Raw genomic sequence first — 45,107 nt, 5'->3', positions numbered from 1 at the left:
GGGGGGGGGAGGGGCAAACCCCATGCCGGGACGCCTCGCGGTTTAGAGAGGCGGCCCCCGCGACACCCTCCCCTTTCCCCCCCTTCCCCCCCCGACCCACAGGCCCCGCCATGACTGCCCCCGAAACCCGCCCCGACATTTTCGACCGCGCCCTGCGCGCCCGTCACCGCGACCGGATGCTCGGCGCCTTTGCCGATCACGACTTCCTCCACCGCGCGATGCTGGACGAACTGCTCGAACGGCTGGCCGATGTGCAGCGTGATCTGCCCGAAGTGTTGCTGGTCGGCTGCCCGGACGGCAGCGCGAAGGCTGCGCTCGAAGCCATGGGCAAGCGCGTCGCCTGCGCCGATCCCGGCTTCCTGGCCGCGCAATGGGCCGGCGGCGTGCAGGCGGACGAGGATGCCCTGCCCTTTGCCGACAATAGTTTCGACCTGGTCATCGCCTGCGGTACGCTCGACAGCGTCAATGACCTGCCCGGCGCGCTGATCCTGATGCGCCGTGTGCTGCGGCCCGACGGTCTGATGCTCGCCGCCTTTGCCGGCGCCGGCAGCCTGTCCCGCCTCAAGTCCGCCCTGCTCGCGGCCGAAGGCGACCGGCCCGGCCAGCATGTCCATCCCCAGGTCGATGTCCGTTCGGCCGGCGATCTCTTGAGCCGCGCCGGCTTCGCCATGCCGGTGGCCGATGGAGAGACGCTCAATATCCGCTATGGCGACATCGTCCGGCTGATGCATGATCTGCGCGGCATGGGCGCGGGCAATGCGCTCGCCACCCGCCCGCCGGCCCTGTCGCGCGATGTGCTGATGCGCGCCGCCGCCCATTTCGCCGATGCCGCCGATCCCGACGGCCGCACCGCCGAACAGATGGCGCTCATCTATCTGTCCGGCTGGAAACCCGATGCCAGCCAGGCCGCCCCCGCCCGCCGCGGCAGCGCCACCGTCTCGCTGGCCGCCGCGCTCAAGGGCAAGGACTGATCCTCAGGCCGCGACGCTCAGGAAGCGGGATCGCTTGCCGCGATTATAGTCGCGATAGAAGGCCATGAACTCGTCCGCCGGCAACGCCTTGGCATAATACCAGCCCTGCGCGAACTGGACGCCGGCCTTGCGGACATAGGCATCCTGTTCGCGCGTCTCCACCCCTTCGGCGATCAGGTTCAGCTTCAGCGCCCGCCCCATCCCGATGATATGGGGCGTGACCACGCTGGCCGCCGCATCCCGGCCGATCGCATCGATGAAGCATTTGTCGATCTTGAGCGCGTCGAGCGGCAATGTCTCCAGCAGCGACAGGCTGGAATAGCCGGTGCCGAAATCGTCGATCGCCATCAGATGCCCGGCATCGCGCGCGCGGGCGATGGTCGCGCGGGCGGTGTCCGGGTTGATCAGGCTGCGCTCGGTCACCTCCAGCCAGATCTGGCCCGGCGCGATGCCGACCTTGGCTATCTCGCGCTCCAGCACCTCCAGGAAACGGCCGCTTTCCAGGTCGCGCGCGGAGATGTTGATCGCCACATGCACCTGCTGCTCGGCCAGCAGCATGGCGTGCAGGTCCGCCACCACCTGCTCGATCACATGGTCGGTAATGTCCAGGATCAGCCCGCTCTGCTCGGCCAGCGGGATGAACAGGTCGGGCGCTATCCACCGGCCATCGGGCCGCCGCCACCGCACCAGCGCCTCGGCGCCCACGCAATAGCCGGTCGCAAGTTCGATCAGCGGCTGATAATGAACCTGGAACTCGCGCTTGCGGATGGCCAGCTTCAGTTCCTTTTCCGGCGACAGGCGCTGGCGCGACACCCACAGGATCAGCAGCATCAGGATCGCGGACGCCACCAGCCCGATCGGCAACAGCAGGCGCATCTCGCTGCCCAGCTTCGCATCGATGGCGCTGCGATCGGCAATGGCAAAGGCGGTCAGGTCGCCGCGCTGCACCGACGCATAGATGTCCGTCGCATCCATCCCGGTCATCGCCTGCCGGCTCAATTGTCCGACCAGCCCGTCATTGGCCCGCCCGGTAATGGCGATCAGCGTCCCCTGCCGCGTCGCGATGCCCAGGATCATGTGGCTGTCGGACAAGACATCGACCAGTCGCTGCGGCAGGATCAGCACATTATGGTCACGATAGCCCAGCACCATCACCTCGCGGGCATGGCTGATGCGCGGCTTCACATGCAGATGAAGCGCATAACCGCCCGCCAGCGTCGCCGAAGGCGTCCCGCGCCCGATGACGACATCCGCCGGCACCTTGCCCCACCCGGTGCAGGCCAGCCGATCGCCATCATAATGGCCCACCTCCTCCACCGCCCCGCTGTCGATCGCCAACTGGCGCATCCGCACGATATGGCCGACGGAACAATCGCCCTTGCCGACCTGCGTCAGCACATCCTTGGCGTCGGTCAGCACCTGCTCGGCGCGCAGCAGCGTCCAGTTGGCATATTCCTGCATATGCGCGCGCTCGGCGGCGATCGCCCGCTCGCGCGAAAAATGGACGGTCAGTGCCAGTGGAATGACGATCGCCAATATCGCCAATATCAGGGCCAGAAAGATAATGATCCGTCGCCGCAAGTCCGGCCCCCATCTTCATTCGCCATCGGAGCAGCAAAACCTGCGCCGTCAGCAGAGCAAAGACGAGTATTTATTTTGTTAACGGCCTGTCCTTGCGCGCGAAAGCGCAACGCCCTGTCGCCCTGATGCTCAGCGCAGGCTCAGATAGAGGGTGATGGTCGCCAGCGAGGCAATGGTGGAGACCAGCACCACCCGCGCGGTGATGCCCGCTTCCCGGCCATAGAATTCGGCGACCATGAACGGGCCGGTGCCGGTCGGCAGCGCCGCCATCAGCACCGCCGTCGCCGCCAGCGCCGGCGGCAGGCGGAAGATCAGCGCCAGCGCCCCGGTCAGCAGCGGCTGCGCCAGCAGCTTCATGCCTACCAGAAACCCCACCGCACCCGCCGGCGGCGGCGCGCCCTCCCGCTTCTCGGCGATGAACAGCCCCAGCGCGACCAGCGCACAGGGCGACGCCGCGCCGCCCAGCAGCGCCAGGAACTTGTCGAGCGGCGCCGGCAGCGGAATGGCGAAGGCCAGGAACAGCCCGCCGACCAGCGGCGCCACCAGCAGCGGATTGGTCGCCAGCGACCGTGCGACCTTGGCCATCATATGCCCCGGCCGCCGCTCGCTCTGCATCCCGATCTCGATCAGGATCAGCGCCACGGCAAACAGCACGCAGACGGTCATGATCGTCGCCACCAGGGTCGGTGCCAGCGATGCCGGCCCCAATATCGTCGCCGCCAGCGGAAAGCCGATGAAACCGGTATTGGCATAGCCTGCGTTCAGTCCATCGACCGTCGCATCCGCCAGATGCCGTCCCCCGCGTCGCCGCAGCACCAGCGTCGCGGCAAAGCTCAGCCCCGCGCCGATGCCGAAGACGGCAATGAAACCGGGTTGCCAGATGTCGCTCCATCGCGCCTTGGCGACAATGTCGAACAGCAGCGCCGGCAGCGCCAGCCACACCACGAAGCGGTTGAGTTCGCCGGTCGCATGCGGCCCCAGCACGCCGCTCCTGCGGGCGATCCATCCCGCCCCGATCAGCGCGAAGATGGGCAGGACGATCAGCAGCACGGGCAACATCGAACGGACTTTCGGGACAGCGGAAACAGCACTCGCCTACGCCTCCGGATCGATGCATACCAATGCCATTGCATGGAATGATTGATACTGTTTCCGTATGATCGATATTCGCCAGCTCCGCTATTTCGTCGCCGTCGCCGAAACGCTGCATTTTGGCCGCGCGGCCGAACGGCTGCACGTCACCCAGCCGCCGCTCAGTCGTCAGGTGGCCGCACTGGAACAGGAACTGGGCGTCCGCCTGATCGAGCGCCATTCGCGCCGCGCCGTGCTGACTCCCGCCGGCGCCCGCTTCCTGGAGGATGCCCGGCAGATCATCGCGGCGCTCGACCGCGCCTGTCGCGATGCGCGCGCCTGGCAGTCCGGCGATCTTGGCGAACTGACGATCGGCTTCATGATGCATGCCGCCTATAGCAGCGTGCCCCTGCTCACCCGCCGCTTCGCCACCGCCCATCCCGACGTCACGCTGCACCTGCGCGAAACATTGCCGATGATGCTTGCCGACGGCGTGATGGAGGGGCGCTTCGACGCCGCCATCGGCTTCGATCCCGGCCCCCGGCGCGGCCTCGTCACCAGCCCGCTCTATCGCGAGCCGCTCGCCGCCGTCGTCCCGTCGGACCATCATCTGGCCAGTGCCAGCGCCCTCACCCCCGACCAGTTGGCCGGCGAACGCTTCATCCTCTCGCCCGCGGATGTGACGCCGACGCTGCGCCGCGCGATCCTGGGCTGGCTGGCCGCGCCGCCCGCCATATTGCTCGAAACCCAGTTGCAGCAGACGATCGTCAGCCTGGTCGGCGAAGGGCTGGGCGTCGCGATCGTGCCGGAATCGCTGCGGCGCCTCGCCATGACCAGCGTGCGCTTCGTGCCGCTGGTCGACGCGCCGATGGTCGAGCAACTGTTGATGGTTCGCCCCGACGCCCGCAATCCGGCACTCGCCCATCTGCGCGCGATCGCCGACAGCCTCCAGCCCGCATGAAACGGCCCGCTGTCCTACAGCGCGCCGAACTGCCATGATCGCGCCCGGCTCTTTCTCAACTCAGGCAGGCGGGACGACGCAAGGAAATTTCCAACCATCGACATAAAATGTCAAAATATGCGGGAAATATGCGAAGTTAAGCGGCGACTTTCCTATTTCCGCCGCCCCTTTCAGGCCACTTCGGTCAGGCTGACAGCGCTTCCGCCCGCGCGTCCAGCACGACCCGGTTCCGCCCCTCGCGCTTGGCGCGATAGAGCGCGGCATCGGCCGCCTTGATCAGTGTCGAGCCGTCGCGCTCCATGCTCTCTTCCCAGGTCGCGACGCCGAAGGACATGGTCGTCGACCCCAGCGTGCGCCCACCCTGGTTGACCATCAGCTCGCTGATCGCCTGGCGGACGATCTCCACCCGGTCGGCCAGCACCACGGCCGATGTGCCCGGCGCAATGATGGTGAACTCCTCGCCGCCAAAGCGGCAGACGACATCGCCGTCACGGAAGCGGCTGCGCATTTCGGTCGCGACCGCCTGCAACACCGCGTCGCCCGCCTCATGGCCGAACTCGTCGTTGAAGCGCTTGAAATGGTCGACGTCGCACATGACCAGGCTCAGCGGGCTGCCGGTGCGCGTCGCCCGCGCAATCTCCAGCGCCAGCGTCTCTTCCATGTAGCGGCGGTTGAACAGGCTGGTCAGCGGATCGCGGATCGTCTGTTCGCGCAGGCCGCGTTGCAGACGGTGATTGACCAGGGCCGACGCGATATTCTCGGTCAGCACGGTCAGGCGGAACCGGTTCTCGGCCCCTACCACGCCGCGCAGATACAGCACGCCGATCACCTCACCCCCGGCCAGCAACGGTTCGCAATGATAATGGTCCGCCTCGGCCCCGACATGGGCACAGACGATGTCCGATCCCTGCTCGGTCACATAATGGCTCTGCCCGCGCCGCAGCGCCCAGCACTGGTCGGGCGCAAAGCCCGCCTGCTCGACCTCCAGCCCGCCCCAGGCCGCGATCGGCACCAGCAGGTTGCGGGAATTATTATGGGCATAGAGAGCACCGGGGATATCGGGCAGCACGCGCGGCACGAACACCCGGATGATCGACGCCAGTTCCTCGTCGGTGCGGGCCGCCTGCATCCGGTGGGCCATGCCGCCCAGCAGTTCGATCACCTCGCCGCGTTCGCGCAGCACCTGCGCATTGGCGCTCAATTCCTGGTTGGCGATCTTCAGCCGCCCCTCGCTGTCCACCTGGTCGGCGACCGCCGCCTCCAGTTCGCGCGCCATTTCATTATAGCCGCCGGCCAGCCGCTCGAACTCGCTCGATCGCATCTCGACATCGATGCGCGCGCTGCGATCGCCCGCGCCCAGCTTGCCCATCACCGTCATCATCGCATCGACCGGACGGCGGATGCCGCGGATCAGCGCAACGCCCATGATGACGATGATCGCCACCGTCAACGGCGTGCCCAGCAGCACCAGCCAGCGAATATAGTTGAGCCGCCGTTCCACCGCGCCCATGCGCTCGACCGACAGCGAACGCTCCTCGGCCAGCAGGTCGCCGACCCGCGCTTCGACCATCAGCATCAGATAACGGCCCCGTCCGGTCGCGGTCGATGCCTGCGCCCCGGCAAAGTCGCCCGCGCGGGTCATGGCCGCCGATTTCTCCAGGCTCGCGGCCCGTTCCGTCACCAGCGCGCGCACCTGCTGCGCCCGTTCATTCTGCGGCGGATTGTCGGCGGTCAGCCTGACCAGCGCGGCGGCATCATGCTTGGCGGCGGCGATCTCGGCGGCGACGGTCTCGGCAAATTCGGGATTGCGGGTCAGCACATAGCCGCGCTGTCCCGACTCCGCTTCCTGCAGATGGCCCAGCGTCCGGTTCGCGGTCTTGAGCACCTGCGAGGAATGGGTCACCCAGCCCAGGCTACCGCGCATCTGCGCCGACCCGTCGAGCAACAGCCCGGCGAGCAGCACCATCACCACGCACAATATGCCGCACAGCACCACAATCCGATGGGACAATGATCCGACCAACTGACACTCCCTGGGTCCGCAAGCCCATCGCCTTTGGTCAATCGCTTCGCCGATGCAACATGAATCATTGTTTTTTAGGGAGAATTGCGACCGATCGAAGACTCCTGGCTCAGCCTGTCCCTTGTAGCACAGCCAGGCTGCCAATCGTCGGCGGGTCGATCACGGCCCGTCCCGTCCACGCCTCGCCTTCCCGCACATAATCGACATGGCTGGCCCGGCGAAACGCGTTGCCATCCCAGACGATCACCTGCAGTTCGATCGCATTGTTGCGCCGGACATGCAGCCAGTTGAAGCTTTGCGGCTCCGCATTGCGCAGCCGGGTCGATGTCGCCGTCCCCGCCTGGATCACCAGCGCCCCGCCGCTATGCGCCACCATCTTCTGCGCGGCCTCCGCATAGGTGCGGTGGAAATGGCCGGCCAGGGCGACATGCACCCCCGCCTCGCACGCCGCCTGCACCGCATCCTCATGCCGCCCCACCGCCTCGCTCAACTCCCCGCCCCGGCCGATCGGCATGGCGAACAGCGGATGATGGGTCACCAGGATGCGAGTCTTGGCCGGCGCCACCTGCGCGAAACTCTCGCGCAGCCGGTCCATCTGGTCATGGTTGATCCGCCCGTCCTTGATCGTCAGCGACCGGGCGGTGTTGAGCCCCAGTATCGCGACCTCGTCATCCTCGTAAAAGGGACAGAGATCGCGGCTGATATAGCGTTTGTAGCGCGCCAGCGGCCGGGCGAAGCGGCGCACCACGTCGAACAGCGGCACATCATGATTGCCGGGGATCACTAGGATCTTCAACCCCGCCGCGCGCAGGCGACCCAGCCAGGCTGCCGCCGCCCTGAACTGCTCCACCCGCGCCCGCTGGGTCAGGTCGCCGCTGATGACGACCAGGTCCGGCCGGCGTTCCTCCAGCCAGGCGGTGGCGGCGTCGACGATACGCGGATCATGCGCGCCGAAATGAATGTCGGACAGATGGGCGATACGGGCCATGCCTCCCCAACGAATCCATCGCTATTCGTTTCCGATGGACCCGAAATCGCCGCACGGTGTTATTGCGGCATGGAAACGAAAACGCTCCCCCGGCAGGCGATCCTCGTCGTCAACGCCCATAGCCGACGCGGTCAGGACAATTTCAATCAGGCAAGGGAAAAGCTCGAAGCCGCCGGCGTCGAGCTGATCGCCGCCCATGCGGTCGACGACCCCGAACAGATGGCCACCACCGTCCGCCAGGCGGTGGAAAGCGGCGCGCCGATGGTCATCGTCGGCGGCGGCGATGGCTCCATGTCGGGCACGGTCGACGAACTAGTCGGCAAAGATTGCGTCTTCGGCGTGCTGCCGCTCGGCACCGCCAACAGCTTCGCCCGCACATTGGGCCTGCCACTCGACCTCGACGGCGCGGTCCGCGCCATCGCCACCGGCCAGCGCCGCCGCGTGGATCTGGGCATGATCGATCGCGACTATTTCGTGAATGCCGCGTCCCTAGGCCTGTCGCCGATGATCGGCCAGACCGTGCCGCACAAGCTCAAACGCTATCTCGGCCGCATCGGCTATCTGCTCTGGGCGGTCAAATGCTCGGTCGGCTTCCGCGCCTTCCGCCTGACCATCGACGATGGAGTGAAGGAACGGCGCCTGTGGTCGACCGAGGTGCGCATCCTCAACGGCCCCTATCATGGCGGGGTCGAGTTGTCGGACCATGCCGCCGTCGATACCGGCGAGATCGTGATCCAGGCCGTCGTCGGCCGCTCCAAACCGCGCCTTGCCTGGGACTGGTATGCCAAATTCTTCAAGCTGCGCGACCGCAACGCCCATACGGAGGAATTTCACGGCCGCCAGTTCAGACTCGCCTGCCACCCGCCACAGAAAATATCGATCGACGGCGAAGTGCTGGCAAAAACCCCCGTCACGGTAAAGATCGCCCCCGGTGCGGTCGATGTGGCGGTGCCGCAGGACTAGGCGGCAAGAACAAGTCTAGACGGTCGGGAAGCGACCATTCATCGCCATTCCTTCTCCCTTGAGGGAGATGGATATTAAGCGTTGCCGCGTAGCGGCCAGGCGAAGTTGGATGAGGGGGATGCGCTATCTTGGTCCATGTACGCGAGGGTACGTCCCCTCACCCAGCAGCGTCATCCCGGCACAGGTAGCACCCTCTCTTCTTCGGAGCAGGCGAAGGTCAATTTCCGCCCAACCTCACGGCATCAGCCGGCGGCGCCCTTCCCACAGATGCCAGCGCATCGCCAGCGCGGCGCCCTCGGCATCCTGGGCGCGGATGGCGGCGACGATCTGTTCATGTTCGCGCAGCATGGTCGCGATCACTTCGGGTGGGCGCGATCGGCTGATGTCGACGCCGGCGCGCATCACCTTGTCGACATCGGCATGGAGCGCGTCGAAGGCGATCAGGAAGGCCGGGTTGCCGGTCGCCTCGGCAATGCGGCGGTGCAGTTCCATATCCTCGGCATGGGCTGGCTCGCTCGACAGCAGGGCGGTGCGCAGCATCTCCATCCCTTCCTCGACATGGGCCATTTCGATCGGGCTGCGGCGGGTGGCGGCAAGGCGCGCGGCCTCCGCCTCCAGTACGAAGCGGACCTCGTAACTGCCGAGCGTCGCCGGCAGTTCGGTCGCCGGCATGAAGGCGGCGAGGCGCTGCGACGGGCGGCTTTTCACGAAGGAGCCGGCACCCCGGCGCGCCTCGGTAATGCCGTCCGAGGCGAGCCGGACCAGCGCCTCGCGCACGATCGCGCGGGAGACGCCGAACCGCTCCGCCAGCGCCGCTTCCGACGGCAGGCGGTCCCCGACCGCCAGATCCTGGTCGTTGATGATCTCGACGATGCCGGCATAGGCATGGTCGGACAATCGAGCCTGGTTCATCGGCGCACCTGTGGATCGCTGGGCAACATCCTGTGCCTCCTAGTCATGAGAGGCTGCCGACGACAAGCGTCAGCAGCGCCCTGGTCAGAAGATGCTGCTCGCGACCAGCACGAGGAGCAGGCCGACCACCGCGACCACGGTTTCCATGATCGACCAGGTCTTGAACGTGCCCGGCATGTCGGTGCCGAGATAGGATTTGACCAGCCAGAAGCCGGGATCATTGACGTGGGAGAAGAAGAGCGAGCCCGCGCCGATCGCCAGCACCATCCATTCGGGCTCCACGCCCGATGCGGCGACGAGGCCCTGCATCACGCCGGCGGTGGTGATGGTGGCGACGGTGGCCGAACCGGTAGCCAGGCGGATGCAGACCGATACGCCCCAGGCGAGCAGGATCGGCGAGATCGCGCCGCCGGCGGCAAAGCGGACCAGCAGATCGGAGAGACCAGCCGTCACCAGCACCTGCTTGAGCGCGCCGCCCGCGCCGATCGCCAGGATGATGCCGCCGGCCGGGACCATCGCTTCGGACCAGATCGCGTTCTGGATCTTCGCGTCGGTGATGCGGCGGCCGAACAGCAGGGGCAGTGCGACCAGCACCGCGATCAGCAGCGCGACGACCGGATCGCTGACCCAGCCGAGCCAGTGGAAATGCGGCGCGACCGACGCCGGCAGCAGCGCCACCGCCTGTCCCGCCGCGATCAGCACCACCGGCAGCAGCACGGCGGCGAGCGCCCGGCCGACCGAGGGGGTGGCGACATCGACCTTGACCGGATCGAGCAAGGGCGGATTGAGCTTCACGCCGGGGGCGGTGAAGCGGGCGAGCACGGGGCCGGCGATGATCGCGGTCGGGATGCCGACGATCAGGCCATAGAGAAGGGTGAGGCCGAGATTGGCGCCGAGCGCGTTGACGGCGAGCAGCGGCCCCGGATGCGGCGGCACCAGCGCATGGACGACCGACAGGCCCGACAGCGCGGGCAGCATCAGCTTGAGCTTGGCGGTATCGCCATTCTGCCCGGCGGGCAGCGCGGCGGCGGCGGAGGCGACGATCGGCAGCAGCAGGACGAGGCCGGTCTCGAAGAAGAGCGGCAGGCCGATGACGATGGCGGTGAACAGGCTGGCCCAGGGCGCGCCCTTCACGCCGGAGATGCGCAGCGCCGAGCGGGCAAGGCCGCCAGCGCCGTCCGACAATTGCAGCATCGCGCCGAGGCCCAGGCCCAGCGCCACGACCAGGCCGGTGCCGCCCAATATGGCGCCCGCGCCCTTTTCGACCGCCTTGGCGGTTTCCTCCATCGGCAGGCCGGCGATCAGGCCGACGGTGAAGGCACCGCACAGCAGGCCGACAAAGGGATGGAGCCGGCCGCGGATGATGAGGGCGATGGAAAGGGCGATGCCGATGACGGCGGCGATCAGCAGGCGATAATCGGCGGGGGTCATCGGCCAATGCCTCCCTGTAGTTCGCCCTGGCTGAACGCCCGGCCACATGGCACCGATCGACGATATGGTAACGCCATCCCCACCCTCTCTTTCCTATGCGTAGCCGGTCATCCGCAGGGCGAATCCCGAAAATCTGTTAGACAGGTTATAGCCGCATTTCGGCCATGCGCTAGGTTATTTCCCGAATATTGCAAATTTTCGCTTGAACCTGTCTGACTGATTCCAGTATCGTTAGCGCTAACGAATCCTTGGGCCGGTCCAGGCCCCAACGCGGATCAATCAGAGGGAGAGGCAGGATGCAGGATCTGCACATTCTCGATCGCCAGGACCAGATGGTCCCCGAAGCCCCACATCTCACGCCGACCCAGATGAAGGTGATGCGCTGCGTCCATTCCGGCCTGCTCAACAAGCAGATCGCCTATGAGCTGGGCATGGCCGAGGCGACGGTGAAGGTCCATATGACCGCGCTGATGCGCAAGCTCAACGTCCGCAACCGCACCCAGGTCGCCATCGCCGCCAGTCATTTCGGCTGGATGCGCCCGGCGCTGAGCCGCGCCGCCGACTGAACACCACCCTCTTGGCGGGAGACGCCGCATGGATCGATCGCGACGGGAGTTGATGGGGGGCATCGGCGCCGGGCTGGTGCTGGCCGGCATGGGCAGCACGACCGCCTGCGCCGCGCCACAGCGTAAGCTGGGCTATGCCATTGTCGGCCTGGGCTATTATGCCACGCAGCAGATCATGCCCAATTTCGCCGGCTGCGAGCATGCGAAGCTGGTCGCGCTGGTCAGCGGCACCCCGGCCAAGCTGGTCCAATATGGCGACCAGTACGGCATCCCCAAGACGCATCGCTACAGCTATGCCGATTTTGATCGGATCCGCGACAATCCCGATATCGACATCGTCTATATCGTCCTGCCCAACAGCCTCCATGCTGAATATAGCATCCGCGCGGCGCAGGCGGGCAAGCATGTGATGTGCGAGAAGCCGATGGCGGTGTCGGTGGCCGAATGCGAGGCGATGATGGCCGCCTGCGCCAAGGCCGGGCGCAAGCTGATGATCGGCTATCGATCCCGCTTCGAGCCCTATAACCGCCTGGCGATCGAGCTGGCGCGGGGCGGCCATGTCGGGCCGACGCGGATCATCACCGCCGAACATGGCTTCCCGATCAAGGCCGGGCAATGGCGGCTCGACAAGCCCCTGTCGGGTGGCGGATCGATGATGGACATCGGCATCTACAGCCTTAACGCCGCGCGCTACCTGACCGGGGAGGAGCCGGTGGAGGTGAGCGCGATCGCCAGCACCGACCGCAGCGATCCGCGCTTCGCCACCGTGGAGGACCGGATCGACTTCATGCTGCGCTTCCCGTCGGGCATCATCGCCAATTGCGTGTCGAGCTACAGCTCGGCCCATAATGGCTATCGGGTGATCGGCACCCAGGGCTGGATCGATATGGAACCCGCGACCCAATATAGCGGCCAGACGATGATGATCCGCAAGGATGGCGTGACCACGCCGCGCAGCCTGCCGGCGCCGGCGAAGAACCAGTTTGCCGCGCAGTTGGACCATCTGCCCGAATGCATCGCGAACGGCACCGCGCCGATCGTCGCGGGTGAGGAGGGGCTGGCCGATCTGCGCGTGATCGAGGCGATCTATCGCTCGGCTGCGGAGCATCGCTCGGTTACTCTCGGCGCATGATCGATCGTCGTACCCTGCTGGCCGGAATGGCAGCCCTCCCCCTGACCCACACCCTTGCGCACGCGGCCGACCTGCCGGCCGCGCGGATCGACCGGATCGATCCGGCGCTCGACCGCATCATTGCGCCTGGCGCGCAGGTGGCGATATTGGCGCAGGGCTATCGCTGGGCCGAGGGGCCGACCTGGGCCGCACCGATCGACGCGCTGCTGTTCGGCGATCCGCCCTCCAACATCGTCTATCGCTGGACCCGCAAGGATGGCGTGTCGCCCTTCCTCTCGCCCTCGGGCCTGCAGACCGCGATCCCCAAGGAGATACGCGAAGCGGGCCTCAACGGCATCGCGATCGACAGGGACGGCCATCTGGTCGGCGCCGACAGCGGCACGCGCGCGATCGTGCGCGTGAACCTCAAGACAAAGGCGCGGACCATCCTCGCCGACCGCTATCAGGGCAAGCGCTTCAACAGCCCCAACGACCTGACCATCGCGGCCGATGGCAGCATCTATTTTAGCGACCCGCCCTATGGCCTGACCGATGGCGACACGTCATCGCTGCGGGAAATCGGCTTCAACGGCCTCTACCGGCTGACGCCCGACGGCATGGTGACGCTGATCGACGGCAGCCATCGCCGGCCCAATGGCGTGACCCTCTCGCCCGATGGCCGCACGCTGTATCTGGCGCTGTCGGACGAGAAGCGGCCGCAGGTTCTGGCCTACAGCCTGGGCGCGGACGGCATACCCACGGGGCAGCGCCTGTTCCGCGACATGGCCAGGGAACTGGCCGCGGGTGAACCGGGCCTGCCCGACGGCATCAAGACCGCGCCCGACGGCACCGTCTTTGCCACCGGCCCCGGCGGCGTCCATGTCTGCGCGCCCGATGGCAGGCTGCTCGGCAAGATCCGCACCGGCAAGGCGATCGCCAATTGTTGCATCGGCGAGGGCGGCGCGACCCTGTTCCTGACATCAGCCGACCGGCTGGCTGCGGTGCCGCTGATATCCAGTGGCGCCTAGCGACCAATCACGGTCATTTCTACCAAATCCATCACCTCAGCGAAGCTTGGGATCTCAGGCGGCCAGGCGCAGGAAGGGCACCGGCTCGGTCGAGCGCAGCAGGATCGGCTTGCCTTCCGACGCGCGGAAGATTTCGCCGTCCAGGATCACGCTGCTCTGTGCGCCCTCGATGCGGATCGTGTCGCCCTGCTCCAGATGGATGCCCTGCATCTGCTGCTTGCCCATCCGGCGGAAGACGCTGGCCCAGACCAGGCGCAACAGCGCCGAGACGCTCTGGTCGACCGCCATCAGCTTCATGTTGCCACGGCGGCTGTCACCCGGATCGACGCCCAGCAGCAGCCGCTCCAGCGTGGTCACGATCAAGACCGAGAAGCGCCCCGCCAACTGCCCCTCGCGCATCAGCGAGATGCTGACCGGGTGGCTGGATTGTGGCAGAAATCGGGCACGAATGCCGAAAACCAGCGACGCCAGCACGGCGAGCGCGGTCAGGAAATGGCTGAACCCGTTGGACAGGCCGAGCGGATAGATCTTGTCCCGGCAATAGAGGATATAGTCGGCCAGGCCCGCACCGCCCAGGAACATGCCCAGCACCGGACGGGTCGTCTGCCCGTCGGTCAGCGCGATCAGCTCGCGCTGCACGACATGATCGCCCAGCCCAGATTTGGCGATCTCGACGATGCGCTCCAGCGCCTTGATCGGGTCGCCATGGATGCCCAGGTCCAGCGCAATCAGGTTGGTCTTGCCATTGGGCAGCACCGCGATCGGGGGCACCCGACCGCAGAAATGCTCGCCCTGATACAGTTCGGTCAGCGCCGCCTGCACCGTCCCGTCGCCGCCATTGATGACGATGACGGCCGGATCGACCCGCGCAATCGTCTGCAGCGCGCGGCCGATCTGGTCGACATGCTCGACCTCATAATGGAAGATGTCCGGGTTGTTGGCACAAAAACTGCGCACGCGCGGCAAGGTCTGCCGGTTGCCCGTGGACTTGGGATTGGACAGGAGCGCGACGCGAACCATGACGACCTTACATATATTTGAGGTTGATGGTGATCCGGGTCACGCCCGGTCCAGCATAGAAGGCGGCCTTGTCGACCGACGGCTTGCCCAGATTGAAGATGTTGATCGACGGATTGTTCGAAAAACCGCCGCCATCCCGCGAAATGTCGGTCTTGCCATTGCCGTCCCGGTCATGCCGCACGGCGATGCCATATTTGCCCGGCTCCGGGATCGGCATGCAGAAGCGCATGCCGCCTTCGGACGGGCGGACCACGGTGTCGATCCGGTTCAGCCATTCGCCCTTGGTCAGCCAGCTCGCCTTGGTGGCGTGATAGGACTGCATGCGCACGCGGCCGGTCGCCTCGGCAAAGCCGCGTACATCGACCAGCACCGCCGGCCCCTTGGCCGACGCGGCGCAACGGGACAGATCGTTCGTGATTTCCTGACCATGGGCCAAGGCAGGCGTTGCGGCCAACAGAACCGCCACCGGCATCAGACCCATTGCAACTTTCAACATGACCATCAGACTCCTGGAAGCTATAGCCGCCCGATGTGATCGGACGGCGAGCCCCTGTTCGCCCCGCGACTCTTTTATTAGCTGACTCGCATATGGGCGGGGTTTGCGGCCAAAACATGGTGATGGGACGACGACATAGAGAAATGCTGACTGCCATCGACCGATATCTCGCCCGCCTGATCGCGCTGCCATTGCTTGGCACGCTGGTGATCGCCGCGATGCTGCTGGTGCTCGACAAGATGTTGAGCCTGTTCGATTTTGTCGCGGCCGAAGGCGGCCCCGTCAGTGTCGTGTGGCGCATGCTAGCCAACATGCTGCCCGAATATCTCTCGCTCGGCATTCCGATCGGGCTGATGCTCGGCATCCTGCTCGCCTTCCGCAAGCTTGCCACCTCGTCCGAACTCGACGTGATGCGCGCCGTCGGCCTCTCCTATGGCCGGCTGCTGCGCGTCCCCTACATGTTCGCCTTCGCCCTCGCCCTGCTCAACCTCGGCATTGTCGGCTGGGTCCAGCCCTTGTCCCGTCACGCCTATGAAGCGCTGCGCTTCGAACTGCGCTCGGGCGCGCTGGGCGCCTCGATCAAGGTCGGCGAGTTCACCAGCCTGGGCAAGCGCATGACCCTGCGGATCGAACGCAGCCTGGACGAAGGACGCAACCTGCGCGGCATCTTCGTCCGCGCCGTCGGCAAGGATGGCCAGTCGGTCGCGGTCACGGCTGCCCAGGGCGCCTTCCTCGCCACCGACGATCCCGACACCATCATTTTCCGCCTGCGCGACGGCGTGCTGGTGAACGACGCGCCCAAGTACAAGACGCCGCGCATCCTCTCCTTCTCCAGCCACGATCTGCCGATCGACCTGCCGCAGATCGAGAATTTCCGCGGCCGCGACGTCGACCGGGAAAAGACCCTGCCCGAACTCTTCTCGATGGGGCGCGATCCCGCCACGCCGACCAAGCTGCGCAACGAGGTCCGCTCCAACTTCCATTTCCGCATGGTCGAAGTGGTGATGATGATGCTGCTGCCGATGGCCGCGCTCGCCTTTGCGATCCCGCCCAAGCGCTCGACCTCGGCGCTCGGCGTGTTCCTTTCGATCGTCTTCATCGTCACCTATCACAAGATCAACCAATATGGCGAAAGCATCGGCTCGCTGGGCAAGATCGACCCGATCATCGCGCTATGGGGGCCGTTCCTGCTGGCGTCCGGACTGATCTTCTGGATGTATCATGTCATCGCCCACCGCCCCGGCGGCCAGCCGATCGCGGCGCTGGAATATGCCTTCGCCAAGCTCGGCAAGCAGATCGGCCGCCTGCTGCGCTTCGTGACGCGGCGCGGCGAGCCGGCGCAAGGAGCAGCCTGACCCCATGCAGTTCGATTTCTTCCCCTCGCGCCAGGTCAGCTGGTACATGGTACGGCTGTTCCTGACCCGCACGCTCGCCGTGCTGGCCATGCTGGTGGTCGTGCTGCAGATGCTCGACCTGCTCGGCAATTCGGGCGACATCCTCGCCTATCCGGGCAATGGCGATGCGCAACTCTGGCATTATGTCGGCCTGCGCGCGCCCCAGATCGTAGCCCGCTTCCTGCCCTTCTCGGTGCTGCTCGGTACCCTCATCATGCTGGCGACCCTCAACCAGAATAGCGAGATCATCGCGATGAAGGCGGCGGGCCTCTCCGCCCAGCAGATCCTCGCCCCGCTGATCGCCGCCGCGCTCGGTGTCTCGGTCCTCAGCTACGCCTTCAACGAACGGATCGTCGCCCGCTCGACCGCGATGCTCAGCGCCTGGCAGGCGGTCGACTTCGGCCCGGTGCCGGCGGACAGCGGCATCAAGACCAATCCCTGGGTGCGTGACGGCAATAATCTCGTCACCGCGGCGATCGTCGCGGGCCATGGCCAGGACGTGCAGCTGCGCAAGGTCGAGATCTTCAACCGCATCAACAACAGCCTCACCACCATCATCACCGCGCCCAAGGGCCATTATGACGCCGCCAGCAAGAGCTGGGTGCTGGAAGGCGCGCGCCAGTTCGACGTCGCCCGCGGCACGCTCCAGAATGTCGGCACCGTCCGCTTCGGCAGCGACATCCGTCCCGACCAGTTCACCCTGGCCAAGGTCGATCCCGACGCCCTGACCTTCAGCGAGTTGCAGGCGGCGATCGGCGACCTGCACGATGCCGGGCGGCCGACCGCCGAACTGGAAGGCAGCCTGTGGCACAAGCTGTCCGGGCCGCTCTCGGCCGTGCTGATGCCGATCCTGGGCTCCGTCGCCGCCTTCGGCCTCGCCCGCTCGGGCCAGCTCTTCCTGCGCGCGGTGATGGGCATGGCACTGGGCTTCGCCTATTTCGTCGCCGACAATTTCTCGCTCGCCATGGGCAATCTGGGCGCCTACCCGCCGATCCTCGCGGCCTGGGCGCCCTTCCTCCTCTTCCTGCTGCTCGGCGAGACGGTGCTGTTCAGAACCGAGGAATAGGGGGGGGCAGGAGACTGTTCCTTATCCCGTCATGCCAGCGAACCCTGAGCCACCTTTGTCGTAACAACGGGTTCAGATCGGGCATCTTCCTTTGCAAAATCGAGGATGCCCATCAAGGCACCATGAAGCGTGGCATGGATTTCGCCGCGTTTCTCGCCGGGATGCAGTACGATCCGGTGGATGAGCGAACGAATGGCGTCAGAGGCGTCGAGCCGGGTTTCCGGGTCTTCCAGCGCTTGGGAGAAGCGTTCCATCTCCCGCTTGTAGATTTCAGCGACGCCGGGATGAACGTCAGGAACAGCCTGGGGGGCGAGCGCCATGCGGGCGGCGATTTCACTCTTCTGCCGTTCAAGCTCCGCCATGCGGGCCTTCATCGTGGGCTGATAGAGCCCATCCTCGATAGCGGTCATGATTCCGGCAATGGCGCGCTCGATCTTGTCCAGTGAGCGGCGATCGACTTCAATCTGCATCCGCTGCTCGCGATTATGGCGGTTGATATATTCGGCATAGGCGGCAACGGCCGCCTGGACCTTTTCCGGTGACACCAGCCGTTCACGCAGACCCGCAAGCGCCCGCTCTTCCAGCGCATCGCGGCGAATGGTGCGGCTGTTGGCGCAGGTATGGCGGCGATGATAGTTCATACAGCCAAAGCGGCCATTGACCGCCAGACCGACCTTGCCCCCGCACAGGCCGCATTCTACAAGGCCGGATAGGAGCGTGACCGGGCGCCGCGCCTGATGCATCCGGCTGGCCTGCGCCGCATGAACGCCGTCGATCATCGGCTTATATTGCTCGCCAAGCACGTCCTGCCGATGCTTTACCGCCTGCCAAATATCATCGCTTATGATGCGGAGCTGAGGCGCTTCGGCTCGAACCCATTCGGACTCCGGATTGGGACGACGCACGTTCCGGCCGGTGTGCGGGTCCTTGACGGACTGCTTATGGTTCCAGACCCGGACGCCGACATACATTTCGTTGTTGAGGATGCCGATGCCGAGGCTCCGCTTGCCGCGTATGGTGGTGTCGCTCCAAGGACGGCCCGATGGACCGGGAATGCCGTCGGTATTCAGATCGCGCGCGATAGCGCGGGGACTCTTGCCCGCCGCGAACTCGCGGAAGACTCGCTCGACAATGGGAACCTCTGACGGTTCGATCCGGCATTCGCCGCGTACCAAGTCGCCTTCGGAGGAAAGTCGCCGCACCGTGCGATAACCATAGCCTACCGGTCCTGCCGAAAAGCCCTTCTCGACACGTCCGCGCTGTCCGCGATGGGTCTTCTTCGCGAGGTCCTTGAGGAACAGCGCGTTCATCGTGCCTTTGAGGCCGACATGCAGTTCGGAAATCTCGCCTTCGGCGAGCGTGACGAGCGGCACGCGGGCGAACTGGAGATGCTTGAAGAGCGTCGCCACATCCGCCTGATCGCGCGACACCCGGTCCAGCGCTTCGGCAAGGACAATATCGAACTTGCCCGCCTGCGCATCCTGCACCAGCGCTTGGATACCGGGGCGCAGGATCATGCTGGCGCCGGAGATCGCGGCATCATCATAGAGGCCTACGACATGCCAGCCCTCGCGCGCTGCGCGCTCGCGGCAGATGCGAAGCTGATCCTCGATCGATGCCGCGCTTTGCTGATCCGAGGAATAGCGAGCGTACAGGGCAACGCGATTCATCAGGCTTTCCCTTCGGTCCAAGGGTTGAACAGGCGGATACCAGTCGCCTCGAAGTCGGAAATATTGCGAGTGACGAGTGTAAGTTCGTGCTGCTGCGCATGGGCGGCGATGAAAGCATCCATCGCGCCCATGGGGCGGCCCGCGCCTTGTGCTCGATTGACAATACGGCCCCACATATCCGCCGTTACGCTGTCGATGGAGAGCAGTCTTTCCTCAAATCGCGGCGCCAGTTGTTCGGTCAGCCAGATGTCGAGGCCCGACTGTCGTGCCCCCTTGTCCATGCGCTCGATGCCGTGGCGCAGTTCGGCTAGCGATACCACGCTCAGGAACAGATCCTCCTCATCCACCGACGCCAGCCAATCCATCACGCCGGGATCAGGACGCGGCTTCGCTCCCTCTGAGATGATGTTGGTGTCGAGCAGGAAACTCATAGATCAATCTCGCGAACACCATCCTTGAGGCGATCGACCTCAAGACCCGATCCGCGCAACGGCGAGGTCAGCAGGAAGTCGGCGAAGCTGCCACGATGCTGGCGACGTTGAACCCGTTCCCATAGTTCGGCATCGACCACGACGACGGCGCTTTTGCCGTGACGCGTAATCGCCTGGGGCTCGCGCCGCGCCTTCTCGATGACTTCGCTCAGGCGCGCCTTGGCCTGCGCTACCGTCCAGCTATCAGGATGCGTTTCGACTACCATAACCACATCTCCATTTATCATGGTCATAATAGCCAAAACCTTCGAAAAGTCAAGGTTCCGGCGGCCGTAGTGGTGGTCCAGAATCATTGTCATTGGCCGCTTTGCGTGCCCCGATATGCTGGCGCGCGATATGCCGACCGATGGCTTGCGCGATGTGCGATAGCGCGGCTTCGACACTCATCCCGGACAGGTCGGATTCCGGTTCGTTGTCGTTGGCGGGGCGCAAGCGATTGGGAGCCGCAGTATCGTCACCCTTTTCCATGGCCCGCCTTTCCCTGAGAGGACGGGTTGTCGTTGTCGGCCCTGTAGCCAGCGGGATTAGCGATCCAGCGCTCGACGGCGGTCTCATGCCAGCCCGCGCCATGGACGCTGATCTTGAGTTGGGCAGGAAAAGTGCCGTCGGCTATCTTGCGATAGATGGTCGAGCGGGAAAGCCCGGTGCGGGCACGGACGGTATCGAGACGGATAATACGTTCTGCATTCGACATTGGGGAGGCTTTCAAATCATGCGTTGGCGATGCCCCCTAAAGCCCAGAATGGCGCAGTTTCCGCGCAAGACAAGATGCGCGCGCTCGACCTTTATAAAGGCCGGATGCCAATCATAGGGCTATGGAGGGACGGAGAGGGACATCGGCGGTCATAGCGGGACTTGGCGGGAATTTGCCCGCTTCGGTTCCGCATGCGTTTTTCTCAGGCATTGTTGCCTGATTGCCACGCTTTTTACGCTCGCCGATCCGCCTCAGACCATTTGAGCTATGATGTATTCGGCATATCCATCGGTCCTTTCCCCGATGGCCTGCCCGCCAAGACAGAAGATTGTGCGAATCGCGCGCCGTGCGCAAGAGGCTATCACGCCGAATGCGGTGGCACGGCTGTCTCGCCGGTTCGCCGGCGTCAAACTCATGAATGCGAAGCTGAAGGAGGCTGAGAGATACGGCGTATGTCCGGACGATTCCACATCATCACGGGCGGACCAGGTTCCGGCAAAACCACTCTGATCCAATTTCTGTCCACCCAAGGCTTTCACTGCATGCCGGAGACGGGGCGGGCGATCATCATAGATGAGGTCGCCAAGGACGGGAGCGCTTCGCCGTGGGCCGATCGCGCTGCGTTTGCTGCCAAGATGTTTACCCGGGAATTACATGCCTACAAGGAGGCTGGCTCCCTTCAGGGACAGGTGATTTTCGACCGGGGCCTTCCCGATATCGTGGGCTATCTTCAGCTTTGCGGCCTCGACGTTCCGGTCGCTCTGATGCATGCCGCAGAAGTTCTGCGCTACGCCGAGCGCGTCTTCATCGCCCCTCACTGGCCTGCAATTTACGAACAGGATACCGAACGGCAGCAGAGCGAAGATGAAGCGAAGGCAACATTCGAGGCCATGGTGCATGCCTACACGTCGCTAGGCTATCAGCTTGTCCATTTGCCGCTTGTATCCGTCGAGAAGCGCGCAGCCTTCATCCGGTCTCGGATCGACGCATGACCGACTGCCTGAAGCAACCTCTATCGATCCATTGTTCCCATTCGTGGGGATTGGACTCCTTGGCTCGCATGATTTATGGGCGACTCAGCACCGGGGCGCTGGCCGCGCTCTATTCCGCTGCGCTCCACCGAGCCAGCGCTATGCGCCGTCTCGGCACCTTCCGGCGTAACGATCGCTGACGCGGGAAGTGGCTGCGCCACTCCCATGCAGACATCGCGCCTGGGCGCGATGGCGTAAACCGGCTCCGGCAAGCGGTGTGATCGTCACTTCCCTCTAGGCGCGTCGCGGCGGCCCGCAACCCGGCTGCGCCGGGTCTTCCTCTTCGTTCCAGCCCTTACGGGTGCAGTCCGCCTCTGTCGCCGCGCCTGCCGGTGCGCTCTTGCCGCCCACCCCGCATTCCGGGGCCGGGATGATGCGAAGAGGAGTGAAGGAACATGGAACTCAAGCATATCGATATCGCCCGCCTCTCGGTGTCTTCCGCCAACATGCGCGGGGGAAAGAAGGCTCCAGACCTCACTAACATTCTGCCTTCGGTGCGCGCGCGGGGTGTGCTCGTGCCGCTGATCGTGCGGGAAAATGGTTCGCCCGACGCCTACGAGATCGTGGCAGGCAAACGGCGCTATCATGCCGCACTGGCAGTTGCCGAGGAAAGCGGGAGCATCGATCCGCTGCCCTGTGCAGTTATGGAAGCAGGTGACGACGCGGCGGCGCTGGAAGCCTCGCTGATCGAGAATATCGCGAGGTTGGACCCCGATGAAATGACGCGCCACGAAAGTTTCACCCGACTTGTTCGGGAGGGGCGCAGCGTGGATGACATCGCTCTGACCTTCGGGTTGACTGCGCTACAGGTGAAGCGGACCCTCGCGCTGGGCAATCTGATGCCGCGCATCCGCAATCTCTATCGGGCTGATCGTATCGATGCCATCACCGTGCGGCACCTGACCCTTGCCACCAAGGCGCAACAGCGTGAATGGCTGGCATTGCTTGACAGCGAGAGCGACCAAGCCCCCTTGGGCCAGAACCTCAAGGCGTGGCTCATGGGCGGTGCGGCCATTTCCACCAAGGTCGCGCTGTTCGATGTTGAGCGCCATTCCGGCGAAATCGTCTCCGACCTGTTCGGCGAGGACAGCTATTTTGCCTGTGGGGCCGATTTCTGGACGGCGCAGATGGTCGCGATCGAGGAACGTGCGGCTGCCTACCGGGAGGCAGGTTGGCCGGAGGTCGTCGTAATGGAGCGCGGCGAATATTTCCACACATGGGAGCATGAGCGCTGCCAGAAGAAAAAAGGCGGACGGGTCTATATTGCGATCAGCCATCGCGGCGAAGTGACATTCCATGAGGGCTACATCACCGGGAAGGAAGCCGGTAAGCGCGAGGCAGGAGAAAGCCTATCAAAGCCCCTGCGCCCGGAGGTCAGCGCTCCTACTCAGAACTATATCGATCTTCACCGGCATGCCGCCGTGCGCGCGTCCCTGCTTTCGCAGCCCGCGATGGCGCTTCGCCTGATGCTGGCCCATGCCATTGTCGGTTCGCCCCTGTGGCGGGTGGATGTGGAGAAGCAGCGGGCCAATACGGATGCCATCGCGGAGAGCGTGGAAGCCAGCGCATCGGAAGCCATCTTCGACGCCGAGCGCCGCGCGGTTCTGGACCTGCTCGGCTTCGATCCCGAGACGCCCACCGTCACGGGCGGCTATGCAGGCGATCATGGCTTGCCGGGGCTGTTCAACCATCTGATGGGCCTTCCCGACGAAATGGTCATGTCCGTCCTTGCTGTCGTCATGGGCGAGACACTGACGGCGGGAAGCACGACGGTCGAATTGTTGGGCGCGCTGCTCAAGGTGGATATGGCGGCAGTCTGGCAGGCCGACGACGCCTTGCTCGACAGCATCCGCGACAGGGAGGTCATCGGCAGGATCATCGCAGACGTGGCAGGCGACACGGTTGCCAGCGCCAATGCGGCAAAAAGCGCCAAGGTACAGCGTCAGATTGTTCGCGATTGCCTCGCCGGAACGAATGGCCGCGAAAAGCAAGAGGGCTGGGTGCCGCGCTGGATGACCTTCCCGCCGTCCGCCTACACCGAACGCGGCGGCGTCGGTAGCGCTGAACGATGGAGCAAGATTTCGGCGCTGCGCGATACGCCGGAGACTGTTCCTGCGAAGATGCAGCCGCCCATGGCGCAGGCGGCCTGACAGTGCAGCGACCCGGAGGCGAGCGCGCCTCCGGGTGTCCTTTCGGGACAAGGCCAACCCGGAAACAAATCACGGCCAAGCGGCTGAAAAATCGCGCGTCCGGCAAAGCCGGACGCTTTCGCATGACTGTCGCGCCGCTATCAACCGTGACGGAATCTTATTATTCCGAAGCTGAAATAGATTTCGGCTAACAAAAAAGGCCGACGCGGATGCCGGCCTTAGTTAGTTAGGAGAGGTGCCGAGCCAGTCGGCGTGCGCGATATTGCACCTGCGAAAGCAATTCCGCAACTGCGAAATGGGCCGTGGTGCAAATGGGCAGCCACTATCGCATGATTTTCGGGGATTTCGATCAGGAGCAGCGGGGAAGCCGGGATATTCGGCGGCCTTCCAGGTTGCCAGAGGCCTGATAAAAATACATCCTGGAAAAATGATCGGACTATTTTTCCTTGCTTCGGCTTCTGTGGCTGATCCGACGATCGCGATCCCAGTTTGCGTCCCCGTAGCCACGGATCAACTAAAGCCGACAACATCTGATATCGAAGAACATCGCGCGTTGCGGCAGGCGATGGATGAACCAATGCCTAACGTTCCACCGATGGTCATGTTGCACGGCAAAGGCGGCCATTTGGCTACACAAGAGTACAGCATCATCGTCGCCCGGAATGCAGATGGTCTTTGGCGTGGAACGGCAGTTGGTCGCAGCCAGGTATCGGTGAAGGATGCACCTTATACCTCAATGAAACGGGCTGCGTGGGTACTCGACAAAGATACTGCTCAGCGCCTCGAGGATGCGATTTCCCGGATCTGCCCTATTGATAGAACCGATTCCAGTTCGGGAGCGAACGAGCCGCCACCCAGATATTATATCCCGAAAAAATCGATGTCGTGACAGTGGGGCACCACCCATACTCCTTCTATGTACGGGAAGCGGAAGGCATTGCGGCTTTGATCCGGCCGCCCAAGTAATTTTGATGCTGAGACGAGGGCAGAGGCTGCGAGGCTGCAATCAGTCGGAGTTGACATGGCAGGCGGGGGTTATCGCCTATTTTCGAGGAGGGCGATGGTAGCTCAAGCCAGCAATATAAGCTCAAAGGGATCGGGTATGAAGTTGTTGTCTATCGGGTTTCTTGCGCTTGTCGCAGCAGCCCCTGAACCCGCCAAAGCTAGCGAAATCGAAGGGCCTGCAAGGTTCTGTGGCTATTCGCCAATAATTGATCTTCTGCACGGGGAGAAAGTGACAACCCTGGACGGAGGTATACACGGAGGCAGCTTCCGCTGGGAAGGTTCATTTGGTGAAATGCACGTTTACGGTATCGGTTGGGCCCGTCGTCCGGACGGTCGAATAATTAAGGCCGCCGCCGCAGACAATCCCGCACGGTTCGGGCAGCGTAAGACAAACCGCCGCTACCGAATTGCGATCTGGAATGGTTCACACGCCGCAGCTTATTTCGAATCGTCACGGCCGTTCACAGTATCCCAGTTGAAAGCGATTGATCGGGTGCGACTCTACGAGGAAGAACAAGCTCCCGCTGATTGTAGCCTCCGTACCGTTTTCGTCGTCGAGTAGCTTGGTCCTGCCTGACGAAAACCCCGTGGATCGCGCCGGGTTTCACCTGATCGTCAATTGCGATCTCGTCTGCACAGAATAATCCGCAAAGAGAGGGCCAGCGTGGAAGGGCAAGTGAGTGGGCGTTGAGTTCCGGCGAGGCTGGGGATGGCTGGTCCTGGCGGCGCTGACTATTTCGACCGTCGGCGACGAAATCACGCTGCTGACGCTGATGTTCCGTACCGCCGAGAACGCTCCCGCCTACGCGGTGCCAGTGCTGCTGATCGCAGAGTTGCTTCCCGGCCTTATCGCCGCGCCCTATGTAGGCCAGTTGATCGACCGCCGGGACGCGGCTCGTATTTTGGCCATCGCATCGGCGCTGCAAGCGGGCGTGATTGCGCTCATAGCCCACTACCCCATGTTCACGCTCGGAGGTGCCGTGCTGCTGAGCGTCCTGTTCACGGCCAGTAGCGCGGCGACATTCGCGCTGATACCAGTGTTGGCGAGCGGATTGGGAACGACGCTCGCGCGCGCCAATTCCCTTCTCGAATTGGCGCGCAGTCTTGGAATGCTCGCTGGCCCTGTCGCGGGTGGCGTGCTTGTGGGCTGGATCGGATCGCGCAACGCGCTTTTCGCCGATGCCCTCAGTTTTGCCCTTCTTGCGCTCGTCGTGCTGGCGAGCGGCTTGCGGCGCAAACCGCACCGGGGCGACCAGGAGGAGCAAACCCTGTTTGCGGACTATCTGCCGCTGCTCCGCAATCGGCGCTTGATGGTGGTGACAGGCGCACTCAGCTTTGAAGTGTTCGCGACCGCCATTGCTGACGTTGCATTCGTGTTCCTCGTCATGGTGACAATGGGCAGCGGGCCAACCGCCTTCGGTGTGTTAACAGCGCTATGGGCGGGCGGGATGCTGATCGGCGCTGCGCTGGCCCAGCGCGCCATGGGCCATAGGATCGGCCAAACTGCGTTCGGCACGGCCGCTGTCATGGGCGCGACGATGCTGTTGATCGGCCTTGCACCGATCGGATTTGCGATCGTGGCTGTCGCCTTCATCCTGGGCGGCGGCGCGAACAGCATTCACAATGTCGCGGTCCGCACCCTGCTCCAATCGGAATGCCCGCCCGCCGATCATGGAAAGGTCGCCGCTATCTACGGCGCGGTGACGCGAACCTCCGTAATCGGGGGGTATATCGCCGGAGGCTTATTCGTGCCGGACAATGCGCCAACGGCCTACCTCGTCGGCGGCCTATTAGGCGTCGGCGCGGGTCTAATCGGGTGGCGGATGTTCAATGGCCGATGGCGCGCAGCACCCGTCAAAGCATCGACGCGCTGGGACTGACCTGTTTTCCGCGCAGCGGTTCGCGCAGCGGCATGTTATTACCATCAGTGACGGGCACTGAACCTACGCCGAATGGGCGACGAACGCGGTACCCGAAGAGCATCGCGCCGATTGGCTCCGGCTAGAGATCGGGTTGGCAATACAGCAGGCGCTGCGCCACGGCCGCTCGGGACTGGGAAATGATGCCGATAGTGGCGTAGAGGCGTTCCACCGATACGCCCCATTGCCGACATCGGGGTCGGCAGCAACGAGCCGAAAATCTTGCCTTTGAGAAGATGGGCGCCTCTATTGAGAGGCCATATTCACTAGTGGGATCAAAGCTGGGGCATGCGCAGATCATTTTACGTCTCACTGGCCTTTACGGCCATCACTTTGATCTCCGGAACGGCAAATGCGGCCCCCCTGACGATAGACGATGTCCTTCGCACGGTAGCTATGGAGCAGGTCGCCCCCTCTCCCGATGGAGAGGACCTTGCTGTCGTTGTGCAACGGCCAGCCGGAGAGGGGGAAGTGGCCGGTCGCACCTTTTATGAAGTTGATCCGTCCCGCGCCGATGTCTGGCTTGTTCGGCGGGATGGATCTGACCGTCGGAACCTCACTGATGGGCATGCGGCAGCGGCCGGAAACTGGTGCGCGCAGTGGAGTCCGGACAGTAAAAGGATCGCCTTTCTATCGACCCGCCCCGAAGGAGCCGAGCCACATGGCGGGGATGCCGTTCGCCTATACATGTGGAGCCGCGCTACAGACGGGATCCGGCGCATTTCGCAGCAGCCCATGATGACCATGACGCGTTACGGCTCTCCGCTTAATGCGCTGGACTTGCGTGGAGGAGCAGACGCGAAGCGCCAGTCGCTGGGATGTACACCCTCGGAGGGGGCAGGCGAACGCGCACCATTTCTCTGGCTCGACGAACACAGGTTGCTCGTCCTGCAGATGCCTGCCGGGCAGAATTCATCACTACTCACCCAGAACACGCGCCCACTGCAGTTTGCCGGTGAGATCGCCCAAACGCTGCGGGATGGAATGACAAGCACCGTCGACGTCGCTGACAGCGGGAGGGAAAATCTCTCTAAGACACGAGAACAGTATCAGGTGGAAATCTCCCTGATTGATGTAGCGAGTGGCGAACGGCAGATTCTCGCTAGCGTCCCGGCCTTTCCTTTTCGTGGAATGCTCTCCCTAGTAGTTTCCCCGGACCGCAAGACAGCGGCTGTCCTGGCCCCTGCTGACGTGATCCCGCCTCAGGAGGTCGGGCCGAAACCTCTTAACAATGATGAAACCGCATCGGATAAGCGACTCATCCTCATCGACCTCACCGCCAAGTCTCCGCCGCGCCGGGTCACGGTGCCGGAAGAGGCACGCTATCCACTGGACCTGCTGGACTGGTCTCCTGACAGTACCGCGTTGCTTTTGCGCGCGCGGGCGTCCGGCAGTACCCGCGATGTGCATGTGTTTCGTCTCGATGCAAGTTCCGGGAAAGTCTCTTCCGTCGCCCCAAACTTTGTCGATCGGGCTTGGGACGCCGGTCCGGTTGACCACGAGCTCTCTGCCCGATGGCTCAAAAACAGCTCCTTGCTCATACGCGGACGGCAGATTTCAGCCAGCGAGGGAACCGAAACTTGGTGGTATCTGTCGGCAGGGAGCAAACCGCGTCCAGCCTCTCCCCCGACCAAGTCGAAGCGTCTTGAATTGCCCTCAAGCGCACAGCTTCTCGCTCAGGACAGGTACGGTTCAATATGGCGGGAACTGACTGATCGGGGGATGGTGCTACAAGGAAGACCGGCCGGCACCGGTCGGACGCTGGAGCTTTTCCGGGTCAACCACCATCTGGCCTCAGTCGACTGGGGGACAATTTCCACGATTGATTATGTCAGTGAAGGCGGCGCACCGCTGAAGGCCCTGGTGATCCATCCGCCCGGACATCGTCACGGTCAAAGCCACCCAGTCTTGGTATGGGTTTATCCGGGCACCATGATCCGGGGCAAGCAGGACTATTGGGACGACCGCCTTTTGCCTGGGATCTACAACCTCCAACTTTATGCGGCGAAAGGGTATACGGTCCTCGTCCCATCGATGCCGCGCGCACAGGAGCTATCCGGTGGCCCCTACCTCCATATGAAAGAAGGGGTGCTGCCAGCTGTGGACAAACTCATCGAACTGGAAGGGAGCGACCCGCGACGTGTCGGGCTCTTTGGGCAGAGTTTCGGCGGCTACGCCACCTACTCGCTTGTCACCCAAACCGACCGCTTCGCGGCAGCCGCCGCTATCGATGGGATCGCGGACATGCACACGACGTACGGAGCGTTTGATCGCAGCGGCGACGGTTGGCCAGGCATTGCTCAGGACAAGGGAGTTAATCCCACGATCGTGACGACTGCCATGCGCATGCCAGAACAGGCCTATCGTGATCCACGGATTTACGCGGCCAATTCGCCCATCATGTACACTTCAACGATCCATACCCCGCTGCTCATGGCGCACGGCACATTCGACATACGGGGAAGCGTTGCCGAAGCCGAGGCGATGTTCACATTGCTTGATCAGCAAGGAAAGCCGGCGCGCCTGCTGCGCTACCACGGAGAGAACCATTCCATTGCGCTCTCCCCAGCAAATGTGCGCAATCTCTACGATGAGCTAATCACCTGGTTTGATCGCTATTTGAAAGATCAGCACTGACAAAGTATGCGGCCCGTGGTCGATGGCGGCTTTGTCGTCCGCCAGCTCGACGCTCGTAGCGCGCATAGACGCATGCATTACGATCCTGTTCGCCGTTGACATCTTGTCGTCGCGGACGAGAGTATCGAGGCGTGGGGCGTGGTCCGCGCCTGCGCTAAATGGGACCGCTTTTCCAACCTTGCCAGACGACCTGCGGGCGGCAATGCTCCTAATCGGAAGCGAACCGAGCGGGATCGATCGTAGCTGGTTAATCACTCAGCCATACGCGATGCTTCAAAGCGGATGCTGACGGAAACGCCTGATTGTCATGCATGGGTGTAATGACGATGACGTAGGAAAGGATTGGTAGGTCAGTCTGACTCCGGTTAGCGATCCAGTAAGACCAAAGTGCTACTCAAGAATCATGTTTAAAACGCTGATCTGCTTCACCACCATCCTAACATCCGTCATTGGCGCTAATGCTACTGCTCAACCGTAAGCGGTCAAAATCCCCCACATTCTCATGATTTCGCGATTTGGTAGGTGTTGAGCCTTGCATTTGCGAGGTGGTGATGAGTGGTGATTTCGAAACCAGTTTCGAAACTGAAAGGGGTGGGAGGGCAGGCAAGGTCGAGCGTCTTGACGTCATTCCCTTGTCGAATGGCAACCGTGGATGGACGCCTGCGGCGAAGGCGCGGATCATCGAGGAGAGTTTCAAGCAGGGCGCGAATGTGGCCGAGGTAGCCCGGCGTCACGGCATGCTCCCGCAACAGCTTTATAACTGGCGAGGGCGTTTCCGGGAACGGGCCGAGGGGATGGGCTTTGTTCCCGCGGTGATTGAAAGCCCGCCGGCACCTCCCGTACCGTCGCCATCTTCTGGGCCACCGGCGCCTGCAGTGTCATCGTTGCCCGCGAGTTCGAGGAGTGGCGGTGAGATTATTATCGAGACCCGCGGGCTGTCGATCCGCATCCCGTCCGACGTGGATGCCGACCATATCGAGCGGGTGCTCCTGGCCGCGCAGGTGAACACATGATCATTCCGCCCGGACCGTTGAAGGTGCTTGTCGCGACGCAGCCTGTGGACTTCAGGAAGGGTATGGCGGGCCTCGCCTCACTGGTGCAGCAGGAACTGCGGCTCGACCCATTCTCAGGCATGCTTTTTGTCTTCCGGGCACGCCGGGCGGACAGAATAAAACTCCTCCTGTTGGACGGCACCGGGCTCGTACTGGTGACGAAGCGGCTGCAGGATGGGAAGTTCCGCTGGCCCCGCCTGGGAGACGGAGTGATGAAGCTGTCGGCGGCCCAGGCTTCCGCGCTGTTCGAGGGGCTGGACTGGTCGCGCATGCACGTGCCGCGGGTGCCAAAGCCACTTCATGCGCAGTAGATCGCACGCCTGATTCTACCTGACGCAAGGCTGTTCCCAGACGTGGGGAACTGGCTAGAATGCGGGCGTGGTGGCGCATCCCGAACCCCCTGTCGAGACCGGCCCGGAGGCTGGATATGACGAGCTTCCCGACAATGTGGAGCAGCTCAAGGCGATGGTGCTGGCCGAGCGCGCTCGCGCGGCACGGCTCGAACATATCCTCAAGCTGATCAACCGCTCGACCTTCGGCAAGCGTTCGGAAAAGCTGCCGGTCGATCAACTGGCCTTGACGCTGGAAGACCAGAACGTCGCGCTTGGTGAAGCCGATGGCTTGCAGGACAAGGCGGCCGAGGAGGCCGGACGTTACGGCCTCAGGCCGCGTCGCCGGCGGGCTCCAGATGCCGAGCGCGCATCGCTGCCGGCCCATCTGCCGCGCTTCGAGACGGTGATCGAGCCCAAAAACCTGGAATGCGCCTGTGGCGGGACGCTGCACAAGATTGGCGAGGACCGTTCCGAACGGCTCGACATCATCCCGGCCCAGCATCGCGTGATGGTGACGATCCGCCCCCGCTATGCCTGCCGCTGCTGCAGCGACGGCGTTCGCCAAGCGTCGGCCCCGGCGCATGTAGTGCCGGGCGGCTTGCCGACCGAAGCGCTGATCGCCGATGTTCTGATCAACAAATATTGCGATCACCTGCCGCTCTATCGGCAATCGAAGATCTTCGCCCGGCAAGGCATCGAGATCAGCCGCGCCACTATGGCGAACTGGGTTGGTCGTGGCATCGCTGCGCTGATGCCCATCACCGACAGGATGCGCGCCGATGCGCTTGCCCGTGCCCGTCTGTTCGTCGACGAAACCACGGTCAAGGTGCTGGCGCCGGGAACGGGCAAGACGAAAACCGGCTATATGTGGGTCATAGTGTGCGACGATCGCGCTCATGGCGGCGTCGATCCGCCTCTGGCGCTATACACATATATGCCAGGACGCGGAAAGATGTGGGCCAAGCAGTTGCTTGGGTCATACCAAGGCATCCTGCAGGTCGATGCCTGGCAGGCCTATGACCAGTTCGGCAAGGACGATGGCGCCGACACCGGCGTCACCAAGTCCTACTGCTGGGCTCATCTGCGGCGCGGGTTCGTCGATGCAGGCAGCGATGCTCCGGTCGCGCAGGACGCCTTGCAGCGCATTGCCGAAATCTATGGCATCGAAAAGGAAATCCGTGGGCGCACGGCCGAAGAACGCCTCGCTGTCAGGCAGGAGCGGACCCGTCCGCTGGTCGACAAGCTCCATGCCTGGTTCGCCGCCACCGCACCGCGCATGATGGCCGGATCGGCAACGAGCGATGCGATGAAATATGCGCTCAAGCGCTGGGCGGGCTTCACCCGGTTCCTCGACGACGGCAGGATCGAGATCGATAATAACACCGCCGAACGGGCTATCAGGCCGGTGACTCTCCAAAGAAAAAATGCACTCTTCACCGGCCACCAGCTCGGTGCAGAAAACTGGGCGGCGATCTCCTCGCTGGTCGAAACCTGCAAGATGCTGGACATCAACCCCTACGCCTATCTCTGCGATGTCCTTACCCGGATCATCACCCGCGCGGATACCGATCCGATCGACGATCTGTTGCCCTATTGCTGGACCGATGCCAACGCCGCGCAAACCTCGTTCGAACTGAGCAGCATCGCAAGCGCCGCCTGATCGTCCAAATTACAGCCCCGTTCTCAAGGCCACGTGGGGGATTTTTACCGCTTACGCTCAACCGGTCCAAAGGCTTAGAAGTCCGTTTGTGCTTTCTTCCAAAACCGCAAACGGCGCATTGGCTACATTTGTCACTGAGCGCACAGCAGCGGTCACGTGGGACATCCTGGCGGTAAGACATATCAAGGATGTCTCGTCTATTACCGTGAAGCGCACCTACATCAAAAGCGATATATTCATTGAACAAAATTTTGGCGTTGCTGAAATTAAATGTAAGAAAAAAATGGCCAGATGGGTCTCATGGGGCACGAATGAGAAAGTAATAGCTGAATACGATAACGACGCGCAGTTCTCACCTTACGATGATTTCAGCATGGATTATCCATATTTTGATTACGCATGTTCTCGTAGAAAATAAATGTCATAAGTGGCCATGCGGCGAGCGCGACTGCCCTGTGGTAAATCACACGGTGAGCGGCATGGCGGCAAAAGCCTGCTTGTCTGTCACCGCATCGGTTGATGGATTGGATGGGCGGATAGGCCATGGCATGCCAACGTCGATAGCTGGGCATGTGCGAGTACTTTAGGGAAGGACGTATTCCTCTAACTCCAACGCACGGCGGCGAGTGAGGTCGAGTTGGCAATACGCGCTCAAAATGACGTGTATGCTGCCTTGTTCAAGATTGTAGAATTCGCATGTTTCATCGCGGTATTTAACCCAAGCTGCCTGCGCCTTCTTCAGCGCATTACGTTGTTCCCCTTGGGCATGTTCGAATGCGACCGGGTATGCTGCGCGCATTCTTTTATCCCAGAGACTGGCGTGATCGGAATAGCAAGAGGACAGCGCCACTGTGCCATCCTTGTCGTTGCAGCCCTCTTTCAAGTCATCGGGCAAACCGGAGAGAGAAACTTGGAGAGCCAAAATCATTGCGAGTGACATCATTGGCTCCTCATACGTGCATCAAACTGATGGCAGCTTTCCAATAGGCGTGTCGAGGATTTTAGCGTCCGGCATTGGTCGGTGGGCGACCGGCAGCTTTTCACGCTGTCGAAAATCACATCGATTTCAGTCAAAATGCGCGCATTTCTGCGGTGGTCTCGTAAATCACGGTGCGGCGAAGGCCGGTAAGCGCTGGAAGTGTCCGAAAATCACCGCCGGATTGGCGATGTGCCCGACAACCGCACCTTGAGGGTTTCCCGTCAGGTTGAAGATGGCTTGCCGAATTTTGCCTCACGCTCACCTTCCAGCCGCTCGACTTCGCGTTCCACGATTTCGCGTATGAACTTGGCGCGCCGATTGGGGCCGATCAGATCGTCAATTCGCTCCGCCAAGCCATCAGGCAGGCGAACGACAGTCGTTTTAACTCCAAGCGGCGGTCTTCCCATGGAAGTCTCGTAACCGGCCATGACGCCCTTTCAATCGCAAGTTCATTAAGGGATATCGGTTATTGAAAAATAGCTGCCAATGGCCGTATAAGCGATATCGGATAGTTCTTTGGCTGCGCGAGGCAGTTTGAAGGGCACAGCCGATGGAGGCGTGGCAATGGCGAAGCTCGAAAATCGTTCCAGCGAATCGAATAGCGGCACATCGCGACGCGCCCTGCTGCATGGGCTGGCGATAGCTCCTGTCACCGCATCGGCCATCACCTCGCCCTGGGCGAATGCGCTGGCGTCGCTTTACCAACGCTATGACGACGAACCGGCGACGATTTCGCGCACCAAAGAGGGGCGAAGCATCAGCCGCTTCCGCTATCACAACGCGGAACGGCGCTGGTCGCTGACAGACATCGTTCCTTTCCACGAAAGCCGATTTTCCAACCCGGCCCTGCATTTCGCGGGTTTCGTCTGTCAGCAGGCGCTATGCGCCTATCTGCTTGACGTAGGCTTTGCCGATGAATGGAACGCCCGTCACATAAAGCAGGATATCGCCAAGGCGCTGGCCTACGCCAATGCGTGCGGCTTTGGCTATGACTGCCCTGACATGGCGCGGCTCGCGGCGGTTCTCTCACCCTATTGGAAGTGGGGCTATCACTATGATGATTGGGAGGAAGACCGGCCCCGCACGGGCGGCTTCGTCCCCGCCACGATCACACCGCTTGTCCGCGCCTTGCTGGACCGCGTGCATGACGTGACCGGCCACCCGCGCCCGAGGGGATGTCAGCGCCGATCGAACGAGGCGCGGTCATGATGCTGCGCACCGACGGCGAACATCTGCCCGCACCGGTCCGGACGGAGCTTCTTCGCGTCGCTACGATCCTGTTCGCGGCATTCGAGGAAACGACCAAGGGCCGATGCTCTGAACATTTCCGAGCGGGCCGCGTCCTCGCGCTGGTCCTCCACGGCTCCCATGCCGGGACGGATTGGGGCGCGGTCGCGCCGGGAGAAGCGTTCCGCTTGCTGGCGATCGTCAACTATACTCGGCTGGCGCGCAGCGAACGAGACTGGCGGCTGGTGCGCGACAGATTGGGGCGCGCATGGGAGTTTGGCGAGATCACCCACCCGGTGCGGCTCACTGTCGAAAGTCTGGAGCGGTTCAATGGCGCGCTTGCGGATGGCGTCCCGCATTTCGTCAGCATCGCCGCGCAGGGCATCGCGCTGTATCAGTCGGAGGGTTTGCGCCTTCAACCGCCACGCAGCATGTCCGGCCCGGATCGCTGCGCCCTCGGGCTGAAAGAATATGCCCATTGGCATACGCGCGCCAGCGACTTCCTGACCGGCGCTGCTTTCTACGAACGGCAGGATAATGCGCCGATGGCCGCGCTGCTGCTGCATCAGGCGTGCGAGCATCTCTATCAGTGTGTGCTGTGGTCGCTGACCCTGCATGGGCCGCGCACCCACGCGCTGGACGAATTGCGCGAAAGCGCGGAAGCGCTGGACATTCGATTGCGCGAGGCATGGCCGCGTGAAACGCCGTTCGAGCGCCGCGCCTTCGGCTGCATCCGCCGTGCCTATATCGAAGTGCGCTATGGGCGCCGCTACCGGATCAGCCGTGAAGAACTGGCATGGGCGATGGAACGCACCGCGATCCTGCACGCGATGGTAGTTGTACAGTGCAGCACAGGGCTGAACGGCCCCGCTCCCACGAGTGAGGAGATGTGCCATGCGTAAGCGGAAAGCCGATGCGACAACACGCGCCGCCTATAGGCGAGCGGTGGACAGTCTGCCACCGCTGTTGCGGACCGTGTTCCTGCTGCACCGTGTGGACGAGCTTGGCTATAACGAGATCGGCAGACGGCTCACGATCCCTATCACGGCGGTGCAAGCATGTTTGAGCGAGGCCTTGCTGGCGATCGATGCGGCGCTTGACGGAAGGCCGCACAGCCCCCGACAGCGCGAGCCTATCATCGGCGCGGAACAAAGATTGCGCAAGCGGCATCGCCGCTATTGCGCGCGGCGGCTGCGCCATGTCGGCATAATCCTGCCGATCCCCTGGGACGACAGCGCCGATGATGACGTGACCGTCCTGCGATCGCTCGTGAACGCCTTGCCTGACAGAGCGTTCGAGACGGGCTTTCTGACGCTGGTCGATAATCGCGACATCGACGAGATCGCGCGGCGCAAGGGGCTGTCCAGATGGGACATGATGCGCCGGGTGTTGCTTGCCAGCGCGCATCTTGCATGGCGTCCGATGACCTTCGGGGAATGGTTGGCGGAAGTGGTCAGGCGGAGAGCGCGATGACCGCGCAACCGGCAAACCCGCCAGACGCCGACCGGCGCGTGGACCAAATTTACCGGGCGCATTTCCGTACCATCTGGCGATATGTGCGGGGATTGACGCGCAATCTCGATCTGGCGTCCGAACTGGCGCAGGAGAGCTTTGTGCGGTTCGCCCGACTGGGAAACATCAGCGAGGTCGACAGCCCCGAAGCCTATCTCAAGGTCATCGCAAGGAACCTCGTGCGCGACCATGCGGACAGCGCCCCGCAGCGATCCGTCCGGTTACAGGTTCCGCTCGATCAAGGAAGCAATGCGCGCAAGGAAGCCGACCAGCACAGAGTCCTCGAAGATCGCGAGTTACTAGCGTTGTGCATAGCGTCGTTGGACGAACTTCCATCGGACACCCGCCGCATCTTTCTGCTCTCGCGGCTGGATGGCTTCACCTACACTGAAATCGCGGCCCAAATGAATGCGCCGCTATGGATTGTCCAACGGCACATGATAAGAGCCAGGCGCCATATCGAAAGGTTCCGGCAAGAGCATTCAGTCTGAACTTCCCGGACGGGTGCTGCGCTTTACGACAGCCCTACCGGGCGACGCGTCGTCATCAAAAATTGCTGCCCAATCAGCATCGGCGCGATAACGTTCGAGTTGCGCTTCTGACAGCCACACACGGGGATACTCCATCGGGCCATCGCCTTCCCTTGCCGCCCCGTGGTCTTTGCCCCCGCTTTGCGGCGGCACTACCCAGCCGAACCGCCGTCGCCGAAGCGCCCGCAATTTCGGCCTGAAATCATTTAAAACCGATGGTGGGAGCAGCGGGGCGCCGAAGTTATCGTCTATCCATTCCAGCACCAGAAGTGCGCCGTCGCACGTGCGCAGATCGGCGACACCGACAAGGAGCAAGGCTTCGGCGAGATCGTCCAGCAGCAATCCCAGCCGAAGAGCAGGCTGACGTGCAATCAGCTTCTGCAACAGATCATACCGGGCCTTGCCCTGTCCGAGCGTCGAGAACTTCGCCCAGAGATTTTCCTCGCCTTTGGTCAGGCCTGCCAGAGCGTAAAGATCATAGGTGTCCTTGCTGACCGCGAAATCCCGCCGCACAGCGTTGCGATGGACGCGCACGGCATCGTTACGCAGCACCATCGGAAAGGCGGGATCGATCAGCACGGACATTACAAAAACGGGGTCAAAGCGAAGCGAACGGATCGCGTCTGATCGCCGCTCGCGACGGATAGCTCCACGCTTTTACCCGGAGGCCCCGTTATACTCGCGATCGCCGACCGGAAATCGAGACCGGCAATCCGATCCCCGACCTGAATACCGGCCGCCGAGGCAGGACTGCCGGTCCCGACGACCGCAACACGGATTTCATTCCCTTTGTTTTCCAGCCATAGACCCGACATTCCATAACGCTCCAGCAATGGTGCGGCATCGGAATGGCGCTGCAACCAAAGGGAACGTGTCCTGACTTCCGTCGATAGGTTGAAGCCGCGAAGCATCGACAGACCGACGATGCCGTCATGACCCCGCGCGCCGTCCGAGGGGCCTCGCAGCAGGACCAGCGGTCGATCGAAACGCTGACCGGCAAATAGGGCGTTATCGGCCCGCACGATTCTGCCGATCCCGCCACTGCCACCAATCCCGCTTGTCGCCTGCGGGGTGAAGGGCCGCGCATCATCCCATAACCCCAGGCGGCGCGCATTGTCGTAGCTGATCGAGATGGCACCTGGCGCGCCTGTATCGAGCAGACAATCGAGGACCATGCCGTTGACTTGTATATCGCCGTACAAGCGGGGCGAAGCAGCGTTGCGGCCTAGTATACTGTCGCTGCGAATTGCGCGTTCCAGTTTCACAAAGCCAACACGTTCGGGACGACCATCCGGATAGGCTCGCCATTCGCCTGCTTCGATATCGAGATCGCTATCGACGGTCGTGAGAATGCCAGCGGCCAAAGAGCCGCGCACACGAGGACCGAAACCTCCGTCTATGGCCGAAAGAGACACGACGGGCTGGCGCGCTCCGCCGCCGAATATGACGTCCCGTGCGGTGTAGCTGCCAAGCACGGCTTGCCCACCGACGCCGCGCGTCCTGACCGAACCCGTCGATTGGAGCTTCAACTCGCGAGCGAGCTTCGCATCGATCAGGCTACCGGCCCCGCCTGTGTCCAGCAGAAACAGATACGGCCCGTTGCCCGCAATCGTCACCGGCGTCACCACGCGACCATCCAGAAGAGCGATCTTGCTGACGATCACACGCCCTTCCTGAGCGAGAACGGGCCTTGCCAGCCCCGCGATCAGGGTGAACGCAAATCCGCTCAAAACATCACGCCTTTGCATGGCGGTCCGGTTCCCTTCCGTGCGAAATATCGGGCGTACGCCAGTGATCGATTGCGCCATGCGAGAAGATTTCGATCTGAGACCCAAGTCAACCCTGCTGAAGCAAAAGACTGGCCCTATTGGCGGCGGTCTTCGTGAGATCGACTTGCGATATGGTTCTGCTGCTCCGCTTCGGCCTCGAACGCACGTTTGCCGCTACGCTTCCACAAGGCAAGCACCTGATCGCGATCCTCGCACTCCAGCTTCCTCGCTATCGCAATGAACGCCCCGTAAAGCGTCGTGCGATCATCGTCGGTGAGATCGACGAGGCCAGCCTTCACAACAAGGCCGCCCAGTTCGATCAATTGCTTCGTGCGCGCCCTGCGCTCGACCATCCATTCGCGCATGTCAGTTCTCGCCTTTCGGGCCTCAACGCGGTGCCGCGCCGCCGTCGAGCGGTAGAGTGCCTTCCGGCCGTTGGTCAGATCGCGACGCAGCCTGACGTGTCTTGCCCTGAAAGAAGGCCGCGCCCGCCTTGCGCCAGCCCTCCTTTGTGGCAGCATCCTTGCTGGCGACGGCACCGAGTAGCGCCCCGGCCAATAGATCGGCGTCGAGCGCATCGGCCCCGGTTGCCGTGACCAGTTCGCCAAGCTGGCGCACGCGCCGTTCCTTGATCGCCTTCGTCTTGTCGGCAAGGGCTTTCAGTTCCGAATCGAAGTCCTTGGGCTTGCGCATCGCAAAGTCTCCATTGAGTGATGATGCGCCTATGATAGAAGAAGGCAGGCGGTGACGCAGTAGAGTCGCTGAGACGGGATGACACCGCCTAGTCCCTGCTCGGAATTTATTCGAGGAGGGCGCGCTTATACGTCGTGCCGACGTGCGCTTAGTGGCGTAGATGGATTGCCGTTATGGCAATCTATCACTTCTCGGTTCAGGTCATCGGTCGCGCCAGCGGGCGCAGCGCCGTTGCAGCCGCCGCCTATCGGGCAGGCGAGCGGCTGCACGACGAGCGGCTGGACCGAGACCATGATTTCCGCGCCAAGTCCGGCGTCGAGCATAGCGAAATCATGCTGCCCGAAGGTGCGCCGGAACGCTTCTCGGATCGCGCCACACTTTGGAACGAGGTCGAGGCGACCGAGAAGCGCAAGGATGCGCAGCTTGCCCGCGAGGTGGAGTTTTCCATTCCACGCGAGATGAACCGGCAACAGGGCATCGAGCTTGCCCGCGATTTCGTCGGTCAGGAGTTCGTCGCGCGCGGCATGATTGCCGACCTGAATGTGCATTGGGACCCTTCGACTTCGCTCAGGGGAGCCATTGGCGCGGACGACCAGCCCAAGCCTCACGCCCATGTCATGCTCACCATGCGCGAGGTGGGCAAAGATGGTTTCGGCGCGAAGGAACGCGACTGGAACAGGACCGAGCTTGTCGAACAATGGCGCGAGCGGTGGGCGGATCACGTCAACGCGCGCCTCGCCGAACTGGATATTGATGCCCGCATAGATCACCGCTCGCTGGAAGCGCAGGGCATCGAGCTTGAGCCGCAAGACAAGATCGGCCCCGCCGCACAGCGCATGGGCGAGCGCGGGCTTGAATCCGAGCGGATCGAGGATCACCGCGAGACAGCGCAGCGTAACGGCGAACGCATCATTGCCGACCCGCGCGTGGCGCTGGACGCGATCACGCACCAGCAGGCGACATTCACGACGCGCGACCTCGCCATGTTCGTGCATCGGCACAGCGACGGCAAGGAGCAATATGACCGGGCGATGAGCGCCGTTCGCGCGTCGCCGGAACTTGTCGCCTTGGGCAAGGATGGGCGCGGCGATGATCGGTTCACCAGCCGCGAAATGATCGAAACCGAGCAGCGTTTGCAGCGCGCCAGCGAGTTGATGGCCGAGCGCGAGCGGCATCGCGTGGACGAGAAGGACCGCACTGCCGTATTGGCCAGCGCGGAAGGGCGCGGGTTGGTGTTGGCGGGCGAGCAGCGCGCGGCGTTCGATCATGTGACAGGGGAACGCGGGTTGAGCGTGGTCGTCGGCTACGCAGGCACCGGCAAGAGCGCGATGCTTGGCGTTGCGCGGGAGGCGTGGGAGCGCGCGGGGTTCGAGGTGCGGGGCGCGGCGCTTTCCGGCATCGCCGCCGAAGGGCTGGAAAACGGTTCCGGCATTGCCTCGCGCACCATCGCCAGCATGGAACATGGCTGGTCGCAGGGCCGCGACTTACTCACCGCCCGCGACGTGCTGGTGATCGACGAGGCGGGCATGGTCGGCACGCGCCAGATGGAGCGCGTTTTGTCCCATGCCGCCGACGCCGGCGCAAAGATCGTGCTGGTAGGCGACCCGCAGCAATTGCAGGCCATCGAGGCGGGCGCAGCCTTCCGGGCAATCAACGAGCGGCATGGCGGCGTCGAGATTACAGAGGTGCGCCGCCAGCACGAGGAATGGCAGCGCGACGCCACCCGTCAGCTTGCTACCGGCAGGACCGGCGAGGCGATCCGGGCCTATGCCGATCATGGCATGGTCCATGCCGCCGAGACGCGCGAGCAGGCGCGCGGCGAGCTTGTCGAGCGTTGGGACAGCGAACGCATTGCCGCGCCCGATCAAACCCGGATCATCCTCACGCACACCAATGACGAGGTGCGCGAGTTGAACGAAGCCGCCCGCGACCGGATGCGCGTGGCGGGGCAGCTTGGCGACGATGTGCGCATGAAAACCGAGCGCGGCGACCGTGCCTTTGCCATCGGCGACCGCCTGATGTTCCTCAAGAACGAGCGCAGCCTTGAAGTCAAGAACGGCACGCTTGGCACCGTCGAACAGGTGAACCAGCAGAGCATGACCGTCCGCACCGATGACGGGCGCAGCGTCGCGTTCGACATGAAAGATTATGCCCATGTGGATCATGGTTACGCGGCCACGATCCACAAGGCGCAGGGCATGACGGTTGACCGGGCGCATATGCTGGCAACACCGGGCATGGACCGTCACGGCGCTTATGTCGGCATGTCCCGCCATCGGGACGGCTTGGCTGTTCATTACGGCCGCGACGACTTCAAGGACGAGTCCCGCCTTGTCCGCATCCTGTCCCGCGAGCGGACCAAAGACATGGCGGGCGACTATGACCGCCGCGACCCGGCCCAGCGCGATCCGACGCAAGAGTTCGCGGAGCGGCGCGGCATCGGCGTTGGCGAGCGCATCGCGGAAATGGCCCGCGCAGGCGCGGAGAAGGCCCGCGGAATCTTCGACGGGTTGCGCCTGTCCCTGTCCGGCCAGCAACGCGAGCCATCGGCCGCGCCCGAACCCCGGCGCGGCATGTTCGACGGCCTCGACCTTGGCCGTTTCGTGTCCCAGCCCGATCCGGCCCGCCAGCAGCAGCACGACCGCAACCCGCAGCCGCTCCGGGCAAGCGGCCTGCGCGGCGCGGTCGAGCGCTACGCCAGAGCGGTTGATGCAATCCGGCAGACCCGCGCGCAGGGCATTGACGCCATGCCCCACCAGCGCGAGGCGCTGGACAAGGCGCGGGACGCCCTGGACGCGATCCGGCCCCAAGGTTCCACCGATTTGGACAGCGCGTTTCGGGGCGGCCCTGAACTGATCCGCGAGGCGGCGGAAGGTCTCAGCCAGGCCGCCATGCGGGCGATGCAACTGGAAGCGGAAATCCGCATCGACCCGTTCCAACGTGCCGACCGCTTCATAGAGGGCTGGCAGCAATTGCAGCGTGCCCATGGGGAGCTGATGCGCGACGGCGATTTTCGGGGCGCGAAGACCACAGCGCAGCACATGGCCGACATGGCGAAGAGCCTTGAGCGCGACGCCCAGCTTGAATCCGTGCTGGGGCTGCGCAGCCGCGAGCTTGGCCTTGAGATCGGTCAGGACATGGGCCGCAGTATCGGCCGCGACCTCGCCGCCTCCATCCCTTTCGATCATGACCGCGACATTAGCCGCGGCATGGAACGCTAGACCAGGAGAAGACGATATGGACGACAATGACGACATGAAGCCGAACCAGCCTGGCCGCGAACCGCAGGCAGGTTCAGCGGCGGAAGCCTTCGCGCGCCTTGTGGCGCGCGTAGCGGAGATGGAGGAGCGGCTTGAAGGGCGCATGGCGATGATGACGCGCGCCCTGGAGCATATCGCGGTCGAGAAGCAGAGCCTCGACGTTCCCGACTACAATCCGACGCTTGGCCGAATCAACGGCAATATCGCGGAGTTTGCCAAGCAGATGAAGGCGATCAAGGAGTCCGAAGCGCTCAAAATGACGCCGGAGAGCATGGCCGAGCGGATAATGGCAGCGGCGGAAGCGGCGCGCGAGGCCGACAGGATAGCCATCAGAGACGCGCGGGAGCTTCATCGCCAGGCCATCGCGGCCATGAACAGGGGCGTCGGCACGGTTCGCACCAGGGAGCAACAGCAATGGCATATTCTCTATGCCATCGGAGGAGCTATCCTCGCCGTGTCGCTCCTATGGCTGATCTATCCGGGCTGGGCGGCCAGCCTCGGCCCGCAAAACTGGCACTGGCCTGAGCGGGTTGCGCGTCGCACGATGGGCGAACCGACGCTGTGGGATGCGGGCATTCGCATGATGCGGGTCGGGAACCCGGAGGGGTGGCAGGCTATTGTTGACGCTGCCGAAATGCGGCAGGCTAACCGCGACGCCATTGCCGCGTGCGAGGAGGTGGCGGCAAAGGCTAAGGAGATGGTGCGTTGCACCGTCAGGGTCGAGACACCACAATCTTGACTGTATTGCTTGGCGTTACCCAATGAAGCCAACCGCGGTTTACGCATATTTGGGAAGGCTGCGATCTGCAACCCTTCACAGCCGCAACCGGCCATCTTGAAACCCTCAATATCTCGCTGAATTTCGTCAACAACCAGAACGAATTCGTAAGCCTCACTCGATAGGTTGACAGTGGCGCTTTCAGTCCGGGAAAATCCATTGAAAAGCCAGTCGCAGACCAGCGGGCGCGATCCTGCTAATTTAGCAGACCTCCGAAATAAGTGTAGAGGTAGTCAGCGACAGAAACTGTAAGACACATTACAGAAACAATATCATTAACTCATTGCTGTATATTCCAGAGAAAAATCAAATGATTTCAAGCCTTTTTTCTAAGATCCAGAGCAGATCGTCCCAATGAATAGGCTATTGGATCAAAATAAATTTTAAAAATATCATAAACATGAGGCAGGCCGGTATAATTATACGCCGATCTGAATTTGATCGACTGGATTTCGATGCATCCAAATATGAGAGTATGACCCTGACATTCAGCAACCATGCCGAAATGTCATTAATACCGGAGGTGAACAGTGGAACGCAAAGAAACAAGGATTCTCGCGCGTCATCTTGCCCGGGAGTTAACAGCAGAAGAAATTTCGCTCGTATCCGGAGGTGGAGGACATGAGCATGATGGAACCTGCAATCACTACACAACTGTAGGTTGCCGTGAAAGTTTTGATGATAGCTCGGTTAAGATTCCTTAAGTGAAGATAACCATAGTTTCATTCAAAAATGATCCCCACGCCTTAGCCGTGGCGTGGGGATTAAGAACAATCGGATACAATCCTCAGATATTATATTTCACGGCCCTAGCTGATCATCACAAAATCACCCTAAGGCCTGGGTTTGATGGTAAATCTACGATTACAGCTAGTAATCTTTCATTCCCGATCAGCGAATCTGATACAATTTGGTGGCGCCGTCCAGCGGGCGTCCATCTTCCGGGAAGCTTACATCCATCTGATAGAAAAATTGCCGAACAAGAGTGGGGAATACTCCAAAAATCAATTATCTCCATTTCCGGGTATAACGATTGCTTCTGCGTTAACCCACCGGGCGAGTTTCATTCTGGATCGCTGAAGGCATTCCAATTGATCATTGCTAGGGCAGTGGGATTTGATATCCCAGAGACAATCATATCCAATGACCCATTGGAAATAAAGTCTTTTATAAAAAACAATCCGCGCACTATATTTAAAACTTCGACACCAGCAACATGGGTCCATAGCGACGGATCTCATGCTGAGTTTCTTACAGAACTCGTTGAGTGGAATGACGAATTGGCAGATAGCATTGCAGCATGTCCAGGAATATATCAGAGATATGTTGAAAAAAAATTTGAAGTTCGATCAGTTATATTTGGGGAAACAATATTTTCATTTAAAATTGATTCCCAAGAAGATAAAAATTCACTTTTAGATTGGCGAAAACGTCCGGAATACACAAGAGGAATTGTAACCCCTATAAACACTCCGGAATTTGTATCTGACCGCATCAGAGGCCTGATGAAGGAGCTTAGCCTTGTGACGGGCTCCATTGATTTTATAGTGACCCCCAACGAAGAGTGGGTCTTTCTCGAAATCAATCCTTCAGGCCAGTTTCTTTGGCTTGAATATGACTGCCCCAGCGTGCCTCTCCTTGATGCCTTTTGTAAGTTCCTAATATCGAGGTCGGATGATTTCGTATATAACAACAAGCCTCACGTGTATCTGCATGAATTTGACAAGATTGCCAATTTAGTTATGGCTGAGGAGCCGAAAATTCATGAATTCATACATTCGTCAGTTGTTCCTGAGTAAATTTGGTGTCGGTACGTTTGGTATCGGCGCCATGATTGCGGTGTGTGAGTTTGGAGAAGCTTCAGATTTGAATAAATGTAGTTCTAGATTTACCGAAGAACCATTTAACATATTTAAATGGGATTTAGACGATTCACTTTGCTATCTTCGCGATCGGATTGACCTACGGCACTATGCTGCCAAAGAGGATTCAGGTGTAGGCTTTGATATTGCCATGCGCCAGGCTGAAAACAATGCCATGGTTGGAAGATACAAAGACTCCATGGCTATATACAACTCAGATAAGCCAGCCCAAAAATTGAATATAATTAATTTCATTGATGGGGCCGAAGCGCGC

General features: G+C 62.3%; 45 protein-coding genes. 26 read left to right on the top strand and 19 right to left on the bottom strand.

What is annotated here, in order from left to right; translation table 11 throughout:
- Positions 1-110 precede the first annotated feature (110 nt).
- Positions 111-971 (top strand): class I SAM-dependent methyltransferase, encoded by an 861-nt coding sequence (locus CG471_RS15150; RefSeq protein ID WP_099232371.1) that lies wholly within the window; start codon positions 111-113, stop codon positions 969-971.
- A gap of 3 nt (positions 972-974) precedes the next feature.
- Here the strand turns inward: CG471_RS15150 and CG471_RS15145 are convergent, their stop codons facing one another.
- Both CG471_RS15145 and CG471_RS15140 read right to left on the bottom strand, forming a co-directional pair.
- Positions 975-2,552 (bottom strand): EAL domain-containing protein, encoded by a 1,578-nt coding sequence (locus CG471_RS15145; protein WP_099232370.1) that lies wholly within the window; start codon positions 2,550-2,552, stop codon positions 975-977.
- A gap of 129 nt (positions 2,553-2,681) precedes the next feature.
- Positions 2,682-3,611 (bottom strand): AEC family transporter, encoded by a 930-nt coding sequence (locus CG471_RS15140; RefSeq protein WP_099232369.1) that lies wholly within the window; start codon positions 3,609-3,611, stop codon positions 2,682-2,684.
- A 97-nt stretch (positions 3,612-3,708) separates the two neighbouring features.
- On the opposite strand from CG471_RS15140, the gene CG471_RS15135 reads away from it, so the two are divergent.
- Positions 3,709-4,584 (top strand): LysR family transcriptional regulator, encoded by an 876-nt coding sequence (locus tag CG471_RS15135; RefSeq protein WP_099232368.1) that lies wholly within the window; start codon positions 3,709-3,711, stop codon positions 4,582-4,584.
- 184 nt (positions 4,585-4,768) lie between these two features.
- Here CG471_RS15135 and CG471_RS15130 read toward each other — a convergent pair whose 3' ends face one another.
- Both CG471_RS15130 and CG471_RS15125 read right to left on the bottom strand, forming a co-directional pair.
- On the bottom strand, positions 4,769-6,550 hold the full coding sequence (locus CG471_RS15130; protein ID WP_099232367.1) for a diguanylate cyclase: 1,782 nt from the start codon (positions 6,548-6,550) through the stop codon (positions 4,769-4,771).
- Between the two features lie 166 nt (positions 6,551-6,716).
- Positions 6,717-7,595 (bottom strand): metallophosphoesterase, encoded by an 879-nt coding sequence (locus tag CG471_RS15125; protein WP_099232366.1) that lies wholly within the window; start codon positions 7,593-7,595, stop codon positions 6,717-6,719.
- A gap of 69 nt (positions 7,596-7,664) precedes the next feature.
- On the opposite strand from CG471_RS15125, the gene CG471_RS15120 reads away from it, so the two are divergent.
- Positions 7,665-8,558 (top strand): diacylglycerol kinase family protein, encoded by an 894-nt coding sequence (locus CG471_RS15120; RefSeq protein WP_099232365.1) that lies wholly within the window; start codon positions 7,665-7,667, stop codon positions 8,556-8,558.
- Positions 8,559-8,792: 234 nt separating this feature from the next.
- Here the strand turns inward: CG471_RS15120 and CG471_RS15115 are convergent, their stop codons facing one another.
- Both CG471_RS15115 and CG471_RS15110 read right to left on the bottom strand, forming a co-directional pair.
- Positions 8,793-9,470, bottom strand: a complete 678-nt coding sequence (locus CG471_RS15115) for a FadR/GntR family transcriptional regulator (RefSeq protein WP_017501752.1) — start codon at positions 9,468-9,470, stop codon at positions 8,793-8,795.
- An 84-nt stretch (positions 9,471-9,554) separates the two neighbouring features.
- A complete protein-coding gene (locus CG471_RS15110; RefSeq protein ID WP_099232364.1) occupies positions 9,555-10,901 on the bottom strand; it encodes a gluconate:H+ symporter in 1,347 nt (448 codons plus the stop codon).
- Between the two features lie 296 nt (positions 10,902-11,197).
- Here CG471_RS15110 and CG471_RS15105 point away from each other — a divergent pair, with 296 nt between their 5' ends.
- Genes CG471_RS15105 through CG471_RS15095 form a run of 3 tightly spaced genes read left to right on the top strand, consistent with a single transcriptional unit; the run spans position 11,198 to position 13,606 of the window.
- Positions 11,198-11,467, top strand: coding sequence for a helix-turn-helix transcriptional regulator (locus tag CG471_RS15105; protein ID WP_004211034.1), 270 nt, complete (start codon positions 11,198-11,200; stop codon positions 11,465-11,467).
- A 28-nt stretch (positions 11,468-11,495) separates the two neighbouring features.
- A complete protein-coding gene (locus CG471_RS15100) occupies positions 11,496-12,599 on the top strand; it encodes a Gfo/Idh/MocA family protein (RefSeq protein WP_099232363.1) in 1,104 nt (367 codons plus the stop codon).
- Entirely contained in the window at positions 12,596-13,606 is a 1,011-nt protein-coding gene (locus tag CG471_RS15095) for an SMP-30/gluconolactonase/LRE family protein (RefSeq protein ID WP_099232362.1), read from the top strand. Before CG471_RS15100 ends, CG471_RS15095 begins: the two co-directional genes overlap by 4 nt.
- 54 nt (positions 13,607-13,660) lie before the next feature.
- On the opposite strand, the gene CG471_RS15090 is transcribed toward CG471_RS15095, so the two are convergent.
- Entirely contained in the window at positions 13,661-14,626 is a 966-nt protein-coding gene (locus CG471_RS15090; RefSeq protein ID WP_010337966.1) for an acylglycerol kinase family protein, read from the bottom strand.
- Between the two features lie 7 nt (positions 14,627-14,633).
- The gene (locus tag CG471_RS15085; protein ID WP_010337967.1) at positions 14,634-15,128 is read right to left on the bottom strand and encodes a DUF2141 domain-containing protein; all 495 of its coding nucleotides are present in this window, start codon (positions 15,126-15,128) and stop codon (positions 14,634-14,636) included.
- A gap of 137 nt (positions 15,129-15,265) precedes the next feature.
- Between CG471_RS15085 and lptF the strand changes: the two genes are divergently transcribed.
- The gene (gene lptF / locus CG471_RS15080) at positions 15,266-16,477 is read left to right on the top strand and encodes an LPS export ABC transporter permease LptF (RefSeq protein ID WP_004211025.1); all 1,212 of its coding nucleotides are present in this window, start codon (positions 15,266-15,268) and stop codon (positions 16,475-16,477) included.
- A 4-nt stretch (positions 16,478-16,481) separates the two neighbouring features.
- Complete coding sequence (gene lptG, locus CG471_RS15075; protein ID WP_004211023.1) at positions 16,482-17,582, top strand: LPS export ABC transporter permease LptG; 1,101 nt, start codon at positions 16,482-16,484, stop codon at positions 17,580-17,582.
- Positions 17,583-17,611: 29 nt separating this feature from the next.
- On the opposite strand, the gene CG471_RS15070 is transcribed toward lptG, so the two are convergent.
- From CG471_RS15070 to CG471_RS15050, 5 genes are read right to left on the bottom strand one after another with little or no spacing between them, the layout of a single operon-like run.
- Positions 17,612-19,252 (bottom strand): recombinase family protein, encoded by a 1,641-nt coding sequence (locus CG471_RS15070; protein ID WP_010336337.1) that lies wholly within the window; start codon positions 19,250-19,252, stop codon positions 17,612-17,614.
- Positions 19,252-19,683, bottom strand: coding sequence for a type II toxin-antitoxin system VapC family toxin (locus CG471_RS15065; protein ID WP_010336338.1), 432 nt, complete (start codon positions 19,681-19,683; stop codon positions 19,252-19,254). The genes CG471_RS15070 and CG471_RS15065 overlap by 1 nt, the downstream gene beginning before the upstream one ends.
- On the bottom strand, positions 19,680-19,949 hold the full coding sequence (locus CG471_RS15060) for a type II toxin-antitoxin system Phd/YefM family antitoxin (RefSeq protein ID WP_010336339.1): 270 nt from the start codon (positions 19,947-19,949) through the stop codon (positions 19,680-19,682). The genes CG471_RS15065 and CG471_RS15060 overlap by 4 nt, the downstream gene beginning before the upstream one ends.
- A gap of 49 nt (positions 19,950-19,998) precedes the next feature.
- Positions 19,999-20,211, bottom strand: coding sequence for a hypothetical protein (locus CG471_RS15055; protein ID WP_010336340.1), 213 nt, complete (start codon positions 20,209-20,211; stop codon positions 19,999-20,001).
- Entirely contained in the window at positions 20,198-20,437 is a 240-nt protein-coding gene (locus CG471_RS15050) for an AlpA family transcriptional regulator (protein ID WP_099232361.1), read from the bottom strand. Before CG471_RS15050 ends, CG471_RS15055 begins: the two co-directional genes overlap by 14 nt.
- Positions 20,438-20,889: 452 nt before the next feature.
- Between CG471_RS15050 and CG471_RS15045 the strand changes: the two genes are divergently transcribed.
- From CG471_RS15045 to CG471_RS30225, 10 genes are all read left to right on the top strand, one after another.
- A complete protein-coding gene (locus CG471_RS15045; protein ID WP_063141364.1) occupies positions 20,890-21,429 on the top strand; it encodes an AAA family ATPase in 540 nt (179 codons plus the stop codon).
- Between the two features lie 434 nt (positions 21,430-21,863).
- Complete coding sequence (locus tag CG471_RS15040) at positions 21,864-23,618, top strand: ParB/RepB/Spo0J family partition protein (RefSeq protein ID WP_010336343.1); 1,755 nt, start codon at positions 21,864-21,866, stop codon at positions 23,616-23,618.
- Positions 23,619-23,853: 235 nt separating this feature from the next.
- Complete coding sequence (locus tag CG471_RS30230) at positions 23,854-24,507, top strand: hypothetical protein (RefSeq protein ID WP_125987613.1); 654 nt, start codon at positions 23,854-23,856, stop codon at positions 24,505-24,507.
- 213 nt (positions 24,508-24,720) lie between these two features.
- The gene (locus tag CG471_RS15035; protein ID WP_080572796.1) at positions 24,721-25,185 is read left to right on the top strand and encodes a hypothetical protein; all 465 of its coding nucleotides are present in this window, start codon (positions 24,721-24,723) and stop codon (positions 25,183-25,185) included.
- Between the two features lie 118 nt (positions 25,186-25,303).
- Positions 25,304-26,503, top strand: coding sequence for an MFS transporter (locus CG471_RS15030; RefSeq protein ID WP_010336345.1), 1,200 nt, complete (start codon positions 25,304-25,306; stop codon positions 26,501-26,503).
- A gap of 774 nt (positions 26,504-27,277) precedes the next feature.
- Entirely contained in the window at positions 27,278-29,179 is a 1,902-nt protein-coding gene (locus tag CG471_RS15025) for a S9 family peptidase (protein WP_218964264.1), read from the top strand.
- A 551-nt stretch (positions 29,180-29,730) separates the two neighbouring features.
- The gene (locus CG471_RS15020; protein ID WP_122129165.1) at positions 29,731-30,192 is read left to right on the top strand and encodes a transposase; all 462 of its coding nucleotides are present in this window, start codon (positions 29,731-29,733) and stop codon (positions 30,190-30,192) included.
- Positions 30,189-30,542: an IS66 family insertion sequence element accessory protein TnpB gene (gene tnpB / locus CG471_RS15015; RefSeq protein WP_099232360.1), complete on the top strand. Its 354-nt coding sequence runs from the start codon at positions 30,189-30,191 to the stop codon at positions 30,540-30,542. Before CG471_RS15020 ends, tnpB begins: the two co-directional genes overlap by 4 nt.
- 154 nt (positions 30,543-30,696) lie before the next feature.
- Positions 30,697-32,223 (top strand): IS66 family transposase, encoded by a 1,527-nt coding sequence (locus CG471_RS15010; protein ID WP_099232373.1) that lies wholly within the window; start codon positions 30,697-30,699, stop codon positions 32,221-32,223.
- Between the two features lie 88 nt (positions 32,224-32,311).
- Positions 32,312-32,641 (top strand): hypothetical protein, encoded by a 330-nt coding sequence (locus CG471_RS30225; protein ID WP_138984467.1) that lies wholly within the window; start codon positions 32,312-32,314, stop codon positions 32,639-32,641.
- Between the two features lie 165 nt (positions 32,642-32,806).
- Here CG471_RS30225 and CG471_RS15005 read toward each other — a convergent pair whose 3' ends face one another.
- Both CG471_RS15005 and CG471_RS15000 read right to left on the bottom strand, forming a co-directional pair.
- Positions 32,807-33,166: a lysozyme inhibitor LprI family protein gene (locus CG471_RS15005; RefSeq protein ID WP_010338138.1), complete on the bottom strand. Its 360-nt coding sequence runs from the start codon at positions 33,164-33,166 to the stop codon at positions 32,807-32,809.
- 257 nt (positions 33,167-33,423) lie between these two features.
- Positions 33,424-33,630 (bottom strand): hypothetical protein, encoded by a 207-nt coding sequence (locus tag CG471_RS15000; protein WP_201038986.1) that lies wholly within the window; start codon positions 33,628-33,630, stop codon positions 33,424-33,426.
- Between the two features lie 136 nt (positions 33,631-33,766).
- Here CG471_RS15000 and CG471_RS14995 point away from each other — a divergent pair, with 136 nt between their 5' ends.
- The 4 genes from CG471_RS14995 to CG471_RS14980 are packed head-to-tail and all read left to right on the top strand — an operon-like array spanning position 33,767 to position 36,432.
- Complete coding sequence (locus tag CG471_RS14995; RefSeq protein ID WP_010338139.1) at positions 33,767-34,411, top strand: hypothetical protein; 645 nt, start codon at positions 33,767-33,769, stop codon at positions 34,409-34,411.
- On the top strand, positions 34,408-35,331 hold the full coding sequence (locus CG471_RS14990; RefSeq protein ID WP_010338140.1) for a HEPN domain-containing protein: 924 nt from the start codon (positions 34,408-34,410) through the stop codon (positions 35,329-35,331). Before CG471_RS14995 ends, CG471_RS14990 begins: the two co-directional genes overlap by 4 nt.
- The gene (locus CG471_RS14985; RefSeq protein ID WP_010338141.1) at positions 35,324-35,902 is read left to right on the top strand and encodes an RNA polymerase sigma factor; all 579 of its coding nucleotides are present in this window, start codon (positions 35,324-35,326) and stop codon (positions 35,900-35,902) included. Before CG471_RS14990 ends, CG471_RS14985 begins: the two co-directional genes overlap by 8 nt.
- Positions 35,899-36,432: an RNA polymerase sigma factor gene (locus tag CG471_RS14980; RefSeq protein WP_010338142.1), complete on the top strand. Its 534-nt coding sequence runs from the start codon at positions 35,899-35,901 to the stop codon at positions 36,430-36,432. Before CG471_RS14985 ends, CG471_RS14980 begins: the two co-directional genes overlap by 4 nt.
- Here the strand turns inward: CG471_RS14980 and CG471_RS14975 are convergent.
- From CG471_RS14975 to traD, 4 genes are read right to left on the bottom strand one after another with little or no spacing between them, the layout of a single operon-like run.
- On the bottom strand, positions 36,424-37,056 hold the full coding sequence (locus tag CG471_RS14975) for a hypothetical protein (RefSeq protein WP_010338143.1): 633 nt from the start codon (positions 37,054-37,056) through the stop codon (positions 36,424-36,426). The two genes, CG471_RS14980 and CG471_RS14975, sit on opposite strands and share 9 nt — an antisense overlap.
- Entirely contained in the window at positions 37,056-38,279 is a 1,224-nt protein-coding gene (locus CG471_RS14970) for an aspartyl protease family protein (protein WP_234780512.1), read from the bottom strand. Before CG471_RS14970 ends, CG471_RS14975 begins: the two co-directional genes overlap by 1 nt.
- Positions 38,280-38,335: 56 nt before the next feature.
- Positions 38,336-38,605, bottom strand: a complete 270-nt coding sequence (locus CG471_RS14965) for a conjugal transfer protein TraD (protein WP_010338145.1) — start codon at positions 38,603-38,605, stop codon at positions 38,336-38,338.
- 22 nt (positions 38,606-38,627) lie between these two features.
- A complete protein-coding gene (traD, locus tag CG471_RS14960; RefSeq protein WP_010338147.1) occupies positions 38,628-38,933 on the bottom strand; it encodes a conjugal transfer protein TraD in 306 nt (101 codons plus the stop codon).
- 173 nt (positions 38,934-39,106) lie between these two features.
- Here traD and traA point away from each other — a divergent pair, with 173 nt between their 5' ends.
- From traA to CG471_RS30215, 4 genes are all read left to right on the top strand, one after another.
- Positions 39,107-42,154: a Ti-type conjugative transfer relaxase TraA gene (gene traA, locus CG471_RS14955; protein WP_010338148.1), complete on the top strand. Its 3,048-nt coding sequence runs from the start codon at positions 39,107-39,109 to the stop codon at positions 42,152-42,154.
- 16 nt (positions 42,155-42,170) lie between these two features.
- Positions 42,171-42,932 (top strand): DUF6118 family protein, encoded by a 762-nt coding sequence (locus CG471_RS14950; RefSeq protein WP_010338149.1) that lies wholly within the window; start codon positions 42,171-42,173, stop codon positions 42,930-42,932.
- 743 nt (positions 42,933-43,675) lie between these two features.
- Complete coding sequence (locus tag CG471_RS30220; protein WP_143560212.1) at positions 43,676-44,770, top strand: hypothetical protein; 1,095 nt, start codon at positions 43,676-43,678, stop codon at positions 44,768-44,770.
- The coding region (locus CG471_RS30215; RefSeq protein ID WP_143560211.1) for a hypothetical protein at positions 44,736-45,107 on the top strand (372 nt) is incomplete at its 3' end. The genes CG471_RS30220 and CG471_RS30215, both read left to right, overlap by 35 nt.

This window comes from Sphingobium sp. IP1 (assembly GCF_002708645.1).
Classification (GTDB): domain Bacteria; phylum Pseudomonadota; class Alphaproteobacteria; order Sphingomonadales; family Sphingomonadaceae; genus Sphingobium; species Sphingobium yanoikuyae.
This window is presented reverse-complemented; position numbering and strand designations above follow the sequence as displayed.

Excerpts from the sequence above, each read along its gene's own strand:
- lptF (WP_004211025.1), top strand. The coding sequence starts at position 15,266 with ATGCTGACTGCCATCGACCGATATCTCGCCCGCCTGATCGCGCTGCCA.
- CG471_RS14990 (WP_010338140.1), top strand. The coding sequence starts at position 34,408 with ATGATGCTGCGCACCGACGGCGAACATCTGCCCGCACCGGTCCGGACG.
- CG471_RS15010 (WP_099232373.1), top strand. The coding sequence starts at position 30,697 with ATGGTGCTGGCCGAGCGCGCTCGCGCGGCACGGCTCGAACATATCCTC.
- CG471_RS14995 (WP_010338139.1), top strand. The coding sequence starts at position 33,767 with ATGGCGAAGCTCGAAAATCGTTCCAGCGAATCGAATAGCGGCACATCG.
- CG471_RS14970 (WP_234780512.1), bottom strand. The coding sequence starts at position 38,279 with ATGGCGCAATCGATCACTGGCGTACGCCCGATATTTCGCACGGAAGGG.
- CG471_RS15095 (WP_099232362.1), top strand. The coding sequence starts at position 12,596 with ATGATCGATCGTCGTACCCTGCTGGCCGGAATGGCAGCCCTCCCCCTG.
- CG471_RS15140 (WP_099232369.1), bottom strand. The coding sequence starts at position 3,611 with ATGTTGCCCGTGCTGCTGATCGTCCTGCCCATCTTCGCGCTGATCGGG.
- CG471_RS15090 (WP_010337966.1), bottom strand. The coding sequence starts at position 14,626 with ATGGTTCGCGTCGCGCTCCTGTCCAATCCCAAGTCCACGGGCAACCGG.
- CG471_RS15130 (WP_099232367.1), bottom strand. The coding sequence starts at position 6,550 with ATGGTGCTGCTCGCCGGGCTGTTGCTCGACGGGTCGGCGCAGATGCGC.
- CG471_RS15055 (WP_010336340.1), bottom strand. The coding sequence starts at position 20,211 with ATGGAAAAGGGTGACGATACTGCGGCTCCCAATCGCTTGCGCCCCGCC.
- CG471_RS15060 (WP_010336339.1), bottom strand. The coding sequence starts at position 19,949 with ATGGTAGTCGAAACGCATCCTGATAGCTGGACGGTAGCGCAGGCCAAG.
- CG471_RS15000 (WP_201038986.1), bottom strand. The coding sequence starts at position 33,630 with ATGGCCGGTTACGAGACTTCCATGGGAAGACCGCCGCTTGGAGTTAAA.
- CG471_RS14980 (WP_010338142.1), top strand. The coding sequence starts at position 35,899 with ATGACCGCGCAACCGGCAAACCCGCCAGACGCCGACCGGCGCGTGGAC.
- tnpB (WP_099232360.1), top strand. The coding sequence starts at position 30,189 with ATGATCATTCCGCCCGGACCGTTGAAGGTGCTTGTCGCGACGCAGCCT.
- CG471_RS15005 (WP_010338138.1), bottom strand. The coding sequence starts at position 33,166 with ATGATGTCACTCGCAATGATTTTGGCTCTCCAAGTTTCTCTCTCCGGT.
- CG471_RS15070 (WP_010336337.1), bottom strand. The coding sequence starts at position 19,252 with ATGAATCGCGTTGCCCTGTACGCTCGCTATTCCTCGGATCAGCAAAGC.
- CG471_RS15020 (WP_122129165.1), top strand. The coding sequence starts at position 29,731 with ATGAGTGGTGATTTCGAAACCAGTTTCGAAACTGAAAGGGGTGGGAGG.
- CG471_RS15065 (WP_010336338.1), bottom strand. The coding sequence starts at position 19,683 with ATGAGTTTCCTGCTCGACACCAACATCATCTCAGAGGGAGCGAAGCCG.
- CG471_RS15100 (WP_099232363.1), top strand. The coding sequence starts at position 11,496 with ATGGATCGATCGCGACGGGAGTTGATGGGGGGCATCGGCGCCGGGCTG.
- traD (WP_010338147.1), bottom strand. The coding sequence starts at position 38,933 with ATGCGCAAGCCCAAGGACTTCGATTCGGAACTGAAAGCCCTTGCCGAC.
- CG471_RS15045 (WP_063141364.1), top strand. The coding sequence starts at position 20,890 with ATGTCCGGACGATTCCACATCATCACGGGCGGACCAGGTTCCGGCAAA.
- CG471_RS15125 (WP_099232366.1), bottom strand. The coding sequence starts at position 7,595 with ATGGCCCGTATCGCCCATCTGTCCGACATTCATTTCGGCGCGCATGAT.
- CG471_RS15050 (WP_099232361.1), bottom strand. The coding sequence starts at position 20,437 with ATGTCGAATGCAGAACGTATTATCCGTCTCGATACCGTCCGTGCCCGC.
- CG471_RS15110 (WP_099232364.1), bottom strand. The coding sequence starts at position 10,901 with ATGACCCCCGCCGATTATCGCCTGCTGATCGCCGCCGTCATCGGCATC.
- CG471_RS15150 (WP_099232371.1), top strand. The coding sequence starts at position 111 with ATGACTGCCCCCGAAACCCGCCCCGACATTTTCGACCGCGCCCTGCGC.
- CG471_RS15120 (WP_099232365.1), top strand. The coding sequence starts at position 7,665 with ATGGAAACGAAAACGCTCCCCCGGCAGGCGATCCTCGTCGTCAACGCC.
- CG471_RS15035 (WP_080572796.1), top strand. The coding sequence starts at position 24,721 with ATGAAGTTGTTGTCTATCGGGTTTCTTGCGCTTGTCGCAGCAGCCCCT.
- CG471_RS14975 (WP_010338143.1), bottom strand. The coding sequence starts at position 37,056 with ATGTCCGTGCTGATCGATCCCGCCTTTCCGATGGTGCTGCGTAACGAT.
- CG471_RS15085 (WP_010337967.1), bottom strand. The coding sequence starts at position 15,128 with ATGGTCATGTTGAAAGTTGCAATGGGTCTGATGCCGGTGGCGGTTCTG.
- CG471_RS15115 (WP_017501752.1), bottom strand. The coding sequence starts at position 9,470 with ATGAACCAGGCTCGATTGTCCGACCATGCCTATGCCGGCATCGTCGAG.
- CG471_RS15025 (WP_218964264.1), top strand. The coding sequence starts at position 27,278 with ATGATGACCATGACGCGTTACGGCTCTCCGCTTAATGCGCTGGACTTG.
- CG471_RS15135 (WP_099232368.1), top strand. The coding sequence starts at position 3,709 with ATGATCGATATTCGCCAGCTCCGCTATTTCGTCGCCGTCGCCGAAACG.
- CG471_RS15105 (WP_004211034.1), top strand. The coding sequence starts at position 11,198 with ATGCAGGATCTGCACATTCTCGATCGCCAGGACCAGATGGTCCCCGAA.
- CG471_RS14965 (WP_010338145.1), bottom strand. The coding sequence starts at position 38,605 with ATGCGCGAATGGATGGTCGAGCGCAGGGCGCGCACGAAGCAATTGATC.
- lptG (WP_004211023.1), top strand. The coding sequence starts at position 16,482 with ATGCAGTTCGATTTCTTCCCCTCGCGCCAGGTCAGCTGGTACATGGTA.
- CG471_RS14950 (WP_010338149.1), top strand. The coding sequence starts at position 42,171 with ATGGACGACAATGACGACATGAAGCCGAACCAGCCTGGCCGCGAACCG.
- traA (WP_010338148.1), top strand. The coding sequence starts at position 39,107 with ATGGCAATCTATCACTTCTCGGTTCAGGTCATCGGTCGCGCCAGCGGG.
- CG471_RS15040 (WP_010336343.1), top strand. The coding sequence starts at position 21,864 with ATGGAACTCAAGCATATCGATATCGCCCGCCTCTCGGTGTCTTCCGCC.
- CG471_RS14985 (WP_010338141.1), top strand. The coding sequence starts at position 35,324 with ATGCGTAAGCGGAAAGCCGATGCGACAACACGCGCCGCCTATAGGCGA.